The following is a 56799-nucleotide window of genomic DNA, read 5'->3' as shown; positions in this document are numbered from 1 at the left end:
GTTCCGCTTCAGCCCACCTCCACTCGCCAAGCAAAGCGGCTTAGAGCCCCTGTTTCAAACTGGCTTCGAGGTACTGGTCGATGTCGCCATCCAGAACCTTCTGGCAGTCGCTACGTTCCACACCGGTACGCAAATCCTTGATGCGCGAGTCGTCGAGCACATAGGAGCGAATCTGATGACCCCAGCCGATATCGGACTTGGTGTCTTCCAGCGCCTGGGAGGCCGCGTTGCGCTTCTGCATTTCCTGCTCGTACAACCGGGCCCGCAGCATTTTCATGGCGGTGTCCTTGTTGGCGTGCTGGGAACGCTCGTTCTGGCAGGCCACCACCGTGTTGGTTGGTACGTGGGTGATACGTACCGCCGAGTCGGTGGTGTTGACGTGCTGACCACCAGCACCGGATGACCGGTAGGTGTCGATGCGCAGATCCGCCGGATTGATGTCGATCTCGACCCTGTCGTCGATCTCGGGCGAGACGAACACTGCCGAGAATGAGGTGTGGCGGCGAGCGCCAGAGTCGAACGGGCTCTTGCGCACCAGGCGGTGCACGCCGATCTCGGTGCGCAACCAACCAAAGGCGTACTCGCCTTTGATGTGTACGGTCGCGCCCTTGATACCGGCGACTTCGCCCTCGGACAGCTCGACGATCTCGGCGCTGAAACCGCGCTTGTCAGCCCAGCGAAGGTACATGCGCAGCAGGATGTTGGCCCAGTCCTGGGCTTCGGTGCCGCCGGAGCCGGCCTGGATGTCGAGGTAGGCGTTGTTGGGGTCCATCTCGCCGCTGAACATGCGGCGGAATTCCAGCCCTTCGAGGATGGCGCGCAGGCGGTCGAGTTCGGTGGCGACATCGTCCACGGCGCTCTGGTCGTCTTCTTCGACAGCCATGTCGAGCAGGTCGCGGGAATCGGCCAGGCCGCCCTCGAGGTCGTCGATGGTCTCGACGATCTGCGCCAGGGTCGCGCGCTCACGGCCCAGGTTTTGGGCGTACTCAGGTTTGTTCCAGACGTTGGGGTCTTCGAGTTCGCGGTTTACTTCGACGAGACGATCATGCTTCTGATCGTAGTCAAAGATACCCCCGAATTGACTGGGTGCGCTCGGACAGGTCCTTGATGCTGTTGAGGATCGGGTTGATTTCCATAGGTAGGCAGCTCTCAATCGGACGGTGCGAAAAGCCGGCGATTATAGCGCAGCAGACCGCCGCTGACAGCCCACGCGAGACCGCCGGCATCGCCGCTGTCAAGCAGCTCGACCGGAAAGAACACAGCCAGGGCGATCAAGCACCGCCCCTACAAGGCATCAGGCGGAAACGCCGCGCACCTGGCTCTCCAGTTCGACCTTCAACTGCGCATCGAGCTTCAACTGCCGAGCTAGTTCGTCGAGGTAGGCTCGCTCCATGAATTGCTCCTCATCCACCATCAGCACGCTGGCCAAGTACATTTCCGAAGCCATTTCCGGTGTGGTGGCGGCCGCGGCGACATCAACCGGATCCAGCGGCTTGTTCAACTCCGCCTCGAGCCAACGCTGCAATTCGGGATCATCAGTGAGCTGGGCCAGCTCGGCTTCGATCATTTTCCGCTCCTGGTCATCGACGTGGCCATCGGCTTTTGCCGCCGCGACCAGCGCCTTGAGGATCCCGCGGCTGTGCTCCTCGACCTGATCCGGCGGCAGCCGATCGACCGTCTTCGGCTCCGCCCGTGTAGCGGTTGTTCGCGCTGTGCCACCCTGCTGTGCCTGTTGTGCCTGCCAGTTGCCGTAGGCCTTGTAGGCCAGCATGCCGAGGGCGGCCAGGCCGCCATAGGTGACCGCCTTGCCACCCAAGCGGCGGCCGCCCCGGCTTCCGAGGAGCATACCCAGTGCCCCGGTCGCCAGCGCGCCTTTTCCAGCTCCGCCGACGCCACCGAGTATGCTTCCAAGCGGGCCACCGGCACCGGCCAGCATGTCGCCGAGCGACCCCTTTCCATTGGTCGTCGGTGAACGGGAGACCGACCCTTGCTGCTTCTGCAGCAGGTCCTGGCCGGACTTGAGTAGCTGATCGAGCAAACCACTGGTTTTCATGGAGATTACCTGAAGCGAGTTTATGGGGGATTCAATCGAGCGAATCGGGAACTTGGCGAATGGGCGTGTTTCGGTGAGCTGCGCGGACGTACTGGGCGGGCCAAGGCACCGAGCTGTCACGTAGGTCCTCGGCCGCGTGCAACGGCCAGTAGGGATCACGTAGTAGCTCGCGCGCCAGCAGGATCAGATCGGCCTGGCCGGTACGCAGGATGTGCTCGGCCTGCACCGCCTCGGTAATCATGCCGACCGTACCGGTGGCGATGCCGGCCTCACGCCGCACCTGCTCGGCAAACTGGGTCTGATAGCCCGGGCCGACCGGGATCTCGGCATTGACGGCCGTGCCACCAGAGGACACGTCGATCAGATCGACGCCGAGAGTCTTCAGCCGCCGCGCGAGTTCAACGGTTTCTTCCGCATTCCAGCCGTCCTGTACCCAGTCGGTCGCCGACAGCCGCACGAATAGCGGCAACGCCTCCGGCCATACCGCCCGCACCGCCTGGGTAACCTCCAGCAGCAAGCGGATACGGTTGTCGAAGGAGCCGCCATAGCGGTCCTGACGCTGATTAGAAAGCGGTGAGAGGAACTGATGCAGTAGATAGCCGTGCGCCGCGTGCACCTCAGCCACCTTGAAGCCTGCCGCCAGCGAGCGCTCGGCGGCACGCACGAACGCCTGGATGATCTCGTTGATTCCCGCCTCGTCCAGCGCGGTGGGCACCGCATGCTCCGGATCGAAAGCGATGGTCGAGGGGCCGACCGGCGTCCAGCCCCCGGCCGCGATCGGTACGCTTCCGTGCCGTCCGAGCCAGGGCTGCCAGGTGCTCGCCTTGCGGCCGGCATGGGCCAGCTGAATGCCGGTTACCGAACCCTGAGACTCGATGAACCGCGTGACGCGGCGCAACGGTTCGACATGGTCGTCGGACCAGATACCCAGGTCTTCCGGCGAGATGCGCCCATCAGCCGTCACTGCGGTGGCTTCGATGATGACCAGCCCCGCCCCGCCGACGGCCCGGCTACCCAGATGAACCAAATGCCAATCGTTGGCCATGCCGGCTTTGGCCGAGTACTGACACATGGGCGAAACGGCGATGCGATTGGGCAGCGTCAGCTGACGCAGGGTGAGCGGCTGGAAAAGCTGTGTCATGGAAACCTCACTGCAATGGATGCGCGTTGGACATCCTCCAGTACAGACTGTTTCGACGACTTTGCTCGGCCAAGGCCGCGTGGGTGGCGAATCGGTGACAGAGTGTTGCAGTTGGCTAGCTCATCACTGTGGGTGGGCGGTTTCGTGGGAAACAAATCAGCCTTGGACGATCGATTCGTGCCTGCCCTTTCCCAGCGCAGCGCAAATGGGACGGCACTGCCCGTGCCGGTTGTTTTCTTTTCGACGGTGACTCGCAAACACTAAGCTGGAATCCATTTAACGAAGGCTCGAATCTGGACGGTGAGTGTGGACAGGTTTCAGGAGATGAAGGTACTGCTGGCGGTTGCTGATGCGCAGAGCTTTGCGGGCGGGGCGAAACGGATGGGCATGTCGCCGCCGAGCGTGACGCGAGTGATAGCGGGTCTGGAGCGCCGCCTAGGCACTCTGCTATTGGCGCGCAGCACCCGCAGTCTGCGTCTGACCGAAGCAGGCCGGCGCTATGTGGAAGACTGCAAGCGCATCCTGCTGGATCTGGAAGAAGCCGAAGAACTGGCCACCGGCAGCAGCATTCGTGCGCGCGGCAATCTGACCGTGACAGCACCGGTGATGTTTGGTGAGTTATTCCTGATTCCGCTGATCACCGAGTACCTTGGTGAGCACCCGGACGTAGTTATCCACGCGCTGTTGGTGGATCGTCTGGTGAACGTGGTTGAGGAAGGCGTAGATGTGGCCATACGCATCGGCCAGCTGCCTGAGACCGGTCTGCAGGCTATCCATGTCGGGCAGATCCGCCCTGTCATCTGTGCCGCACCCGCATTCCTCGATCGCGTCGGCAGACCGATATCCCCAAAAGAGGTACTGGCGTCACCGATAGTGATGTCCTCTACGAGCAGCCTGCTTACCGATTGGCAATTCCAGGTGGGGCCGAACTCCATCACCTTGCACCCCAAACCGCGGCTGGTGGTCAGCTCCAATCAGGCGGCAATCAATGCCGCGCGCATTGGCTGGGGGTTCACCCGGGTGCTGTCTTACCAAGTTGCCGACCTGGTATCGAAGGGGGAACTGGAAATCGTCCTCGATGAGTTCGGTACATCGGCATTGCCGGTGCATGTGCTCTATCAAGGCGGTAAACGGGTGCCTGCCAAGGTGCGCACTTTCGTCGACTATTGCGCCAGTCGGTTTCTGGAAAATCCAGGGCTGCACGTGGTTACACGGACCTAGCGCATGAGCCGATACCGCGAAATGCAGGTATTCGAAGCCGTTGTGAAATCGGGCAGCCTCGCCGCTGCCGCGCGGAATCTGAATCTATCGCCAGCGACAATCACGCGCACGGTAGCGTCATTGGAAGCACGCCTGAATAACACCCTATTGATTCGTGGTCCGCGCGGCGTCGAGCCGAGCCCTGCAGGCGAACGGTTTGCCTTGGACTGTCGAGAAATCCTGGAGCGAATCGACCACGCCGAACACTCCGCTGCCGGCTTGCATGCATGTCCCACCGGGGAACTGACCGTCTCGCTACCGCTGCTGATGGATCCCCAGGTATTCACGCCGATCGCCACTGCTTACTTGGCGGCCTTTCCTGACGTAAGTCTGGTTATCCGGACCAGCGAAGGCGTGCCCAAACTCCTTGAGGAGGGCATCGATGTCGCCCTTGTCGTTGGCCAGCTGCCAGACTCGTCCGGGTTCGCCATTCCAGTGGGCATGGTGAGCCCCATTGTCTGTGGTTCGCCAGGCTACCTGGCAACATGGGGGCGGCCCGAGACCCCCGACGATCTCCACGCTCACCGCACCGTCCTTACCGCGTCCGCAAGCCCTGAGGCCGAATGGCGTTTTCGCGGCGAGCGCGCCACACGGCTGATGCGGCCTGCCCCCGTGCTGACGTGCACCACCCAGCGTGCGGCTATTCGTGCCGCCACCCTGGGGTTGGGGCTGATTCGCTGCATGAGCTACGAAGCGCACCATGAGCTGCAGAGCGGCTTGCTCGAGCCCGTCTTGGACGGCTTCGCCAACCAGAGCATGCCGGCCCATTTGATCTACCGCGATGGCCGCCGGGCCGAGGCGCGCGTGCGCACCTTCGTCGACTTCGCGACGCCCCGATTACGCGCCCACCCGGCCTTTTCCAGATGAAGCCACCAGGCTTCGATCGATCCATTTCCCACCGTCGCCCTTTGTCAGCTGGCAATACGATTATTTCGTAGAACGAAATTATGGATTGCTCCGTGTGGCGATTCTATCGAGCCGCGAGCAGGCGCAGCATTCATCTGGCAGCGCAAGGTTCTCTACCCGACTCGAAGCTGCGCTGACTTCTCTCAACCAGCTACGGAGCCACGACCATGACCCAAGCCGCCATCAAACTGTATCGCCATCCTCTTTCGGGCCATGCCCATCGCGTCGAGCTGCTGCTCTCGTTGATGAAGCTGCCAACCGAGCTGGTTTTGGTAGACCTGGCGAATGGTGCGCACAAAAAGCCTGAATTCCTGGCCATCAATGCGTTTGGCCAGGTTCCGGTTATCGAAGACAACGGCACCACGCTCAGCGACTCCAACGCGATCCTGGTCTATCTGGCAAAAAAATACGGTGGCGGCAGTTGGCTGGCTGAAGATCCCCTCGGTGCCGCGCGCATTCAGCGCTGGCTATCGGTTGCCGCAGGCCAGATTGCCTATGGGCCGGCCGCCGCGCGCCTGATCACGGTATTCGGCGCCCCGTTGAATGCCGATGATGTCACCGCGCGCTCCCACGCCTTGCTCAAGGTGATGGATAGCGAGTTGACCAGCTCGCCGTTCCTGGCCGGCAACACCGCAACAATCGCCGATGTCGCCAACTACACCTATATCGCCCATGCCCCGGAAGGCAACGTGTCGCTGCAGGCCTACCCCAATGTGCGCGCCTGGCTGGAGCGTATAGAAGCGCTTCCCGGCTTCGTACCCATGCAGCGCACTGCCGTCGGTTTGCAGAGCAACTGAGTGGGCACCGGCTGCTGGGCTTTCCGGCAGTCTTCCCAAGGAGCGTCTTCCATGAATCATCTCCCCAAGCACCGTCAGTCACCCTGGCATGCCGGCGAAAAAATGCTTCAGGAAACAGTCGGCGCGACCGAGCGAATGGACGTTGTTGGCCAGAAGGCCATTCGTGACTACATGCCCGACCAGCACCGGGAGTTCTATCATCAATTGCCCTTCATGGTCGTCGGCGCGGTCGATGCGCGGAACCGTCCTTGGGCCACGCTGATGGAGGGGCCGGAGGGTTTCGTCGTTTCTCCGGATCCACAGCATTTGGTGCTTGCGGCACCTCTCGACAGCCAGGACCCGGCCGCGGCTGGCCTGCAGGCGGGTCATGCCGTCGGCATGCTCGGTATCGAGCTGCATACGCGCCGACGTAATCGCATCAACGGCATGATCGAACACGCCGCACCGGACCGCCTCGAGGTTGTGGTCGAGCATTCCTTTGGTAACTGCCCGAAGTACATCCAGGAAAGGTCCTATACGCGCTCGACGGAGCGGTGGAAAGACCGCGGAGCGCGCGAGGATTTCACTGCGTTGAACCCTCGAACCACCGAGATGATCCGCGCCGCCGACACATTTTTCATCGCCAGCTACTTCGATCATGACGACCACCACCGCTCCGTGGATGTCTCCCACCGGGGAGGTCGCGCCGGGTTTGTGAAGGTCGAAGGCAACCGGCTGTTCATTCCCGACTATGCGGGCAATCAGTTCTTCGCCACGTTGGGGAATCTGAAGGTCAACTCCCGCGCCGGGCTGTTGTTTGTCGACTTCACCAGCGGCGACATGCTGCAACTTAGCGGGCGCACGGAACTGATTCTGGACGGCCCGATCGTCCGCGCATTCGAAGGCGCCGAGCGGCTGTTTACCTTCGACGTGGAGCACGTGGTGCTGAGGCCGGCCGCCGTGTCTCTGCGCTGGACGTTCCATGGCTACGCACCGACCAGCTTGATGACCGGCACCTGGGCCGCAGCAGACGAAAAGCTGCGGCAGAACGAACAGCACCGGCGGTGGCAACCGTGGCGGGTGATGCGGCTGCAGGACGAAAGCAGAGACATTCGCTCATTCATCCTCCAACCGCTGGACGATACTCCGGTGGAATTCAACCCCGGACAGCACCTGCCGATGCGCCTATACGCCGACGGTGAAGCGGCACTGATCAGGACCTACAGCATCTCCAGCGCCCCTTCCGATGGTCACATTCGCATCAGCGTCAAGGCGCAGGGGCTCGCATCCCAACATCTCCACGACAAGGTGCAGGTGGGCGACATTCTGGAGGTTCGTCCGCCACTGGGCAGCTTCACCCTGACGGTTGACACCGCAAGACCGGCGGTATTGATTGGCGCGGGGGTCGGCATTACACCGCTTATTTCCATGTTCAGGGAGCTGGCCTGGCAAAACCAGACGCAGCAAAGGGAACGCCACATCCATCTGTTCCAGAGCGCCAGGGCGCTGGAGGACCTTCCGTTTCAGGAGGAGCTTGAGCAACTGCTACAGCGCGATGCTGGGCAGCTGCACGTCCACCGGGCGCTGAGCAGGCCGGGCACGGAAGCGGTTCTTGGGCGCGACTACGAAATAGCCGGTCGCCTCGGCTTAGCCGACGTCAAGGCCAGGCTTGCGTTCGATGACTACGACTTTTATCTCTGCGGGCCAGCCGGGTTCATCCAGGACCTGTACGACGGTTTGCGCGCACTGAACATTGCGGATGAGCGAATCCACGCCGAGGCATTCGGCCCTTCGATGCTTCAGCGGTCAGCGGCCGAACATTCCACCGCCTTGATTCAAGCGCCGGCTGCCAGCGCTCCGGTGCCGGTGCTTTTCTCGTTATCGGCACTGGAAGCACGCTGGACTCCAGGAAGCGGCAGCCTGCTGGAGCTGGCGGAAAGCCGCGGTCTGAACCCCGATTTCAGCTGCCGTGGAGGCTCCTGCGGGACCTGCAAGACACGTCGGATCAGCGGCGTTGTCCATTACCCCAATCCTCCGGTGGAAATGCCGGAGAGCGACATGGTGCTGATCTGCTGCGCCGTACCCGCGAAAGGTGAGAATGGGAGTCAGCCCTTGGTCCTTGAACTCTAGTGCCGCCAGCCGCAACAGCCCGAACCGACGACTATCCTCAATATCTCTTTCTCGAAACCGGAGCGATCGCCATGTCTACCACCGAAATCCGTCAACCTGTTCCTCCCTTCACTCGGGAGTCAGCGGTATTGAAAGTCCGACTGGCCGAAGATGGCTGGAACAGCCGCGATGCGGCAAAAGTGGCCATGGCCTATACCCCGGACACCAAGTGGCGAAACCGCTCGGAATTCGTCACCAGTCGAGCTGAGGCGCAGGCGTTTCTGACTCGCAAATGGAACAAGGAACTGGAATACAGGCTGATCAAAGAGCTTTGGGCGTTTACCGATAACCGAATCGCCGTGCGTTACGCCTATGAATGGCACGACGATTCGGGTAACTGGTTCCGCTCCTACGGCAACGAAAACTGGGAGTTCGCTGAAAACGGCCTGATGGCTCATCGATTTGCCTGCATCAATGATTTACCCATTCAGGAGTCCGACAGGAAATTCCGCTGGCCGCAAGGTCGCCGTCCCGATGACCATCCAGGACTGTCGGATCTAGGCCTATAACAGCCCACCTCGCGCCCGCCAAAAGCTCCGGTGATCGCCCGATGGCCCGATGGCCCGATGGCCCGGACGCTAGGCGGCTTCCACCCGCACCGGCACACCGTTGAGCGCAGCATTGCCGGACAGCGCGTCCAGCTGGCGCTCATCGGTCAGATCGTTGGCGCTGGCGCCCGGCTGGCTGCTGGCGATGCCCATCTGCACGCCGGGGCGAGCGTGGCCCCAGCCATGCGGCAGGCTGACTACACCGGGCATCATCTCGTCGCTGGCAGCAACCTCCACCTCGATCATGCCGACCCGCGAACGAACCCGCACACGCTGACCATCGGTCAATTCGAGGCGACTCAAGTCCGCCGGATTCATCAGCAACTGATGACGCGGCTTACCCTTCACCAGACGATGGTAGTTGTGCATCCAGGAATTGTTGCTGCGGACATGACGGCGTCCAATCAGCACCAGTTGATCCGACGCCGACTGCGGCGCGGAGGCGAAGCGCTTCAGGTCTCCGAGGAACAGTTCCGGTGCGACCTGCACCTGTCTGGTCGCGGTCTTCAGGCGGCCGGCGAGGTTCGGCTGCAGCGGCCCCAGATCCAGGCCGTGCGGGTAATCACGCAGTTTGGCGAGACTCAGGCCAGACGCGCTGCCGTCGCCATGCGGACCGGCACGCAAGCCCAGATCGATCATCTGCTCGGGCGCCATGGTCGATTTCAGCTCGATTCCGGTACGCGCCGCGAACGCCTTGGCCAGCCCGACGAAGATTTCCCAGTCATGCAGCGCACCCGCCGGCTTGGCGAGCACCGCTTCGTTGAAGCGAGTGACGTTGCGCACCGCGAAGACGTTGAAAGTGGTGTCGTAGTGATCATGCTCCAGCGGCGCCGTCGGCGGCAGGATCAGATCGGCGTAACGAGTGGTTTCGTTGATGTAGAAGTCGACGCTGAGCATGAACTCCAGCCCATCCAACGCCTGTTCCAGCTGACGGCCGTTGGGCGTGGACAGTACCGGATTACCGGCCACGGTGACTAACGCACGCACCTGCCCTTCCCCTTCGGTGAGCATCTCCTCAGCCAGCGCCGATACCGGTAGCTCGCCACCATATTCCGGCAGCCCCGAGACCCGGCTTTGCCAGCGATTGAAGTGGCCACCCGAAGTGCTGGCCACAAGGTCCACCGCCGGCTGGGTGCAGAGCGCGCCGCCCACCCGGTCGAGGTTGCCGGTGACCAGATTGATCGACTGCACCAGCCATTGGCACAGCGTGCCGAACGCTTGCGTGGAGACGCCCATGCGCCCATAGCAGACCGCTTTGTCGGCCGCAGCGAAATCCCGGGCCAGTTGACGAATCTGCACGGCCGGCACCCCACAGCGTGTACTCATAGCCTCCGCGGTGAAAGGCGCCACTGCCGTGCGCAGCTCATCCAGCCCCTCCACAGGTAAATGACTGGCACGGGTCAGGTCTTCTTCGAACAGGGTATTGAGCAAACCGAACAGCAGCGCTGCGTCTTCGCCAGGGCGAACGAACAGATGCTGGTCGGCAATGGCCGCCGTTTCACTGCGACGCGGATCCACCACCACCAGTTTGCCGCCACGCGCCTTCAAGGCTTTGAGACGCTTTTCCACATCCGGCACGGTCATGATGCTGCCGTTGGAGGCCAACGGATTGCCACCCAGTATCAGCATGAAATCGGTGTGATCGATGTCCGGGATAGGAATCAGCAGACCGTGGCCGTACATCATCAGGCTGGTCAAGTGATGCGGCAGCTGGTCGACCGAGGTGGCGGAGAAACGATTGCGAGTCTTCAGCTGACCGAGGAAGTAGTTGCTGTGGGTCATCAACCCATAGTTGTGCACGCTGGGGTTGCCCTGGTAAACGGCCACCGCGTTATTGCCATGGCGCTCGCGAATCTCGGCGAGGCGCTCGGCGACCAGCTCGAACGCAGCGTCCCACTCGATGGCCTGCCACTCGTTGCCGACGCGGCGCATGGGATGACGCAGACGGTCCGGATCGTTCTGGATGTCCTGCAGCGCGACGGCCTTGGGACAGATGTGGCCGCGACTGAAGCTGTCCTGCGGATCGCCCTTGATCGAAACGATTTGCTCGTCGCGAGTTTCGATTGTCAGGCCACAGATGGCCTCGCACAGATGGCATGCACGGTGGTGCTGGGTCGATTCGCTCATCGCGGGCTCCGGAGGATTGTTCTTTTAATCCAATCACTCTAGGCCCACGACGACCAGGCAACAATCAATTGCGCCCTGGTAAATGCTCCTCGATTCAGCAGGCCGATCTTGGATCCCGAACGAGGGCCTGGCGAATCAACGCGCGGCGATATGCGCCACCAGCAGCTGCACGCTTTCACGGCCGCGGAATTCATTGACGTCCAGCTTGTAGGCCAGGTCGGCCCAGCGCACGTTGGGGTTGGGCCAGAGATCCCGGTCGATATTGAATGCGATGCCATCGAGAGTCAGCGAGCCGCATTCGCTCTTGAGCACCATCTTCAGGTGCTTCTCGCCGACCAGGCGCTGCTGCACCAACTGGAACACACCGTGGAACACCGGCTCTGGGAAATGCTGTCCCCAGGGGCCGGCGTTGCGCAGTGCCTTGGCCAGTTCGAGATGAAACTCCTCGATGCTCAACTGCCCATCGGTGAGCAGCCGTCCGGTCAGATCGTCTTCGCACAACTGCCGGCGCACTTCGGCATCGAAGGCGGCCGCAAAGGCGCCAAAGTTCGCTTCTGGCAGCGATAGACCTGCCGCCATCGCATGGCCGCCGAACTTGCTGATCAGACCCGGATGACGTGCCGCCACCGCATCCAGCGCATCACGAATATGGAAGCCCGGCACCGAACGTGCCGACCCCTTGAGCACGCCTTCGCCAGCATCGGCAAAGGCGATGGTCGGCCGGTGATAGCGCTCCTTAAGCCGCGAAGCGAGAATACCGATGACGCCCTGGTGCCAGTCCGGCTCGAACAGGCAGAGGCCGAACGGCATGTCTTCGAGCGGCAAGTCCTTGAGCTGGGCCAGCGCCTCGCGCTGCATGCCCTGCTCGATACCCTTGCGGTCCTGGTTGAGTTGATCCAGCTGCACGGCCATGTCCCGCGCCAGTGCCTCGTCTTCGCAAAGCAGGCATTCGATGCCCAGCGCCATGTCATCCAGGCGCCCCGCCGCATTCAGCCGCGGGCCGAGAATGAAGCCGAGATCGGTCGAGGTGATCCGCCGATGATCGCGCCCGGCAACCTCGAGGATTGCCCGCAGCCCAGGCCGCGCGCGACCCGCGCGTATGCGCGCCAGGCCCTGGTGCACCAGGATGCGGTTGTTGGCATCCAGCGGGACCACGTCGGCGACGCTGCCCAGCGCCACCAGATCCAGCAATTCGCCCAGGTTCGGCTCCGCCCAACCATTGCGGGCGAACCAGCCCAACTCGCGCAACCGGGCACGCAGCGCCAGCAGTACGTAAAAGATGACGCCGACGCCCGCGATGCACTTGCTCGGGAAGGCGCATTCCGGCTGGTTGGGGTTAACGATGGCGTCCGCCGCCGGCAGTTCGGGCCCGGGCAGGTGGTGATCGGTTACCAGTACTTTGAGTCCGGCCACCTTGGCTGCCGCCACGCCGTCGACACTGGAGATGCCGTTGTCCACCGTCACCAGCAGATCGGGCTGGCGCTCCAGCGCCACAGCGACGATCTCAGGGGTCAGGCCATAGCCGTACTCGAAGCGATTGGGCACCAGGTAATCCACATGCGCGGCGCCCAACTGGCGTAGGCCCAGGACGCCAACCGTGCTGGCGGTGGCGCCGTCGGCATCGAAGTCACCGACGAAGAGAATGCGCTGACGCTTTTCCAGCGCCTCGACCAACAGCGTCACGGCCGCGTCGATACCTTTGAGCTGGTCGTACGGGATCAAGCGCGCCAGGCCCTTGTCCAGTTCAATCACCGACTGCACGCCACGTGCCGCATAGAGGCGTGTCAGCAGAGGCGGCAGGTCACCCAGATCGGGCAACAGGTCGGGCAACGGGCGGGGTTCAATGCGCATTCTGGGATTATCCGGTTCAGCGTGAGGCGTTCAGAGCGAAGTCGCGGCGCGCGCGGCCTGATCGTACAGGCCCGACATGGCGCGCAGCATCCCGGCGAGGCGGTGAATCTCCTCCGGGTCGATATTCAGGTTCTCGAAGGACGCGATCAGGCATTCGCGACGGATATCAGCGTATTCCTGACACAGCTCGCGGCCTTTGTCGGTGGTTCGGTAGAACATTTCCTTGCCTTGCTTCTCACCCGTCACCAGGCCCAGCTTGCCGAGCTTTTTCAGCGCGTAGGTCACGGTGTGCGTGTCTTCGATGTTCAGCAGCAGACAGATATCCGCCTGTCGCTTGGCACGGCCGCGGCTGGTCAGGTTGTGCAGCACCATGACGTCCAGCGCATTCATTTCCACCGCACCGGAGGCCTTCATGCAGCGTTCCATCCAGCGCATCAGCGCGGCGCTGGCGATGATGATGCCGTATTCGAGTTCTGAGAGTTCCTGCGACTGCTCGGCGAGATGCGCCGACGCCACGATGGACGATCGCAACGGACGAGGGGATTTGGCGTCAACCATCTTGCGGACCATGAAAAATGAGGATGGCCGCTGGCTGCCATCCAGGTGAATCGGGTCCGCAAGCATACAGCAATGCGCACCGAGAGACGGTTCGGCGGCGCTACGAAAAATATTTATTGATAAATTATCGATAATTTATCATCGTATTTCCACGCATCGACTTGTCACACGGGGCAGCCCGTCACAGAGGACCCATGAACGCCCTACTCCTGAATTGCGATATCGGCGAAAGCTTTGGCGCCTGGACCATGGGCATGGACGCCGAGGTCATGCCCTTCATCGACTGCGCCAATATCGCGTGCGGCTTCCACGCGTCGGATCCCCAGGTCATGCGGCGCACCGTGGCGCTGGCGACACAGCATGACGTGCAGATCGGCGCGCATCCGGCTTATCCCGATCTGGCCGGGTTCGGTCGCCGCTCCATGGACTGCAGCCCGAAGGAAGTGGAGAACATGCTGCTCTACCAGATCGGCGCGCTGGACGGCATCTGTCGCGCCGAGGGCACCCGGGTTCGCTACGTCAAACCCCACGGCGCGCTGTACAACGACATGATGCGCAAGCCAGAACTGCTGCGCGCCGTGATGACTGCAATCGTTTCCTACGCGCCGTCGCTGCCGCTGACGCTAATGTCGACACGCGACAACAGCGCCAGCCAGACAATGGCGGACGAGCTCGGCATCACGCTCTGGTTCGAAGTATTCGCTGATCGGGCCTATGACGCCTCCGGCATGCTGGTTTCCCGCGCCCTGCCCGGTGCGGTACATCACGATGCCAATACTGTCGCGGCCCAGGCGCTCAGCCTGGCCAAAGGCGAACCATTGATCGCCAGCGATGGCAGCGCGCTGGTTCTGCGCGCTGACACGCTCTGTGTGCATGGCGACAACGCCGGCTCGGTTGCTGCGGTGCAGCGCATCCGCCAGACGCTCGAGAGCCTTGCGGGATGAAGCCGCGTATCGAAGTGGTCGGCATCGACAGCCTGATGCTGCGCCTGTTCGATGAGATCGACGAAGCCCATATGCCCTGGCTTCTGGCTGCGGCCAGCCGTCTGCGTGAGGTCTTCGGTGCGGCGCTGATCGACCTGGTGCCCTCTTATACGACGCTGCTGGTGCATTACGACCTGACACGACTGGACGACCATCAGGCGCGCCAGTGCATCGCCGATGCCCTGCATGAATTGCAGCCGGACGCAGGTGGTCAGGCGCGCGAGCTGAACATTCCGGTGTGGTACGACCCCAGCGTCGGGCCGGAGCTCGAGGCCCTCGGCCAGCGCAGCGGGTTGGGAATATCCGGTGTGATCGAGCAGCACAGCGCCCGAACTTATCAGGTGTTCGCGCTGGGCTTTGCGCCGGGCTTCGCCTTCATGGGGTTGGTCGATGAAATCCTCGCCAGTCCTCGCTTGCAGACACCCCGTAAACAGGTCCCGGCTGGCAGCTTGGGTATCGCTGACCGCCAGACCGCGATCTATCCGCTCGTTTCGCCCGGGGGCTGGAACCTGATCGGCCGCAGCCCAACCCGGCTGTTCGATCGAGAAATGGAGGGTTACAGCATCTGGCAGCCTGGCGACCATGTGCGTTTTCAGCCTATCGAGCACGATGAATTCGTGCGCCTCGGCGGTGACGACAGCCCGTTCGAGGTGATGCCATGAGCCTGCTGATCGAACGCAGTGGCGCGTTGGCCAGCTTGCAGGACGGCGGCCGGTTCGGTGTCCGTCACCTGGGCGTGACCCAGGGCGGCGCTGCTGACTGGGTCTCCCAGGCTTGGGCCAACTGGCTGCTGGGTAATCCGCTGCAGGCCGCTACCCTGGAAATCACCCTTGGTAATGTCGTGCTGCTCGCCGAAGCCGATACCTGCGTGGCGCTGTGCGGCGCCGATCTGGGCGCCACACTGGACGGTCAGCCCATCGCGCCGGGACGCAGCTTCAGCATTCGCAGGGGGCAACGGCTCAGCTTCGCCCAGCCGCGCCAGGGCGTGCGCGCCTACCTTGCCGCGCCCGGTGGTTTCGTGGCCCCGCAGCTACTCGGCAGCTGCGCGACGGTACGCCGGGAAGAACTAGGTGGGCTACACGGAAACGGCCAACCATTGGCGTCAGGCGACCGGCTGCACTGGAATGGCGCAGCCCCCCTACCGCGAACTCTGGATGCCACCCAGACACTGCCGCTGATCACTTCTAATGCGCTGCCGGTGGTATTGGGTGCACAGATCGGTGACTTCAGCGGGCGAAGCCTGTTCGATGCATTCAACTGCGAATGGACCGTGGACCAGCGGGCCGATCGTATGGGCGTTCGCCTGCGCGGGCCGGTACTGCGCAGCTCGCACCAGTCGATGATTTCCGAAGGCGTTCCGCTCGGGGCCATTCAGGTCCCGCCGGATGGCCAGCCCATCGTGTTGCTCAACGACCGGCAGACCATCGGTGGCTATCCGCGGCTCGGCGCCCTAACGCCGCTGGCAGTCGCTCATCTGGCTCAGTGCATGCCGGGAACCACATTGCGGCTCAAACCAATATCCCTGGAGCGCGCGCAGAACCAGCAACGCGGGCTGCTAGGTAGCTGGCGTCGTCAGCCCTCTCGATAGCGAAGCGAATCAACGGACCGTACTCCCGAACGCGATAGAAAACCCAAAGGTGACCCGACCCAGACCAGACCACACAAAACCAAAACAACAATTACAAGAGAGTCCGGTTCACGCCCGGCTGCATTCCTACCTGCCCCAACGCCAATAAAGAAAAAAGGTACTCCAATGCACCCCACCTCCAGCGCCACCCCTGCGTCGCAACGCAACGTCCTGCGCGGCGCCATCTTCATAATGGCAACCTCGTCGATCGGCCCCGCCTTTCTGACCCAGACTTCGCTGTTCACCGAGAAATATCTGGCGAGCTTCGCCTTCGCCATTGTCATTTCGCTGCTGATCGACATCGGCGCCCAGCTCAACATCTGGCGGATCATCACCGTTGCCAACATGCGCGGTCAGGACGTGGCGAACCGGGTTCTGCCGGGGGTCGGCCACCTGATTTCCGCATTCATCGTGCTCGGCGGAGTCGCCTTCAATATCGGCAATATCGGTGGTGCCGGCCTGGCAATGAACGTGATTTTCGGCGTACCGCCGGTGATCGGCTCACTGATCGCAGCGGTACTGATCATCGGCATCTTTCTACTGCGCAACGCCAAAAGCGTCATGGACTCGGTGATGCAGCTGCTTGGACTGGTCATGCTGTGCATGATCGGCTACGCCATGCTGCAATCGAGCCCGCCGGTCATGGAAGCCTTGAACCGCAGCTTCAATCCCGACGACCCGCTGATCCTGCTGCTGCCGATCGTGACACTGGTGGGCGGTACCGTGGGCGGTTATATCTCGTTTTCAGGCGGCCATCGCCTGGTGGAAGCCGGCATCACCGGCGTACAGAACGTGGGCGTCGTGACGCGCGCCGCAGTGACCGGTATCGCGACGACGGGCGTAGTACGGATCTGCCTGTTCCTGGCCGCCCTGGGCGTCGTCAGCCAGGGGCTGAGCCTGGATCCCGGCAACCCGGCCGCGTCGGTGTTCTCCCATTCGATGGGTACGGTGGGTTACAAGATTTTCGGTGTGGTGCTGCTGGCCGCTTCAGTGTCTTCGGTGATCGGTGCCGCCTATACCAGCGTAACCTTCATGTATTCGCTGCATGAGAGCATCCAGCGCAACAATCAGCGCGTAGTGATCGCTTTCATCGCCTGTTCGACATTGATCTACAGCCTGGTCGGCCAACCGGTCAAGGTACTGGTCATCGCCGGCTCGTTGAATGCACTGGTGCTGCCGCTGGCACTGGGTTGTGTCCTGTGGGCAGCCAAGAAGCCGAGCATTGTCGGCACCGAGTACCGCCATCCCACCTGGATGCTGGTATTCGGCCTGCTGGCAATGATCGCCACCGCAGCGGGCGTGGTGCTCTCCTTCAACGCCCTGGTGCAGTTCTGGCAGTCCTGAATCGCTGCTTGCCGGGGCACAGACGCCCCGGCGAGTCCTTCCGGCGCTTTAGCCGCGCTCGCCGATCAACCATTCAAGCGGTACTTCATGCTGGCCGCGCTCATCGGTGATGAACAATCCGCCCTCGCTAATCATGACACTCCAGCTGATTGCCCGCGGCAGATCACGCGCCACGGTTTCCAGCGCCTCCTGATCGACCGCCACCACGTTGATCTTCTTCAGGCTGCGCACGCTGTCGAGAACCTTGGTCTGCCAGACACGCAAGTTGCCGTAGGCCACCAGGCTGAATCGTTCCGCACGCCGTGAACACCAAGTGATCCGCTCGGCGTCTGGCTGGCCGACTTCGATCCAGTGCAGCACGCGATCGTCCAGGCTTTTCTCCCATAGCGCCGGCTCGTCGACATCCGATAGCCCGCGGCCGAACGCCAACTGCTCGCCGTACCAGAGCACATAGGCGATCAACCGGGCGGCGAGACGCTCTTCGGTTTCCGACGGATGCCGGGCAACCGTAAAGCGCAGATCCTGATAAACGTGGCGATCGAGGTCAGTGAGATTGATCTCAACTTTATAGGGCGTGGCTTGCAGGGCCATGACGGCTCCAGACACAGAAAAGGGGACGCAGTTTAACCCATCGCGCGTTCGGACTTTTATCACTCGATTAGCGCAATTCAGCCAACCGTCTATACGCATGCAACCACAGCGACAATTCGGCTATCCAGGCGGCGCACGCTACCCGACGAACGATCTTTGACAATCATTCTCATTCTGTTTAGCATCTCAAACATCGCAGACCCAACGGGTAGTTCATATGTACGTGTGTCTTTGCCAGGGTGTTACCGACGGCCAGATCCGTGAAGCCATCTACGAAGGCTGCTGCAGCTATCGTGAGGTACGTGAGGCCACCGGCGTTGCCAGCCAGTGCGGCAAATGTGCATGCCTTGCCAAGCAAGTGGTCCGTGAAACGCTGAGCAATGTCCAAAGCGCTCAGGTTTCCCTGGCCTACCCCGCCGGTTTCGCTCCCGCCTGATAGAAACAGCATATTTCGAAGCCGGGCCTATGCCCGGCTTTTTTCTGACCGTAAATCAAAGTGTTGCTCCCCATTCGCGGAACAGACGTATTCTTATTCAGTTTTACCCTTTTGCATTCAACGACTTAGGTTTGACAGCCCACGAGTTGGTGGCCAGACTGCCTGCATCGAACATATTGATTCAACGCAGGACACCGACATGAAAGGCGACAAGCTAGTCATTCAGCACCTCAACAAAATCCTCGGCAATGAGCTGGTCGCCATCAACCAGTATTTTCTGCATGCCCGCATGTATGAAGATTGGGGACTCGGCAAGCTCGGCAAGCATGAATACGACGAATCCATCGACGAGATGAAGCATGCCGACAAGCTGATCAAGCGAATCCTGTTTCTCGAAGGTCTGCCCAATCTGCAGGATCTCGGCAAGCTGCTGATCGGCGAGAACACGCGTGAAATGCTCGACTGCGACCTAAAGCTCGAGCAGGGGGGCGTCCAGGATCTCAAGGTTGCCATTGCCTACTGCGAGAGCGTCGGCGACTACGGAAGCCGCGAGCTGCTGGAAGACATCCTCGAGTCCGAAGAAGAACACATCGATTGGCTGGAAACCCAGTTGAGCCTGATCGACAAGGTCGGCATGGAAAACTATCTCCAGTCCCAGATGGACGACTGATTCTTCTGCCTGTAATGCGAACGGGAGCCATCGGCTCCCGTTTTCATTCCAGCATCTGCCCAGCGCAACGCGGCTTTGCAGCGACCGCCACGCCTCGATCGAAAGGCGTCGAGACATAAAAAACCCGCCGTGCGGCGGGTTCAGTCGGGCATCGCGATCAGGCGCCGGCTTTCTGCACGGCTTCCTTGATCAGCGGTTGCAGTTCACCTTTCTCGAACATTTCCAGAATGATGTCGCTGCCACCGACCAGCTCGCCGTTGACCCACAGCTGTGGGAAGGTCGGCCAGTTGGCGTATTTCGGCAGGTTCGCCCGAATCTCGGGATTCTGCAGGATGTCCACGTAAGCGAATTTTTCGCCGCAGCCCATCACAGCCTGCGTCGCGCGGGCGGAGAAGCCGCACTGCGGGGCGTTGGGCGAGCCTTTCATGTACAGCAGCACCGGGTTCTTTTCGATCTGCTCTTTGATGGTTTCGATGATATCCATGGGGCACCTCGGCTAGTCACGGTTGGCGCGCATTGTACCGTAACAACAGGTTAAAAGCCGAGTCGCGGACTCGGCTTTTCTCTTCCACCACTTATAAATGCTCGCTTGTGGGGCACGTTTCCAGCGTGCTGAGGCCGATTTGCGCCCGTGAAGGCTTTCTGGATAAGATCGCGCCTTTCCCGTTTCGTCGCTTCTGGTGCGACCCCTGTCGTAGGCCTCCTTTTTTCTTGAAAAAACCCCAGGCCTCGATTGCGGCAATAAAGGTAGTTGATATGAGCGCAAGGCATTTTCTCTCACTGATGGATTGCACGCCCCAGGAGCTACTTGGCCTGGTTCGTCGCGGCATCGAGCTGAAGGATCTGCGCGAGCGCGGCATTCTGTTCGAGCCGCTGAAGAATCGGGTTCTGGGAATGATCTTCGAGAAAGCCTCGACGCGGACTCGATTGTCGTTCGAGGCCGGCATGATTCAACTGGGCGGCCAGGCGATCTTCCTCTCGCCTCGCGATACTCAACTGGGGCGCGGCGAGCCGATCAGCGACTCGGCCATCGTCATGTCGAGCATGCTTGATGCGGTCATGATTCGCACCTTTGCTCACGCCACCCTGACCGAGTTCGCGGCCCACTCATCGGTGCCCGTCATCAATGGCCTGTCCGACGATCTGCATCCCTGCCAACTGATGGCCGACATGCAGACGTTCCATGAGTACCGTGGCAGCATCGCCGGCAAGACGGTGGCCTGGATTGGCGATGGCAACAACATGTGCAACTCCTATATGGAAGCAGCGATCCAGTTCGATTTCCAACTGCGTATCGCCTGCCCTGAAGGCTACGAGCCCGAGGGCGAACTGCTGGCCAAAGCGGGTGATCGGGTAAAGATCGTCCGCGACCCGCGAGAAGCGGCTGCCGGCGCTCATCTTATCAGTACCGATGTATGGGCCTCGATGGGCCAGGAAGACGAAGTCGCCGCACGGATCGCCACCTTCCGCCCCTATCAGGTCGACCGCGCCCTGCTCGACGTGGCGGCCGAAGACGTGCTGTTCATGCATTGCCTGCCGGCTCATCGAGGCGAGGAGATCAGCCACGACCTGCTCGACGACCCTCGCTCAGTCGCCTGGTCCCAGGCCGAAAACCGTCTGCATGTACAGAAGGCCCTGCTTGAATTTCTGGTCGAGCCGGCCTACCACCACGCATGAGCCATCAGCCGCTGCTGCATCTGCGCAATCTGGACTGCGGTTATGGCGGACAGAGCGTCGTCCAGAACCTCAATCTGCACTTGAATCGCGGCGACATCGGCTGCCTGCTGGGGCCTTCCGGCTGCGGCAAGACCACCACGCTAAGGGCCATCGCCGGTTTCGAGCACATTAACGAAGGCGAGATCCAGCTGGGCGACGCCGTACTCTCGCGACGTGGCTTCACGCTCTCGCCGGAGAAGCGCCGGATCGGCATGGTTTTCCAGGACTATGCACTGTTCCCCCATCTGACCGTGGCGGAAAATATCGGCTTCGGCATTCGCAAGCACCCGCACAGCCAACGTATCGTTCGCGAAATGCTCGAGCTGGTGCATCTTTCGCCCCTCAGCAAGCGCTACCCGCACGAGCTATCCGGCGGTCAGCAGCAACGTGTCGCGCTTGCTCGAGCACTCGCTCCCGAACCGGAGCTGCTGCTGCTCGACGAGCCTTTCTCCAACCTTGATGGCGACCTGCGGCGCCGCCTGAGCCATGAAGTACGAGAGATTCTCAAGGCGCGAGGCACCAGTGCGATTCTCGTCACCCATGATCAGGAAGAAGCGTTCGCCGTCAGCGATCAGGTCGGGGTATTCAAGGATGGTCGCCTGGAACAGTGGGACACGCCGTTCAACCTTTACCATGAACCGCTTACGCCTTTTGTCGCAAGCTTCATCGGCCAGGGTTACTTCATTCGCGGACAGTTGATCGATCCGGAAACGGTACAGACCGAGCTTGGCGTCATTCGCGGCAACCGTGCCTATACCATGCCGGCCGGCAGCTCGGTGGACGTTCTGCTGCGCCCCGACGACATCGTCTATTCGCCGCAAAGCGCGCTCAAGGCGCTCATCGTCGGCAAGACGTTCCTCGGCGCCTCGACCTTGTATCGCCTGCAATTGCCGACCGGCAATCTGCTCGAAGGGATCTTCCCCAGCCATGCGGACTATCCGACCGGCCAGGATGTCGGCATTGGCATCGCCGCCGACCATTTGGTGGTATTTCCCGCCCAGGGCAGTATTGCCGCCCACGAAAAGCTGCCGGAAGCAGGCGTGCGTCGCTACAGCGGCAACGTCTGATCGTCAGACGTTCGCCCTCTCAGCCTTCCACCTGCCCCAGTGCCCCACCTTCACGAGCCTTGAGGCGCCGAGCCCGAAAGAACTCGCTCAGCATTGCGCTGCACGCATCTGGCATAACGCCACCTTCGACCACCACGCGGTGGTTGAGAAACGCCTGGGAAAAGAACTGCCCGCGGCTGATCGCTACACCAGCCTTGGGCTCCGTAGCGCCGTACACCACTCGTTGGATGCGTGAATGCACAATCAGTCCGGCGCACATACTGCAAGGCTCTAGCGTCACGTACAGCGTACTGCCCGACAGTCGGTAGTTTGCGATATTCGCTGCTGCGTCACGGATCGCCACCATTTCGGCATGCGCGCTGGGGTCGTGGCGAGATATCGGACAATTGAAGCCGCGGCCGATGACCTGGCCGTTCTGCACCACTACCGCCCCTACCGGAACTTCTCCCAACTGCGCACCTTCTGCGGCCAGCGCTAACGCTTCACGCATGAAGTCCTCGTCACGAGAACGATCGATGATCACGGGTCTTTTCATTTCAAATCCAGCTTACCCACTCCAGACACTCGCTGTTCACTTGCTGTTGTGACGCTTGGCAGCAGCTGCTTACACCACTTCGATGGCCGCCATCAGCCCGGTTTCCATATGGTCGATGACATGGCAGTGAAACATCCAAACGCCCGGATTATCCGCCACCAACGCGATTCTGGCGGTTTCATTCTTGCCCAGCAGATAGGTATCGGTGAGCCAGGGGTCGATCTTCTTGCGGTTGGACGAGATCACCTTGAAGGTCATGCCGTGCAAATGAATCGGGTGTTGATATTGGCTGAGGTTACGCAGTTCGAAGATGTAGTGGCCGTTCTTTCTCAGCGTCGCGATTGGTCGGTCCGCACAGGTCTTGTCGTTGATGTCCCAGGCCTGGCCGTTGATTTGCCAGAAGGTGAACGCCTTGTCCTGCCCCGCGTCGCTGGACAAGGTGCCGGCCCATTCGAAGTTGAAGCGCAGGGTTTCGGCCTGCTGCAGATTCGGTTCGGCGACAGGATTGGCGGGTAGCGCCGCAGGCCAGTCCCCCCCTACCTCGTTGGTGTTCACCGACTTCAGGGTGGCCAACCGTAGCGGACCATTACGCAGCGACAGCTCCTCGCCAGCCGGCGGAACCTTCAACGCCAAATCCGCGCGCATGCCCGGCCCCAACCAATAACCCTTGCCGAGCGGACGCGGATCGATCGGGTTGCCATCGAGCGCATAGAGACGCGCTTCTCCGTCCGGCAGATTCAACCGGTAGGTCAGCGTGTTGTCCAGGTTGAGAATGCGCAGGCGCACCACCTGTCCGGCGGGTAATTCCAATGTCGGCGCATGCTCGCCATTGACGCTCGAGAGCACGCCCGGAGTGCCGCCGCGTGCGGCTTCGCGCGGTACGCTGAAGGCTGTGAATGCGCCTTCCTTGTCGACGTGCCAGCTCTTCAGGCTCAGCGTGCGCTCGTGGCGGAAGCCGCTCGGCTCACGTTCCTCAATGATCAGCGGCCCGACCAGGCCGCGACCAAGCTGTTCGGCGCTGCGAGTGTGCGGGTGATACCAGAAACTGCCTGCATCAGGCACCTGAAAGCGGTAATCGAATGACTCGCCCGGCAACACCGGAAGCTGCGATACGTACGGCACGCCATCCATGTTCAACGGCAGACGGATGCCATGCCAGTGGATGGTGGTCGGTTCCGGCAGATGATTGGTGAAGCGCACCCGCAGCCAGTCACCCTGTCGCGCACGCAATTCTTGGCCTGGAGCTTGCCCGCCGTAACACCAGGCGGGCGTCGCCGCACCAGGAATCAGCTCGATATCAGCGGGTGCTGCGATCAGGTCGTAATCATGGGTGGCGACATCAGCGGGACGCCCGAGCCAGTAGCGTACGCCCCCGACGCCTGCGCCGACGGCGCCCAGCCCGACCAGCCCGGTGAGTATCTGTCTACGGCTAAACGACATGATGCTCGGAAGTTCCTTACGTGAAGACGACACAGTTTCTCATTAACTGTCGGGATTGTGCGACCGCCACGACGCCTTGATCTGTGTCCGATAGCCGCAACCTCGCGACGGCCAACCGTGCCGGCAGGATTTGCCGCGCTCAGAAGCCGCTGGCAATCGGCATCAATAGCCCTGCAGCACTAGCAGCCATGCCGACGGCTCAGTGGTGCCTGGCGCCGCTGCCTAGCGGGCTCGGCTCGGCGTCCCGTTTACGTTCGCTCTCATTGCTACCACCACCGGCCGGCAGCTGTGTCCCGAGTTTCGCGAACCGTTGCGCGACGTTACGCGTCTACTGAACACACTTACATACACAAGGATGCTCTATGCACACCAACCCAGCCAGTGCAAAAGATGACGACAGCATAAGCAAAGGCATCGTCTGGCTCGCACGGAGCGGGTACGCCGCTCGAGGCGTGGTCTACCTGATCATCGGCGCTTTCGCGTTCCTTGCCGGTATCGGCAGCGGTGAAACCATCGGCACAAAAGGCGCCATCCAACAATTGTTGGGCCAGCCGTTCGGTGAAACCTTGCTCTGGATCTTGGTGGTAGGGCTCGTGGCCTATGCGGCATGGCGCCTGACTCAGGCGATCGCCGATCCGGAAGGTCATGGCGCCGACGCCAAAGGCCTCGCGATCCGAGCTGGTCTGGTCGGCAGCGCGATCGCCTATGCCCTGCTCACGCTGTTCACGCTGGGCCTGCTCGGCAGTCCGATAGGCAATGCAGGTGGCAGTGGCGGCTCTGATGGCCAGGACTTCCTATCGGGTCTGCTCGGCTGGAAGTTTTCCAACTACCTGGTCTACGCCGTTGCACTGATTCCGCTTGGCGTGGGTATCGCTCATATCATCAAGGGCTGGAAAGCAAAGTTCGAAAAATATTTCTACGCCTCCGAAGATGTCATGCGCTGGGTCCGACCGATTTCACGCGCAGGTCTGATTGCGCGAGGTGTTGCCTTCCTGATCATTGCCGGCATGCTTTTCAGTGGCGGAGCGCGCTACGAACCAACCGATCCGCCTGGTCTGGAAGATGCGCTGAATGCGTTACAAAGCCTGCCCTTCGGTGCCTTCTGGCTCTCGCTGGTCGGTCTCGGGTTGGCGGCTTTCGCCCTGTACAGCGTCTTCGAAGCCATCTGGCGCCGTATCGACATGCCGGCGGTCATCCACTAGCAGCAAAGCCGGGAAGGCTTTCGTACAAGCCGACGCAATGACTAGGCGCGAACCAGCGTACTGCTATCCACAGCAGCTCGATCAGGAATTTTCCATTCACCGCTGACGAGCGCTGGCACAAAAAATGCTCCTTTCTAATTATGGTTGGCCTAAAGGAGCAAATTGCTCCGATAGGTAACATATTAACGAATTACGAATGAGCAGCTGTGCTTCGGAGGGCGCCATGTTGGGGCAACAGACCACACACCACGCATTGGAACGTTGGCAGCAATCAATCGAATCGGTTTGCGGCGCCTATGAAACACAGCTCGCCTATAACCGCTCCCTGTTCATTGGCGAAGTTGAAGCCCGAGCTCATGCAGGAATCACACTTGCCCACTTGAAGACCAATGCCGGCTTGATCAGACGCACTCGCCGCCCGGACCGCGAGGATGAGAGCAATTGCTTTCTGGTCAGTCAGCGCAGCGGTACGTCCCAGATTTCACAGAACGGCATAACCTTCACGCTCGTTCCGGGCGATATCGTTTTGATGGATTCGGTGGGCAGTTGCGAAATCACTCCCCAGGGACTGATCGAACATGCCTCCTTTGCGCTCCCCCGAGCTGAGGTGGTCAAAGTGCTGCGCAGCCCCGGTACACAGTTCGGCAAGGTCTCGACCAATCACACCAGCGGCCGCATGCTCAAGCTGCTCATCGACCAGCTCTGCCTGTATGAAGAAGGCTCTACCGCAGATACCAGCGAGGCGGGCTCCCTACTGTCTGCGTTCACGACGCTGCTAAGGCCGTCGCTTTGCCGCAACGCCAACCAGGACATGGTGTTCGAGTCGCTGGACAGCCAAAGCCTCCGTGCTTGCGTGTACAAGCTAATCGATGAGTCGCTCGGTCAGCCGAACCTCACGCCCCTCTCGCTTGCGACTCGGTTGGAAATATCCGTTCGACATCTGTACCGCCTGTTCGAAGAGCAGGGAGACAGTGTCTGCCGTTACATTCAGCGCATGCGACTCAAACGCAGCGCGGCCGACCTGGCCAACCCGAACCTGCGCCATCAGTCGATCACCTCGATCGCATACAAATGGGGTTTCACCGATTCGGCGCATTTCAGTCGCTCGTTCAAGAAACAGTACGAGGCCAGTCCCAAGGACTATCGTGCCGTCTCGCTCCAGGCGTTGATGCGCTTGAACTAAGCCGGGGCAAGCGATTTACGCCGGACGCTTACTGCAGAACCCTCAGTTCTGCAGAAAAAGCGTCGCGATCAGCTCGGTGCGGTTATGCACGCCCAACTTGCGATAGAGGTTGTTGAGATGCGTCTTGATCGTGGGCAAGCCAACCCCGAGTGTCTGGGCCAGCACCTTGTTGCTCGCTCCCTGACGGAGCAGTTCGGTCAATTCGCGCTCACGACTGGTCAAGCGCTTGAACGCGTCGGCCGACGGTGGACAGAGCGATGGTAGAGCCAGCTGGAGCAAGCCGCGCATGCCCGCCAGGCAGTCAAGGTCGCGATCATTGAACGTCCCCTGCCCTACGATACGCAGCAGCGAGATACCCAATACAGGTCGGCCTTGATCGCTGACCAGTAGCTCCACGACATCGCACACGCCAAAACGGGCAAGAAATCGGCCGTAGGTATCGCAGGCAGAACGTGACTGGACGGCCCGGGCTTCATCGAGGGTGACGAGATCCAGGCCTAGCGCCTGACATCGGACGGGTCTCAACGGATCGAAGCGCTGGTAGGTATCGAGGTAGCGCTGGTGCATGGTGGGCGTCAGCCCGAGCAGTTCGTAGTCGAAGGCGTCGAGCCCCTCATCGATGCGGTACAGCGCAGCGCTAGCCGCAGGAACCGCCAAAGTCACCGCCCTGAGGCATGCCTGGGTGGCGGACACCCCGGACCCTTCAATCGCAAGCATGTAACGCCCCCCTTGTATGGCTCTTCGAAGCCAACCGAGAGAATGAGCCCGCCAGACCTTCCGGCGGGCTCGGATGGGTCAGACGACCGCGAGGTAGTGCTTGGTGAAGCTGTCGCTGACGACGTCCCACAGAACGGGCGTGCCTTTTTCGACGAACCAGCTCTCGCCAGCTTTGTATCGGGTGCTTTGTCCGGTCTTTTCATCGGTCAGGACCACTTCGCCGTGCACGACGGTGGCCTGTTCGGTGAACGGATAGACCATGCGGAACTTGCTCCTGGTCGCGGCGAAGTAGCCAGCGCTGACCGGATCGGTCGGCGCACCGAAGGTCATGCGACCGGCTATCTTCGCTTCACCTTCGAGGATTTCCGAGCCAAGGTCAGCGACAGTGCCCCAGCTATCCAGTTCTTGATACGTAACACGCTGTTTGATCGGGGTCATGGCAGTTCCTCCAGTTGAGGTGAGTCGTTATTAGCGGCGCCCGGTCCAGAAGCCTTCGAGCTGATGCCAGGTTTTGCCGCCCGTGAGAATGAGGGCACGCAAGGTGTCCTTGGCCGGGATATCGGCATGCTGTACAGAACTGATCAGATCGTAGCGGGCCGAACCTTCGTTCATCCCCTCGGCGAGAACCTTGCAGATGATGTGGCTCGGAGTGACGCCGAATCCTGCGTAACCCTGTACGAAGAACACGTTTGGATGACCGGGCAAGGAGCCGATCTGCGGGAACAGGTTCGCACCGACGGCCATCGGCCCGCCCCAAGCCAGATCGATCTTCACGTCCTTGAGATAGGGGAAGATCTTAAGCATCAGGTTGCGATTCCAGGCCTTCAGGTCGCTGGGAATATGCTCCACGTACGGGGTAGCAGAACCGAACAGGAGCCGGTTCTCAGCCGTGACCCGGTAGTAGTCGATGACCGGACGGATATCGCTGAACGCACCGCGGATCGGACTGATGCGCTCGATGAGCGCGTCGGACAGCGGCTCGGTCATGATCTGGAAGGCGTAGGTGTTGAGCGTCTTCTTATGCAGCGTGGGCTCGAGCTTGTTGAGAAAGCTGTCGCAGGCCCAGAGCAGCTTGCTCGCCCTGACCGAGCCCTTGGCGGTGCGCACCGTGACTCGGTCGCCGTACTCGACGGCCAGCGCCGGGCTGTTTTCGTAGAGCCTGGCGCCATGGCTGGTCAGAGCCTGTGCTTCGCCGAGCAGCAGATTGAGCGAGTGAACATGGCCACCGCCCATGTGAAGAAGACCACAGCTGTAAGCATCCGACCCGACCATCCGCTTCAGATCAGACCCGGTCAGCAGCTCGATTTCCTGATCCGGCGCGATGGCGCGAAATTCTTTTTCCCAGCCCCGCAGCGTCTTCTCCTGGCGGCTGTTGAAGCCCATGTAGCCATAGCCATGGGTGAAATCCGCATCGATGTTGTAACGCTCGATACGGCTCTTGATGATCTTGGCGCCCTGATCACTGATTTCGAAGATCTTCGCCAGGCCATCCTCGCCCACTTGCTTGCGGATCGTTTCAAGATCATGGCCAATACCCGCCATGATCTGTCCGCCGTTGCGCCCGGTGCCGCCGAAGCCTAGATAGCGCGCTTCCAGCAACACGATATTGGTGATTCCTTTCTCGGCCAGTTCCAGCGCGGTGTTCACGCCGGAGAACCCGCCACCAATCACGACGACATCCGCCTCGATATCACCTTCGAGTGAAGGGAAGCTCAGGTCGTATTTCTTCGTGGCGGTGTAATACGTCGGGGTTTCGATATTGATCATGGGACAACCTGCACGAGGTGAACGCTCTGGCGGTAAACATCTGGTTTGCCGGCAAAGCTACAACGGAGTGGCCTATTAACGGTTTTCAGCGCGCAAAAGTCTTGACCATCACTGACGCCGCCTTGACCGATCATGCCAGGACTGAAAAAGCCGGGCATCTAGTCGGGCAGGCCCTGCAGCAAGGCCTTCACCCGTTCGCTGGCCGCGCGAGCGCACGCGACATCGACCGACTCGGACGCACCTGAAAGACCAACCGCACCGATGACGTCGCCCTGATGCACGAAGGGTTCGCCGCCACCGAAAAATGCAAGACCCGGCTGCAACGGTAAGCCTTGCCTGACCATTGCAGAGCAGCAGGCCAGCCGCTCCTCCCACTCGGCCGTCGAGTCACGGAACGCGGCAGCGGTCATCGCCTTGCTCAGCGCAATGGCGCGGCTTGGCGGCGGTGCGCCATCCATATGCGCGGTCAACACCACTTCGCCTCCGGCACCGACAATAGCGACGCTGACGGCCACCTCCTGGCGCTCGGCCTCCTCAATCACGCACGCCAGGATTTCGCGGGCCAGGCTCAAGGTAATGCTCGGGACGACACGCAGCAGCTTCGACATGGCGTGACTCTCCTGGCTCATTTACTTGTCAGCTCGCCTCGGATCCACTGCCCGTACCGCGCAGCGTCTGCGCCTCGAGCATCTCCTGGATCTGCTGGGTGGCCTGCCGAGTCCGGTCCGCCAGTTTCTTCACCTCGTCGGCGACCACCGAGAATCCCCGCCCCACTTCGCCGGCGCGGGCGGCCTCGATCGCCGCATTGAGCGCCAGCAAGTTTGTCTGATCAGCGATGCCCTTGATGACGCTGACGACCTGGGCGATCTGCGCGTAGGTCGCCTGGTTCTGCCGCACCATCTGCTCATGGACCGAGCGCGCGCTGTGTTCGTCCGAGATGTCCCTGACCGCCCCGATCACCCGATAGAGCACGCCAGCGGCGTCGCGCACCGCACGTCCGCGCTCGCGGCACCAGATATAGCCGCGGGTCTTGTGCCGCATACGGTATTCGATGACGTACTCACCGCTACCGGCGGGACTGACGATTTCTCGCTCGAACAACGCGAAGATGGCCGGCGCATCGTCCGGATGAGTAATGCTGACCTGGCTATCCCAGCCATCGGGCAGCTCCTCCGCACCATACCCCATCAATGCTCGGAACTGCCCAGACAGCCGCATCAGGCTGGCCGGGTCGTCGACTCGTCCGTTGACTACCGTGATGTCCCAGCAGCCCTCGGTGAGCGTCGACTGCATGATCTCCCAGACATGCGCTTCACGAGCATGCAGTTCGTTCTGTTCCGCGAGGACTTCACGCGCCCGAGCGGCCTCGCGGTGCGCATGCTCGAGGGCGATGCAATCGCGCTCCAGGCTCGCGATACGTTGCTCGGCCGTGCTCAGAGCGCTACGGGAGCCAGCCGCCTCGTGTTTGAAGCGCTCTAACCGTTCGGCTGTAGCTTGTTCCCGGCGTTGAAGCTGGTCGAGTGCCTCGATCAGCAGCGGGAACGGCCGCAGAGACGCGGATGCCGCGACGGGTTCGCCCCGCCCCAGGGCCTCCAGCTGCTGTACGAGATCTTCGGCGAGCCGTTGGCGTTTATCGATGAACATGAGCACTCCACACGGTTATGGCACCAGGTCAGGCGCCCGATCCTGTTTCAAGCGCGACCACTCTCGATCAATGACCGCTTTCTGATCAGGGGACAGCTGCTCCAGGAAATACAGGCGCTGCCGCGCAGCGGCGGTTGGCACAAGACGGGCGTCGGCGATCGCCAAAGCCTCCATCTCGGCCAGCGTGGTCTTCATCGGTGAGTAGAAGCCCGTCGCCTGGGTGTTGCGGACCGCAACCGGAGCCATCAGCATGAAGTTGATGAATCGATGGGCAAGTTCCGGGTTGCCGGCATTGGCAGGTATCGCCCAGCTGTCAATGGTCAGCAAACCGCCTTCACGCGGGATCCGGTATCGCAGCGACGGGCGCTGCTGCGCGGCGGTGATCGCGTGCCCTGCCCACGCCATGGCAACGCAGAGCTGCCCCTTGGCGAGGCCATCCACATAGGCGTCATTGTTCAGCGAGCCAACCCGTGAGGCCGACTCGCCAATGCGCCGCGCATAGCGCTCCAGGGCCCGTGGGCTGGCTCGCCCAAGCTGTTTGCCGCGATAGTTCAACCAGAGCGAGAAGATTTCCTCCGGCGCGTCTATCCAACCGATGCCGCAATCGCTCAGCCTGTTGGCAATAGTTGGATCGAACAGAACGGACCAGCTGTCGGCTGGCGTCTCACCAAGCCGCTCGGCCAGCTTGGCGTCATCCGTCACGAGGCCGACGGTGGTCCAGAGATAAGGCACGACGTAATCGTTTGCCCTGGAAAAGGCCGCCAGGGAGGCGAGTAGTTTCGGATCCAGATTGTCGTAGTGGCTCAGGCGGAATTTATCCAGGCGCAGAAGCCGGCCGCTGTCGATCAATCTGGTGAGCTGGAAATGCGAGGGCACGATCAGGTCGTAGGGCGTGCCGGCATCCAGCAGGCGGTCGAGTTCATCGGCCGAGGTGAAGGTCTGGTAGTCGATGCGCACCGCATGCTCGGCCTTGAAGCGTTCCAGCACCTCGGGTTCGATGTAGTCCTTCCAGTTGAGCACTCTGAGTGTGGTATCGGCCTGGGCCAGACCGGCCAACAGCGTCAGCAACAGCAGCAATCCTCTCATGAGCACTCTCCCCCCGATCCGTTCAGAGAATTAAGTCCTCAACCGCACCCCCCGTCTTGCCTCTCGCTGCTGTGGTGTTGTTTGCCGCTGCCATGCAGACGAAAAAAAGGCGCCTTGCGGCGCCTCGTCGAGCGGTTACGACAGATCCGGTTCGAACAGGTTGCGCTTCATGTAGAACTTCACCCAGAGCGCCGCAATGACACTGATCAGCAACAGGATGCCACCGGTAATCTTGTAGACCAGCGCCGTGATTTCCGGCGACGGCGAGTTGTTCAGAGCCACATAGGCCATGCCGAGAATACCCAGCAGCTGTGGCAGCGGATAGAACGGCGTCCTGTAGGGCCGCGCGTGCTCCGGCATGCGGCGGCGCAGAACCAGCACGTTGACGTGCGCGACGATGTAGGCGAGCAGCCAACTGGTGGATGCGGCGATCACCAGCGTGATGAGCGAATCGATATCGGCGAGCAGTACAGGAACGGCGATGATGATGGCCATGAACAAGATCGCAACCCAGGGCGTGCCGAAGCGCTCGCTGACGATCTTCATCTGCGGAAACGCCTGACCATTCTCGGCCATGCCCTGCAGCATCCGCGGTACGGCCGCGAGTACGGTATTGATCGTGCTGCAGGTCGCTGCGATAGCCATGACGGTAGCAACCAGCAGACCAGCCTTACCGAACACAGCGTTCGCATAATCCAGGTACGGCAACGGCGCCGTCGCCAGGGTTTCCGCGCTCAGGTAGCGAGAAGCGCCAACCACGAACGTCAGGAAAATCGCCAGCATCAGCACCAGCGAAAGCATCATCGCCCGCGGGATGTTGCGTTCGGGCTTGTCGACCTCGTTGATCATCGGGCAGATGAATTCGACCCCGACCATCAGCCACATCGCCAAGGCGACCAGCCCCAGGAAGCTGCCATCAGCGACCGAGGCGAAGCTCCAATCGACCCCTGCTCCCTCGATCGCCGGATACGGCTCGGCGATACCGGTCACAGCGCACAGGCCAATCAGCACCAGTGCGCAGACAAGGACGAACGCCAGCAGATTCTGCACCCTGGCGAAAACATCTGCCCCCACCAAGTTAGTGATCGTCAGCAGGACCAGGATGGCAATAGGCACGACCTTCGCTGGAAACATGCCGGGGAGCAACTCACCGATGATGGCATCGACCAGGAACATCTCGACCGGCAGCGCCAGCATTGCCACCACCACGTAACCTGCAAACACCGCGACGATGGCCGGGAAATGGCCGATCGCTTTCTGCGTGTAAGTGGCCAGCGTTCCGGCCTGCGGGAACATCAGCGATAGCTCGGAAAAGGTCATGGCGTTGAATTGCGCCAGCACGAAAGCGACGAACATCGCCGCGATGAAGCCCATGCCGCCGATACCGATTCCCTGCGTCGCCGAGATCATCGAGCCCTGCACGATGACCACGCCGATACAGATCGACATCATGGTCAGAAAGCCCAGCTTTTTCGTCATGGTTGAAGCGCTCCCTGGTGCAGCGTTCGCAAGACTGGATACCTGTGTCGGGTTCATAATTGTTCGTCCCGTATTCGTATTCGGCCCAAGCCGTCGGTTGCAGTAGTACGCGATCGTCTCGATCAGGCGTCGCGCAATCGCTTGCTACTGTGAAACGCGGCGGCCGGAGTTTCTTGCCCCTGGCTGCCGAGCTCTTGCATCGGGCTGTCATGGTGGCTTTTCAATATCACAGCGCGATGGAGCCGCCAAACGTAAAACGGCGCCCTGAGGCGCCGTCCGTACTCAACAACCGGCTATCAACCCTCTCAATACCTGCTTGAAGGCCGACATCTGCTCGTCGCTGAAACGTCCGAACACAGCGTCTTGCTGTTCCTTGGAAATGCTCCAGAGATCCTCGGTCTGCTCGTTCCCTGACGGGGTGAGCGCGTAGCCGGCAGCGCTGTCACTGACCAGCCCCTTGCGTTTGAGTATCTCGGCCGCCTGCTCGATCTCGCGCAGGGGCATGTCGACCTCACGCTGCAGGTCCGCCATGCTCAGGCCCGAATCGTTCTCGAGCACCATCAGCATGCGCGCCTCGCTGGTGCGCAAACCGGTGGACAGCTGACGAGGTTGATAACTGGCCTGGTAGCAGCGCACCGCTTGGGTCATCAAGTAGTACATGTTGTCGGCCAGACGTCCCTGAAAGGCGCTCGTCGGCCGCTGCACTTCGTCCTGACGGTGCATCCGCGTGTGCGGCAGCACCATGGAATAGGCGCCCTGGTGATAGAGCAGCGGCGACCGACCGAAGTCGTCGAACGCAACCACCTTACCGATCAGAATCCAGTGATCACCACCTTCGACGATCTGATGCCGTTCGCACTGGAAGCGTGCCGCGCAGTCGGCCAGTAGCGGCGCGCCACCGGCGCCGCGCTCGAAGTCGATCCCGGCGAACTTGTCGTCCTTGGGGCGGGCGAACTGGTTGGATATCTCGATCTGGTCTGCCGCCAGGATGTTGACCGCGAAGTGGCTCGCCTCCGCAAACACCTCATAGCTGGTGGAACGCTTGTCGATGCTCCAGAGGATCAGCGCGGGGTCGAGCGATACCGAGTTGAAGCTGTTGGCCGTGACGCCGGCCTGCTGACCGGCAGGCGTGGCGGCCGTCATGACGGTTACGCCTGTGGCGAAATTGCCGAGCGCACGGCGGAAGGCGCGCGGGTCGAAACCCGACTCGTGGGGGGTGTTCATGCAGGGCTCCTCGGCTGCCGGCGCCCGACAGCCAGTTGTTCTTGTAGTGAAAGGGCAGCGGCTCAGAGCAGGGTCGGATCGGGCTCCAGGCCCATAAGCTCTCGGCCGAGTATCTGTGCGCACACGTCGTAATCGGTGTAGGCATGAGCACCGGTCATGTGCACGTCGCGGAACAAGCGCTGCATTTCGTTGGCTTCCATCCAGGCGCCACCGCCCGCTGCCTCGAACAGGCGATCCACTGCTTGGATGCACATCTTCACCGCATAGGCCTGGTTGGTCCGCCAGAACGCCAGCGTCTCTCGATCGGGATAGCGATGTGCTTCGCTGTACTCGGCATGCTGCTGCCAGGTTTTTTCCAGAAAGGCGCGAGCTGCGGCGACCTGGTGGGTGGACTCGGCCAGGCGCATCAGCGCTGGTGTTGCCGCACCGACATTGGCGCCGGTGTATGCCCGCACGCGGTTTTTAGTCTTTTCCTTGAAGGCGACGAGCATGCGTTCGGCGATCCCGAGACTGACAATCGAGAAACCACTGGCGAAATATGGACGGTACGGCGAATAGAAGATTTTGCTGTCCGGGTACAGACCGAAACCGGCCGACTTGCCTTCCATCATGTCCTTGGCGGTCTGGATGCGATGGTTGGGCACGAAGGCATCCTTGACGCTTAGCGTCTTGGTGCCGCTGCCCCGCATGCCGACGGCATACCAGTCGTCACGGATTTCGTAATCCGAGCGTGGCAGCACCGCGAAACAGTAGTTCAGGTTGCCTTCAGCGTCTTTGCGCTTGCAACCCATGATTGCCCACTCGGCGTGGTCGGAGCCGCTGCTCCAGCCCATCTCGCCATTGAAGATGACCCCGCCTTCGACCTCCTCCACCTTGCCGAAGGGCGCGATGCTGCTGCTGGCCGTGGCATCCGGGTTCTCGCCCCAGACTTCGTCCTGTAGCTGCCTGGGAAACATCGCCAGTTGATGGCTATGCGTGCACAGCAAGCTCATCGCCCAGGCCGTGCTGGCGCAGGCGCCGGCCAGCGCGGCTATGCAATCGGCAAATTCGGGCAATGAAATCTCAAGGCCACCGTAGGGCTTGGGCTGGAAGGCCCGATGCATGCCAATGCCCTTGAGCATCTCGATATTTTCCGGTGGCACCATGCGCAGCCCTTCGGCTTTGGAAGCATTGGCGGCAATGGCAGGCAGGATGTCCTGAAGGCTTTCGAGTAGCGGGTTTGGCTTTTTCATACGGTGACCCTGATTATGGTTGTGCTTTCCGGCCGACCCATTCGTGACAGGACAACGACGGGCATTCACGCAAGGATGCCCCGCCCCATGCCACGACTGGATCGACTTGGGTATGGCTCGATTATGAATGTGTGAACGATCCATCGAAATGTATGTTCCGGGGAGTGAGTTGCACTTTTCATGAAAATACGGCAGCCACCGAAACACCCTAAACACACACCATTCGCCGCCCCTCGGATGTTCCCCCGTACAGGTGCCCATACGGGCTAAGCCGAGTCTTACGGACGAGTCCGGCAGGCCAGACCATAGGCCAGCGCACTGCCGATTCCGGTGGTCGCGATGATCAGGGTCATGGGGAGCGGCGTGCCGTCATGCCATGCGCTGACCCAGGCACTCGCCAGCATGCCCAAGCCGAACTGGGTAGCGACGGCCAATCCCGCAGCGGCCCCCGCCTGCTCGGGAAAGTCGCCAAGGAGCCGGGCCAGGCAGTTGGCGCCCAGCAGTCCGGTGACGCTGATATAACAAAGCAGCCCGACCACGATGGCAGCGAGCCCGCCGGCTTCGATCAACCCAACGATCAGCAGCCCAATACCCGACGCAGCAGCCATGAGCACGCCAAAGACCAGCATGCGGTGGGGCCCGACGCGGGTCACCAGCCGTGCATTGAACAAGGTGACGACAATGACGCCGGCGATATTCAGTGCGAACAGCAAACCATAGCGCTGCGCCGACACGCCGAAGTAATCGATGTAGATAAAGGGCGATGCGGTGATGTAGGCGAACATCCCGGCGAAGCACAGCGACATGCAGAGAATCAGCCCCACCGCGTGCGCGCTGCGCAGCAACCGTCCATAGGCACGGAACGCGCGGCTCACCGACGCGCCCCGCCGTTCCGAGGGATGGGTTTCAGGTATCGCCAGATAGACGCACACCAGGCAGATTGCCGCATAGCCTGCGAGCGAAATGAACAGTGATCGCCAACCGGTGATCAGCATCAGGTAGCTGCCGAGAATGGGCGCGATCAGCGTCGCGACCATGGTCACCAGATGCATCAGTGAAAGGGTTCGGGCTGCCTGCGACACCACGAAAATATCGCGCACGATGGTTCGCGCCAGCACCGTCGCCGAAGCGGCGCCGAGGGCTTGGACCAGCCTTAGCACGGTGAGCTGCTGCGCATCGGCGCTAACCGCACAGCCCAGGCTGGCGAGAATGTACAAGAGCATGCCGCCAAGCAGGAGCCGCCGCCGACCGAAGCGATCGGACAACGGCCCATAAAGCAACATCCCGGCGCTGACGCCGCCCAGGAACACCCCGATGGTCAGTTGAATAGCCGACTCGGTCGCGCCGAGGTCGGCAGCGATCACGGGTAGGCTCGGCAGGTACATATCGATGGAAAGCGGACCGAATGCAGTCAGTGCCGCGAGCAGCACGATCAGCCGCTGCGGTCGGGTTACGGTGGTCATTGTTTGCTCCAGCAGCTGCAGCCGTCAGGGCGACGGCTGCGATGTCGATCTACAGGCTAAGCAAGCCGAGGCTGATGATCGGAAACAGCGCCAGCAGCACGATGCGAACCAGGTCGGAGGCCAGGAACGGCAGCACGCCCCGCGCCGTCTCGGAAAACGGCACGTCGCCCGCCGCTTTCTGCACGATGAACAGGTTCATGCCCAGCGGCGGCGTGATCAGCCCGATCTCCACCACCATCAAGGCGAGGATGCCGAACCAGATGGACTTTTCGGAGGCATCGAGCCCGTAGAAATCCAGCCCGATGATCAGCGGATAGAAGATCGGGATGGTCAATAGGATCATCGCCAGCGAATCCATCACGCAGCCCAGCAGTAAGTACAGCACCAGGATCGCCGCTAGCACGATCATTGGAGCCAGGCCGGACTCGCTCACCCGTGTGGCCAGTTCGGTCGGCATCTGGGTCAGCGCCAGGCCTGAATTGAGCAGGTCAGCTCCGAGCAGCACCAAGAAGATCATCGCGGTGGTTTCGGCCGTGCCCAGCAGGCTGGTACGCATGCCGGCCCAGCGCATGCCGCCCTGCAGCACCGCGAGAATGCCGCAGGCCGCCGCGCCGATGGATGCCGCCTCGGTCGGGTTCGCCCAACCGCCGTAGATCCCGACGATCACCACCAGAAATACCCCGATCACCGGTAGAACACGCACGAACGCACGCAGACGCTCGCTTGCCGACGCTTTTTCGATCACATCGATGGTGTCCTCGTCGCGTGCCACCATGATGCGCAGGACGATCATGTAGCCGATCACCGCAAGGATGCCTGGGATTACCGCCGCGACGAACAGCTTGGCGATCGACTCCTGGGTCAGCACCGCAAAGATGATCAACGGCACCGAGGGCGGTATGAGAATGCCCAGGGTGCCGCCCGCCGCGACTGTGGCCGTCGCCAAACGTCCGGAATAGTGATGACGCCGCAACTCGGGTAACGCCACGTGACTCATGGTCGCCGACGTTGCCAGCGAGGAGCCGCAGATGGCACCGAAGCCGGCGCAAGCGCCGATGGCGGACATTCCCAGCCCGCCCCGCAGATGCCCCACGAAAGCCGCTGCGCAGCGGAAGATGCCCTTCGACAATCCTCCGTGCGTGGCGAACTGCCCCATCAGCACGAAAAGCGGGATCACCGCCAGGTCATAATTCGATAGGCGCGAATAGGCCAGGTTATTCAGGGTGAACCACAACGCGTTGAAATCGCCGTCATTCACCGCCAGGTAGCACAGCGCACCGCCAACCAGCATGGTGACGCCGATATGGATGCGCATCACCAGCAGGAACATGGTCACAGCCAGCGCGATGAGCCCCAACGTCAAGCCGCTCATGCCCGCACTCCCGCACCGCGAATAATGTCTGCCACCCTTGCCAGCGCACACAGCGCAAGCAATGCAAGGCTGGGCACAATCAGCGCCAGCGGAATCCACAGAGGAATGGAAAGCAGCGTGGTTACGTCCCCGTATTCCAGGCTTTCAAGTGCCTGCAGGCTGGTTCGCCAGACGAGAATCGCGGCCGCGAAGAAACACAGAAAATGGGCGAGCCCATCCAGCACTCTTCGCACCATCAAGGGCGCCTTGAGCGTGAAGGCATCAGCCTTGAGATGGTTGCCTCTGAACTCACACAGAGGCAGAAAAGCCGCAATGGCTACGGCAGCCCCCACTTCCATGATCTCCATGTCACCGCGTATCGGCGTGGAGAACAGCTTTCTACCGACGATCGATACCAGCGACATGTTGATCAATCCCAGCAGAATCAGCCCGCCCGCCAGGGCGAAGGATCGGGTGGTGATATCCAGCACACGCCGGAGGAAGCCGGCATGCTGAGGCGTAGTGGGAAAGGACAGGGACTCGTTCATCTAATCACCGGTCACCGGCAACCAGCTTGCGCACGCCGTCTACCAGCGCAGCACCGTCGAGCCCGTTATCGCTGGCCTCTTTCGCCCACTGATCCGGTACCGCAGCCACGGCGGCTTCCATGGCTTGGTACTCCGCGTCAGCAATCGGCACGATCGAGTCAGCCGGTACCTTCTGTTTGGCCTCGGCGATCGCCTTGTCCCAGGCGGCACCAAAGCGCTCGGCCAGCGCCTTGCCGCTGTTGCGGTCGAGAATGGCCTTTAGATCATCCGGCAGTTGCTCGTATTTGCGCTTGTTCATCAGCATCGTCAGCACCGTGTAGCCGAATGCCTGGCGGCCTTCGGCAGCGCTGTGATATTGGGTGACTTCATCGAGTTTGGTAGGCGGCACCACTTCCCAGGTCGCCATCGCACCGTCGACCACGCCCTTGGATATCGCCTCGGTCATCTGTGCGGGGGGCATGCTCACGGGCGTCGCGCCGAGGCTTTCCAGGGTCCTGGAAATGGTTCGGCTGGATGCGCGCAGTTTCAGGTCCTTGAAGTCCGCTGCCGTTCTTACCGGTGTGCTGCGCGTGTGTACATCCATGCCGCCGTCGCCAAACAGCGCGAGCATTTTGTAGTCTTTGAAATCATCCTTCGCGTACTGCTCGTAGAAGTCCCAGATGATGCGATTGCCAGCCTGACCGCCATACGGGAGCAGGAATGGCAGCTCCAGCGCCTCTACCCGCGGGAACTTGCCCGCGGAGTAGCCGGGAGCTGTCCAGACGATATCAGCCACACCGTTTCGGGCCATGTCCGCCAGCTTGGCCGGGGTGCCGCCCAGTTGCATCGACGGATAGATCTGGCATTTCAGGCGACCCTGCGACTCTTTTTCCAGATCTGCACACCAAGGCTCGATGACGTTGGCATGCGCATTTGACGCGGCGGGAAGGAAATGGCCGATCTTGAGGGTGACGGTCTCGGCACTGACCAGTGACGATATCCCGAGCAGGACGGCAGCGGCAGCAGCTTTGGCGGTATGCATCGTAGGGTCCCTTCGTTGTTGTTTTAGAGACAGGGGGCAAGGTCGCCCGGACTTTGGTTAATACATTAACCTTCTAACGACTAAAGTCAACATACAGACAAATGGGCCAAGCTCGTTATGCGTTGCTCCATCTAGACATGAGCAGATAAATACTTTAAATTCAATAACTTATTTGTTTTCACTCACGAATAAAACAACGACCGCTATCAAAAAAGCGCCGATCCAACATTGTTAATCTATTAATAGTAGACCGCTGACTAAGCAGCGCTTACCTCCGCGCGCAACGCGCCAGCGCCGTCGACGAAAGGTGCATCCTCAGAGGGCGATCGGGTGCAACCGGCAGGCGCCCTCCTAGCCTGCGTGCGGATCGTTGCGAGCCGCACGCAGGCGGTACTCACCCGGCGTGACATCCGCGTTACGGCTGAAGAAACGGCTGAAATACGCCGGGTCCTTGAAGCCCAGCTCGTAGCAGATCTCGTTGACCGAATGCCCCGTGAACAGCAGAAGCCGCTTGGCCTCTTGCATAAGCCGATCATGGACCAGTCGTTTGGACGGCAGGTCGGCGATACGCCTGCACACATCGTTGAGTCGCGCTTCCGTCGCGCCCAACGCCTCGGCATATTGCGACAGCGACCAATGCGCCTGGTAGTGCGCCTCGATGAGTTCGTTGAAGCGTTGATAGATGTGAAGGTCCTCGCCGCGTGCCGGCTGTGCAGTGAGCGAGCGCGAGGACAGGCGCAGCAGGCTGATGAAGATTAGCCGTGTCAGCGAGATAAGACTCAATGCACGGCCCGGACGCTGCTCGGCGAACTCGCTGCGCAACTCGTCGAACAACAGATTCAGGCGCATGATTTCACGTCCGAACTCAGGCCCCAGCTCGGCCAGCCCTACACAAACCGGCGAGATGTTCGGGCCCGACGCAAGCCCGAACTCCTCGGACAACAGCGGCCAGATCAGCTGCTGGCGAACCGTAATGACGTGCCCGTCGCTTTCGGCATCCGTGACGAAGGCATGGGTGAAGGTCGGCGGCGTGAGAAAGAACATCGGCCCTTGCTGCTGATAGCGCTGGTCATCGAGATAGACCCGCACCGTTCCGCTCTTGACGTAGTGAACCTGAAAGAAGCGGTCATGCCGATGCACGGGCATGTTGCGACCGAAGAAGTCAGCCAGATTGCCAAGCGCCTCGTAATGCACCTCGGCGTCGGCGTAGCGCTGGTCGTAGACCTGGCCGATATCGATATTGGGAATGGGTTGCTGATCTCGCATGTGCCCTCCCGATGCCTGCATTTAGCCCGTCAGGGCTTGATCTGCTTGAACTCGTTGAGCAAGCCGAACAGCTGCTGCAGTTTTTCCTCGCCGAATTGCTCCTGGATCCGCCGATAGTTGGCTTCCATGTCCTCGCTCATGGACAGGAAGCACTGATGCCCCTTCTCCGTGAGGTTGATGTGCACGCGCCGCTGGTCGTGGGCCGGCTTACGGCGGCTGACGATACCGTCGCGCTCCAGACGCGTCAGCACGCCAGTCATGCTCGGTTTGAGAATGCAGGCGAGCTCGGCCAGCCGATAGCTCTCCATCTCGCCATGCTGGCGGAGTATGCGTATGACCCGCCATTGCTGCTCGGTCAGGCCGTGCTGATTGAGCGACGGACGGAAAAAGCTCATGGCGGCCTCGCGGGCCTGCAAGAGTGTCAGCGTGAGGGATGGACGTGTTGGCATGGGATTCCGAGTTCGAGTTGGAATGATGAACATTTTAACGTTCGCATGATGATCCCTGGCAAGCGCTGCCGACAAAAGCAGGCTTCTGGCAAGCATGAACATATCGCGCTGCACGCAGAGTCAAGCCACCTGCAACGAGGGATCTTAACCTCCGACATCCAAGAGGCATCTGTTCAGCGATGCCAACATTGAAGCGGGAGCACTCAAATGTCTGCCTTGATCGACGTGATCCAACCAGTAACCCAATTCCTTCAGAAACGACACGCCTCGTTCATTGACGGTCAATCCTTATCCGACCAAGGCGGCGCCAGCCACACGCTGCATAACCCGGCCACCGGCGAGCCGTTGGCTACAACAGTCCAGGCCGACGCTGCCGAAGTCGATGCGATCGTGCTGTCGGCACACCAGGCGTTCACCTCCGGGCGTTGGAGCAAGCTAGCACCGGCCGAACGCGAACGTACACTGCTGCGCTTCGCCGATCTGGTCGAAGCGCACGGTGAAGAACTGGCGCAGATCGAAACGCTGAACCAGGGCAAGTCGATCCACCTGTCCCGCGCCATCGAGGTTGGCGCCTCGGTCAACTACATGCGCTACATGGCGGGCTGGGCCACCAAGATCGAAGGCCAAACCTTCGACGTCTCGATCCCGATCCCGGCTGGCGCGCGTTTCAATGCTTATACCCGTCGCGAGCCTGCAGGAGTGGTTGCGGGCATCGTGCCGTGGAATTTTCCGATGATGATCGCGCTGTGGAAGGTCATGCCTGCACTGGCCTGCGGCTGCACCATCGTCATCAAACCGGCCGACGAAACGCCACTGACGGCATTACGCCTGGCCGAACTGGCCATCGAAGCCGGCATCCCTGCAGGCGTGTTCAACGTACTGATCGGCAAAGGTTCGCAAGCCGGCGCAGCACTGGTCGCCCATCCGCTGGTCAACAAGGTCTCGTTTACCGGCTCGACCGCGGTCGGCAAGCAGGTCGGTATCGCCGCGTTGAACAACATGACCCGCTTCACCCTGGAGCTCGGCGGCAAGAACCCGATGCTGGTTCTGGAAGACGCGGACATCGAGAAAGCTGTCGCCGGCGCCATTGGTGGCGGTTTGCTCAATCAGGGACAGGTGTGCGCAGCCGCCTCTCGCCTCTATGTGCACCGCAGCCAGTACAACCGGTTCGTCGAGGCGCTCAGCGCAGCAGTGTCGGGAATGACCATCGGCGCGGGCCTGGACCCGAATGCGCAGATCAACCCGCTGGTCTCCCAAAAGCACCAAGCCAGCGTATTGAATTACCTCGAAATCACCCGAAGGGAAGGCGCACGTTTCGCAACCGGCGGCCAGACCATGGACCTTCCGGGCTATTTCGTTCAGCCCACGGTGCTGTGCGACATGGAACAGAAATCCACCCCCATCCAGGAAGAAATCTTCGGCCCGGTGCTTTCAGTCATGGCCTACGACGACCTGGAGCGCGCGGTGGAGATGGTCAATGACAGCCGCTACGGCCTGACCGCGAGCATCTGGAGCAACGATCTGGGCCGGGTCATGGACCTGATCCCCCGTATCGAAGCCGGAACCGTCTGGGTCAACAACCACGTGCCGGTCGATCCGAACATGCCGTTCGGCGGTTTCAAGCAGTCGGGCATGGGCCGTGAATTCGGCCGCGCAGCGATTGAAGGATTCACCGAAACCAAGTCGGTGTGCATCACCTACTGATCGAAGTGGATGCCGTGGGCGCACGGCTCGGTCAGCAAGTCGACCAAACGACCAGCAGACTCCCTTGACATTCATTAACATATTAACTACAAAGTTAACATCTTAACGAGCTGCAGACGGACAGGTTCGCAGCCAAGTATCGGAGAACAACGATGGCCCGCTCCCTAGACCAGGCAGCCTCCGGCACCCTGTTCGGCATTGCGCTGAACTACAAAGGGCTGCTCGATAGCCGGATGGATGAGTTCCAGCAAGCGCCTTACCAAAAGCCGCCGGTCAAGCCGGTGCTGTTCATCAAGACGCCTAATACGCGCAATGCCGATGGTCAGCCGGTGGTATTCCCCGCTGGGGTGGAACGCCTTCAGCCCGGCCCTGCACTGGGTGTGGTGATCGGCAAGCGCGCCAGCCGCGTGAGCGAAGCCGACGCCATGAGCCATGTGGCGGGCTACACCATCGTCAACGAATTCAGCCTGCCGGAAGACAGCTACTACCGCCCCGCGGTGAAAGCCAAATGTCGTGACGGCTTCTGCCCGATTGGCCCTGAGCTGGCGGAAGCCAGCCAGATCACCGACCCGAACGCCCTGACCCTGCGCCTGCTGGTCAACGGCGAAGTCCGCCAGGAAAACAGTACCGCCAACTGGGTGCGCACCATCCCCCAGCTGATCGCCGAACTGAGCGACTTCATGACCCTGAACGAAGGCGACGTGCTCATCACCGGCACCCCGGAGGGCCGTGTGGACGTCAAGCCCGGTGACACCGTAGTGGTGGAAATCACCGGGCTGGGCAAGCTGACCAACACCGTGGTTGCGGAATAAGGAGCCAATGATGAAACGCGCACGTATCCGCTATCAGGGCGAAACTCATGACGTCACCGTCGAAGCCGAAAACGCCGTCCGCCTGCCCAGCGGTGAGCTGCTGCTCGAAGACCAGGTCGAGTGGTTGCCCCCGGCCAATGGCAGCATGTTTGCCCTGGGTCTGAACTACGCCGACCACGCCGCCGAGCTTTCCTTCAAGGCGCCGACCGAGCCACTCGCCTTCATCAAGTCGCCGGGGACCTACACCGGCCACAAGCAGGTCACCTGGCGCCCGGACAACGTCAAGTACATGCATTACGAATGCGAGCTGGTGGCCGTGATCGGCAAGCCGGCGCGCAACGTCAAACGCGAAGACGCCCTCGACTATCTGGCCGGCTACACCGTCTGCAACGACTACGCGATCCGCGATTACCTCGAGAATTACTACCGTCCCAACCTGCGGGTGAAGAACCGCGACAGCACCACCCCGGTCGGCCCCTGGATCGTCGACGCCGCCGAAGTGCCGGACCCGTCCAATCTGAAGCTGCGCACCTGGATCAACGGTGAGCTGAAGCAGGAAGGCACTACCGCGGACATGATTTTCGATATCCCCTACCTGATCGAGTACTTCTCCAGCTTCATGACTCTGCAGCCGGGCGACATGATCGCCACCGGCACGCCCGAGGGCCTGGCCGACGTGGTGCCGGGTGATGAAGTCGTTGTGGAGGTGGAAGGCGTAGGCCGTCTCGTCAATACCATCGTCAGCGAAGAAGAGTTTTTCGCGGCGCGTGCAGAAGAGGTTTGAGTACATGATCAAGCATTGGATCAACGGCCGTGAGGTCGAGAGCAAAGAGACCTTCACCAACTACAACCCGGCCACCATGGAAGCCATCGGCGAAGTCGCCAGCGGCGGTGCCGACGAGGTGAACCAGGCCGTTGCGGCCGCCAAGGAAGCCTTCCCCAAGTGGGCTGGCCTGCCCGCCAAGGAACGCGCTCGCCTGATGCGCAAGCTGGGTGAGCTGATCGACCAGAACGTGCCCAAACTGGCCGAACTGGAGACGCTGGACACCGGCCTGCCGATCCACCAGACCAAGAACGTGCTGATCCCGCGGGCCTCGCACAACTTCGACTTTTTCGCTGAAGTCTGCACGCGCATGAATGGTCACACCTACCCGGTCGATGACCAGATGCTCAATTACACCCTGCATCAGCCGGTGGGTGTGTGTGGCCTGGTGTCGCCGTGGAATGTGCCGTTCATGACAGCCACCTGGAAAACCGCGCCCTGCCTCGCACTGGGCAACACCGCCGTTCTGAAGATGAGCGAGCTGTCACCGTTGACGGCGAACGAACTGGGCCGCCTGGCCCTTGAAGCCGGCATCCCCAACGGCGTATTGAACGTCATCCAGGGTTATGGGCACATCGCCGGCGACGCGCTGGTCAAGCACCCGGACGTGCGTGCCATCTCCTTCACCGGCGGCACCGCCACCGGCAAGAAGATCATGGCCAACGCCGGCCTGAAGAAGTACTCGATGGAGCTGGGCGGCAAGAGCCCGGTACTGATCTTCGACGATGCCGATCTCGACCGGGCGCTGGATGCCGCGCTATTCACCATCTTCTCGCTCAACGGCGAGCGCTGCACCGCTGGCAGCCGTGTCTTCATCCAGGAAAGCGTCTACGCGAAGTTCGTCGACGAGTTCGCCGCCCGCGCCAAGCGGCTGATTGTCGGTGACCCGCAGGATCCGAAGACCCAGGTCGGTTCGATGATCACCCAGGCTCACTACGACAAGGTCACTGGCTACATCAAGATCGGCATGGAAGAAGGCGCCACCCTGGTTGCCGGTGGCCTCGAGCGCCCTGCGGGCCTCCCGGCTCATCTGTCCAAAGGCCAGTTCATCCAGCCGACGGTGTTCGCCGACGTGAACAACAAGATGCGCATCGCCCAGGAGGAAATCTTCGGCCCGGTGGTCTGCCTGATCCCCTTCAAGGACGAAGCCGAAGCCCTGCGTTTGGCCAACGACACCGAGTACGGCCTGGCCTCCTACATCTGGACCCAGGACATCGGCAAGGCGCACCGTCTGGCTGCGGGTATCGAAGCGGGCATGGTGTTTATCAACAGCCAGAACGTGCGCGACCTGCGTCAGCCGTTCGGTGGCGTGAAGGGCTCGGGCACCGGCCGCGAAGGTGGCGAGTACAGCTTCGAGGTGTTCACCGAAGTGAAGAACGTCTGCATCTCCATGGGCAGCCACCACATCCCGCGCTGGGGCGTATAAGGCAGCCGGCGGGCGCCAGCGCGCCCGCCACCACTGAACAACAAGAGCCCTCCGGGGCCAGGGAGAACCGTCATGGGCGAAGTCGTCCTCGCAGCAAAGATCTGCCACGTTCCTTCGATGTATCTGTCCGAACTACCCGGCCCGAACCACGGCTGCCGGGAACAAGCGATCGCCGGCCACAAGGAAATTTCCCGCCGCGCCCGTGAGTTGGGTGCCGACACCGCCGTGGTGTTCGATGTGCACTGGCTGGTCAACAGCGGCTATCACATCAACTGTGGCGAGCACTTCAAGGGCATCTACACCAGCAATGAGCTGCCGCACTTCATCAAGGACATGGACTACGAGTATCAGGGCTGCCCGGAGCTGGGCGCGTTGATCGCTGAAGAGGCCAATGCCGCCGATGTGCGTACCCTGGCGCACAACATCCCGAGCCTGGAGCTGGAATACGGCACCCTCGTCCCGATGCGCTACATGCACATGGGCGCGCCCGACGATCAGCAGTTGAAGGTGGTTTCCATCGCCGCCTGGTGCGCCTGGCACCGCCTGGAAGACAGCTTCACCTTTGGCGCAGCCGTGCGCCGCGCCATCGAGAAGAGCGACCGCAAGGTGCTGGTGCTGGCCTCCGGTTCGCTGTCGCACCGCTTCTCCGATGACCGCATCGCTCAGCAGAACCTGAACAACTGGAGCCGCGAATTCGACAAGCAGGTCGACCATCACGTGGTGAAGCTTTGGCAGGAAGGCCGCTTCAAGGAGTTCTGCGCCATGCTGCCGGACTACGCCGAGCACTGCTATGGCGAAGGCAAGATGCACGACACAGCCATGCTGCTCGGCCTGCTCGGCGGCCCGGAATACAGCGGCAAGGTGGAAGTCATCACTCCGCTGTTCGGCAGCTCCGGCACCGGCCAGATCAACGCCATTTTCCCGCTCTGACCCGGCACGCGGAGGCCCCTATGCCACATCTGGTTCTGCTCTATACCGCCGACCTGGAAGCCGAGGTGCCGATGGGCACACTCTGCCGCGAGCTGGCCGACACCATGCTCGAGCAGCGCGACGAGGCCGGCAAAGCCGTGTTTCCCAAGGGCGGCACCCGTGTGCTGGCCTACCCTGCCGCGCATTCGGCGGTGGCTGACGGCCAGGGCGACTATGGCTTTCTCTACGCCAACCTGCGCATGGGCAGCGGTCGCAGCCAGGCCGTGCACCAGGCGGTCGGCGCGGCCCTGAGCGCCGTACTGGCGCGCCACACCGAGGCCGTGCGAGCGCGTCGCCCAGTAGGCGTGACGCTGCAGATCGATGAAAGCCCGGGTCAGGTATTCGATGCCAAGCACAGCAGCCTGCACCCCCTGTTCAACAAGAATTCCTGAGGACACCCCATGCTCGACGCCTCCGTCATCCAACAGTGCGCCGCACGGCTGGACGCAGCCGAACGCTCACGGCAGCAGATTCGCCAGTTCTCGCTGGAGCATCCCGAAATCTCCATCGAGGACGCCTACGCCATCCAGCGCGCCTGGGTGGACATGAAGATCAAGGATGGCCGCAAGCTGGTCGGCCACAAGATCGGCCTGACCTCGCGCGCCATGCAGGTCTCGTCCAACATCACCGAGCCGGACTACGGCGCGCTGCTCGACGACATGCTGTTCGACGAGGGCACCGACATTCCCTTCGAGCGCTTCATCGTGCCGCGCGTGGAAGTCGAACTGGCGTTCATCCTCGGCAAGCCGCTGAAGGGCCCGAACTGCACCATCTTCGACGTGCTGGACGCCACCGAATACGTGATTCCCGCGCTGGAAATCATTGATGCACGCATCCATCAGGTTGACCCCGACACCAAGGTCACCCGCAAGGTCTTCGATACCATCTCCGACAACGCGGCCAATGGTGGCGTGGTCATGGGCGGCCGGCCGATACGACCCCACGACATGGACCTGCGCCGCGTCCCGGCGATCCTCTACCGCAACGGCGTCATCGAGGAGTCGGGCGTTTCCGCCGCGGTGCTCAATCACCCGGCCAAAGGCGTGGCCTGGCTGGCGAACAAGCTGGCGCCGTATGACGTCACCCTGCAGCCGGGCCAGATCATCCTCGGCGGCTCCTTCACCCGTCCGGTCGCCGCCAACCCAGGCGACAGCTTCCACGTCGATTACGACCAGCTGGGCTCCATCGCCTGCCGGTTCGTTTAACGAGCACTGGGGCTGGGGACCGGGGGTAGGCATGGGACAGACAGAATTCCGTCAGCCGTGCACCCAGCCCCAGCGCCTCAATTGAGGAGTCCACCATGGACCTTCCAGTCAACACCTTCAAACAACGCCTGAAATCGGGCGAAGCGCAGATCGGCCTCTGGGTCGGACTGGCCGAACCCTATTGCGCCGAGCTGGCAGCCAATGCCGGCTTCGACTGGCTGCTGCTCGATGGCGAACACGCGCCGAACGATGTCCGCAGCCTGCTCGGCCAGCTCCAGGCCGTGGCAGCGTATCCGTCCCATCCGGTGATCCGCCCGCCCATCGGTGATGCCGTAGTGATCAAGCAGCTACTGGATCTCGGCGCGCAGACGCTTCTGGTACCGATGGTGGATTCGGCCGAACAGGCCGAGCAGCTGGTACGTGCCATTCACTACCCACCCAAGGGCATTCGCGGCGTCGGCAGTGCGCTGGCTCGCGCCTCGCGCTGGAACACCATTCCTGGTTACCTCACTCACGCCGACGAGCAGATCTGCCTGCTGGTGCAGATCGAGAATCTGGAAGGTCTCGCGCATCTCGATGAAATCGTCACAGTCGATGGCGTGGACGGCGTCTTCATCGGCCCGGCTGATCTATCCGCTTCGATGGGCCATCGCGGCAATCCGGGCCACCCGGACGTACAGGCGGCCATCGAGGATGCCATCGCGCGTATCCGTCGCGCCGGCAAGGCCGCGGGCATCCTGTCGGCCGACCAAACGCTGGCACGCCGCTACATCGAACTGGGCGCAGCCTTCGTCGCAGTCGGCGTCGATACCACCATTCTGATGCGCGGGCTGCAGAGCCTGGCCGCCACATTCAAGGACACGTCCGCCCCGACTACCGGTGGCGGCGGCGTTTACTAACGAGGTCGATATGAATCTGACTGACTCCACCCTGCTGCGCCAGAACGCTTATGTCGACGGCCTGTGGATCGAAGCCGAAGATGGCGGCCGCTTCGCCGTGCGCAATCCAGCCGATAACAGCGTCATCACTGAAGTCGCCTCGGTTGGCGTGAGCGAAACCCGCCGCGCCATCGAGGCCGCCGAACGGGCCTGGCCGGCCTGGCGCGACAAGACCGCCAAGGAACGCGCCGCCATCCTGCGCCGCTGGTTCGAACTGATCATGGCCAATCAGGAAGACCTGGCGCGCCTGCTGAGTTGGGAACAGGGCAAGCCGCTGGCCGAAAGCCGTGGCGAAATCGCCTACGGCGCGAGCTTTATCGAGTGGTTCGCCGAAGAGGCCAAGCGGGTTTACGGCGATGTGATCCCGCACGACAAACAGGGCCGTCGCCTCGTGGTGATCAAGCAGCCGATCGGTGTGGTTGCAGCCATCACACCGTGGAACTTCCCCAATGCCATGATTACCCGCAAGGCCGGTCCGGCCCTGGCCGCCGGTTGCACCGTGGTGCTCAAGCCCGCCTCGGAGACGCCGCTGTCAGCCCTCGCACTGGCCGAACTCGGCGAGCGTGCGGGCATTCCGGCCGGTGTGTTCAACGTGGTGCCTGGTACCAATTCCCGCGCCATCGGTGGTGAACTGACCGGTAACCCGAAGGTGCGCAAGCTCTCCTTCACCGGCTCCACCGGCATCGGCAAATTGCTCATGGCCCAATGCGCCGAAAGCATCAAGAAGGTCAGCCTGGAGCTGGGCGGCAACGCGCCCTTCATCGTCTTCGACGACGCCGATCTGGATGCGGCCGTACAGGGCGCGCTGGGATCGAAGTTCCGCAACACCGGGCAGACCTGCGTCTGTACCAACCGCGTATTGGTCCAGGCCGGCGTGTATGAAGAATTTTCCAAGCGTCTGAGCGAGGCCGTTGCCGCCATGAAAGTCGCCCCGGCCACAGACGACGGCGCTCAACAGGGCCCGCTGATCAACGAGAAAGCAGTCGCCAAGGTCGTCGAGCACATCGAAGATGCCGTGTCCAAGGGTGCCCGCGTGCTCACTGGCGGCAAATCCCATGCGCTGGGCGGAAGCTTCTTCGAGCCGACCGTGTTGGCCGATGTCACGCCTGACATGCTGGTCGCACGCGACGAAACCTTTGGCCCGCTGGCGCCGATCTTCCGCTTCGAGACCGAAGAGCAGGCCATCGCCATGGCCAACGATACCGAGTTCGGTCTGGCGTCCTACCTCTATACACAGAACCTGGGCCGTGCCTGGCGGGTGAGCGAGGCGTTGGAGTACGGCATGGTCGGCGTCAACGAGGGGCTGATCTCCACCGAAGTCGCTCCCTTCGGCGGCATCAAGCAATCGGGCCTCGGCCGCGAAGGCTCGCATTACGGCATCGATGATTACATCGAGCAGAAATACATGTGTCTCGGCATCAGCTAAGGCTTCCGAACTCCTCGTGTCACCTTCTTAGCCGGCTCACCACCGGCTCTTTTTTGGGAGCTGAGTATGAATAGACGCCTCCTACAGGCGGTTCTCCCACTGGCCGTAACGCTTGGCTTATCCGGCTGCAGCACCTCCAGCGATACCGATCCGCACGCGCGCTTCACCGCCGCGCTGCAGAAGGAAATCGATAACCGCGCGCTCGCTAGACACGTAGTGCCGGTTCTGGCTGAACGGCATGCGGGTAGCGACCAAGGCCAGTTCTGGTCCAGCTACACCGCGCTGGAGATTCTTCAGGCGCCCCGTTACACCGCCATTGCCGAACGCCACGGCTTCGCACCCGCCAGGCTGAAGACGCGGATCAAGGGGGATGCTTCGCTGTTGATCAGTTGGGCTTTCCCGCAGCGCTTCACTCGCTCTCTGGCCGGCGCAACGGAGAAATACGTCGAGGAGCTGCGCGCCATCCCGGTGCCACCTGATCCGGAAGATGCCGAATTCCGTCAGTACATGATCGAGCAGGAAGAGGCTCAGGTTAAAGCGCTCGCCCAAGCGGCCGCTGGGCGATATCAGGCAGCGGCTGACGAACTTGAGGCGTTCATTGCCATGACCCGATGCGCCTCGGGTGAAGCCAACGGCTCGGCAGCTCTGCCGGGCTGCGATGGCTGAGCCGTAAGGCGCATAGAACCGTGTTCCCTGCGCTCGGCTTCTAGCCGATATCGGCAAATATTGAGCGCATCGGCCCGCATGGGAATGGAAATTGCCTTAACCAGATATCGCAGGATTCAACCCCCAGAGGGTTACCGAAATGCACAGTGCCATCATCGATCAAGCCGTGCCGCTACCGATCATTCGCTATCGGCAGACATTCGACATCGAGGATCACGCCGGCGGCTTGGACGGCTGGCAGTTGCGCTACGACCAGCTCACCCCCGGTGTATTCAAGGGCAGCATCAGCCAGATGCACCTCGAAGGCCTGCAACTGGTTCATGATCGAGCCAACCAGGCAATGACCAAGCAGGGCGAAACCTGGAAAGGTGCCATCAGCTTCAGTTTGCCGCTGCACGTACCAAACAGCAGTTTCCATTGCCTTGGCCATTCGGTCATTGGCCGAAATCTGCTGGTCACACGAGGCGAAGACTTGCCCGAACTGCGAACGCCAGCCGATCTAGATCTGCTTTGCATCGCCGTTGACGAGTCGCTGCTTCGCGACAGGCTGGAAAGGAACCTCCAGTTGACCAGCCTGCCATCGATGCCTCACTGGTATCGCATGGTGGACGCAGAGAGTCATACCGCGCTGGTCGAGCTGTGTAGCAGTCTGCTCGATGCGCATGCCAACAAAACCAACGACCTACTCGGATACGCCGCTATACGCGCCGGTATTCGTGATGCCGTGGTCATGCACCTGCTGGATCTGATCGACGATCAGGAGGTGAATCTGCTGGAACCCAACGCACGTAAGCGCCTGGTCGACCGTGCGCGCGAATACGCGTTGGCGAACCGCGACGCCCCACCCACGATCTTGGAACTCTGCGACAAGGTCGGCGCCTCGCGTCGCAAGCTTCAGTACTGTTTCCAGGAGACGCTGGGGATCAATCCGGTGGCGTACCTGCGGGCGTTGCGACTGAATGCTGCGCATCGCGCGCTGATCACAAGTGACGGCACGCTATCGGTGCAGACAGTGGCGGCCAGCTGGGGATTCTGGCACCTCAGCCGCTTCGCCAGCGACTATCGCCAACTGTTTGGTGAATTGCCTTCGGACACGCTTCGCCGTGCTCGATGAAACTGTGCTGATTTCGGATAACCCCCTTCGCTGACCTGTCCATAGGCTTCCCCTACCCATAACAACAAAACAGGGGAACACCATGAAAGGACATCGCACGATGGCCGCCAAGGGATTGCTTTGCGTATCGATCCTGGCCGCATCCGGCATTGCGCTGGCTACTGAAGGCGGCGCGCCCACGACTCCCAATGGCGTGTACGACTTCGGTGCCGGTTTCACACCGCCAGCGACGCCTACCGGCACCGTCGGTCTGCGCACGGCGTTCTACTCGGCCAACCGGCTGATGGACGCCAGCGGAGACAAAACCCCGGTGGACTTCTCGATCGATGTCCTGTCCATCGGACTGGCGTATATCCGCATGACCGACCAGCAGTTCCTCGGCGCGCGATACGGCTTCGGAGCGGTGCTGCCCTTCTTCAAGATGAATGCATCGCTCGATGTCGACACCCCGTTCGGTCCGATATCCCGAGACGCGGAAATGTTTCGCCAGGCAGACGCACAGATCCTCCCGCTCATCCTGCAGTGGTCGCCTTCACGCAATCTGGGGATCAATACCCAGTTTCAGATCCAGCTACCGACCGGTGACTACGACGAAGATCGCTTGGTTTCTCCGGGGCTCAACCACTGGACCTTCTCGCCAATTCTCAACGCCACCTACATCACCGATAGCGGTTTCGAGATGTCGTCGAGCTTCCAGGTGGACGTCAACACCCGCAACCACGCAACCGACTACAAGAACGGCGTCGAGTACCGCCACGAGTTCGCCGTCGGACAGCACGTCGGCCCCTGGACGCTAGGCCTGGGTGGCTATTACTACCGGCAACTGAGCGATGACGACAGCCCCGACCTCACCAGCGGCAACCGTGGCCGAGTCGCCGCCATCGGGCCCGCCATCAGCTATTTCAAGCCGGGTCTGCCGCCCGTCTGGCTCCACGCCTACAAGGAATTCGGCGCACGCAACAAAGCCGAGGGCTACACCGTGGCCCTACGCTTCTCGCACAGTTTCTGAGGAGACCGAACATGAGCCGGAATCTGTCACCGATACGCCAAGCCAGGACCGGACGCGAAGGCGCCGTACTGATGCTCGGCAGCAGCCTCACCATCATGGGCTCGGTCATGGTCGCGCCGATCCTTCCGAAGCTCTTCGCCGAGTTCGGCCCGATCGAGCCGAAAGCCGACCTGCTCGTTCCGCTGGCCATCACCGGCCCGGCATTGACCATTGCACTCTTCGCTCCGCTGGCTGGATGGCTGGCCGACCGCGTGGGCCGCAAGGCATTGCTGGTGGCTGCCGCCATCCTGTACGCCCTCTTGGGCACGTTACCGGCGCTACTGGACAGCTTGCCTGCCATTGTCGGTTCGCGGCTGCTGTTCGGCTGTACCGAAGCGGCAATCATGACCTGCTGCGCCGCTTTGATTGCAGACTACTGGCAGGGAGAGCAACGGTTGCGGCTGGTCAACCTGCAAGTCGTGACGATCGGGTTGATCGGCGCGCTGTTCTTCGTGATTGGAGGCGCGTTGGGGGAGCAGGCATGGCGAGCGCCGTTCTATCTGTATTTGTTGCCCTTGCTGCTGGTGCCCTTCATGGCTCGCGTGCTGTGGGAACCGGCAACCATCCGCCAGCAACAGTTGGAGGATGGCGAGGACCAAATTTCCGTCCTGACGCTGGTGATCGGCTATCTGCTGATCTTCGCCGGCATGCTGCTCAACTTCATCGTCCCGGTACAGGCGCCCGCGCTGCTGGTCGGCATCGGCATCACCTCCAGCACGCTGATCGGCGCCTCTGCCGGCCTTGGCCTGCTGGCCTCGCTGGCAGGCGCGCTGCTTTGGCCGGTGTTGCGCCGGACGCTGGGCATCTCCGGATGCAACGCTCTGCTGCTTGGGTTGCTGGCGCTGGGTCTGTGGCTACTGAGCCAAGCCCAGACCTATAACGAGGTGTTGGTGGCGGTATCGCTCCATGGCATCGGTGCCGGTTTGCTGGTCCCCAACGCCATGGCACCGGTGATGAACGCGCTGAGCGCCAACACCCGAGGGCGTGGTCTGGGCGCGTTCACCGCATTCCTCTACCTCGGCCAATTCGCGAGCCCCCTGCTGATCGCGATGCTCGGCGGCTTCAATTACGACCTTCGTGGCGCCATCCAACTGCTGGCCATGCTCAGCCTGACGGGCGGCATCGTCTGGGTCGTCGCGGCCATCCTCAAGCCACATCGTGCTGCAGAAGCCATCGGCCCGCACGCCTGATTCAACTGCCGACGCGCGAGCGTCGGCCTTCACACCTCCGAGGCTTATATGCAAGACATCCAATCACTCATGGACCGCGAGGACGCGACAGGACTCGCCAATTTGGTCAAAGCACGCGAGGTCAGCCACAGCGAGTTGCTGGAAGCTGCGATTGCTCGACTGGAACTCGTAGAGCCGCAGCTCAACGCGGTCGCCGAAAAGCTCTATGACACCGCACGCAAGGCGCCGACGTTCGATGGCCCGTTCGCCGGCGTACCAACGCTGATCAAAGACCTGTTTTCACCGTTGACCGAAGCACGCATGACCAGCGGCTCGATTGCGCTGGGTGAGGCCAGGCCCGGGCTCGACGATGCAGTGGTGAGCCGCCTTCGCACCGCGGGTTGTCAGTTCATCGGCACCAGCACGTCGCCTGAATTCGGCACCTCCTATACCACCGAGTCGACCCGCTTCGGTGCGACCCGCAACCCCTGGGATACAACGCGCAGCGCCGGTGGCTCCAGCGGCGGCGCCGCAGCCTTGGTAGCGGCTCGTGTCGTCCCCTTTGCGCATGGCAATGATGGCGGCGGCTCGCTACGCGTGCCGGCGTCCTGTTGTGGCGTCTTCGGGCTCAAACCCAGCCGCGGTCGCATGCCCAGTGGCCCACTCATCGGTGAAGGCTGGGCCGGTATGGGTACGCCCCACGCCATCACCCTGTCAGTGCGCGACAGCGCCGCCCTGCTCGATGTGACCGCTGGTGCGGATCTTGGCGCGCCCTACGCCGCCCCTCACCAGAGCATCCCATTCGTTGACTGCCTGACTCGCCGGCCCACCCGGCTGCGCATTGCGGTGATCGAGCATCTGGCTCCCTGGACCAGCAGTGCGGAAGCGCTGGCCGCCGTGCGCCACACCGCGCAGCTGTGCCAGGAGCTGGGTCACCAGGTAAAGCAGACCACACTCCCGGTCAATCCGCTGCCGGTGCTCGACGCGATGTTCGACATCATCGGCGCCAGCACCCGCAGCTACGTCGATATGCTCGGCAAGCTACGGAATCAGCCGGTCGCCGATGAGGAACTGGAGCCCCGAACCCGGATCATTCTGCGCGAGCGAGGCGCCGTCAGCGGGGCACGCTACGCCGATGGCGTCGCCAGCCTCCACGCACTGGGACGCGACCTGGCACGCTTCCTCTGCGACTACGACCTGATACTGACCCCGACGCTGACCCGCGAGCCTCCACGCATCGGGACTCTGGATGCGTTCGATGACCGCCTCGACCTGGCCACGCTGATCGAACACTTCCACAGCTACTCGCCGTTCACCTCGCTGTTCAATGCCAGCGGCCAGCCCGCCATGTCGGTTCCGCTTTACTGGAGCCCGAATGGTTTGCCGATCGGCTCCCATTTTGCCGCTCGTTTCGGTGAGGAAGGCACCCTGCTCGCCCTCGCCGCGCAGCTTGAAGAAGCCCAGCCATGGAGGGGCCGGGTGCCGGTGGTAAACGCGCTGCAACGCTGAAATGCATAGGCGGGAACGTCTGGACTCCCAACCGGCCAGTCCCGCCGTCCCGTTTCGAGGCTTATCGCAGCAATGTGCGCGCCTAGCCCCGCCTCGAGTTTTCCCGGTGCGGACCTAAACCTTCTGGTTGATATTCGCGCCCGGGCATCGCGGCCAGGATAGACGCACCCATACCGAGGAGTACTACTCATGTCCGCTACATCAGAATGGATCACTGTCGGCGCCCTGGCCGACGGCTTCATGCCCGAAGCCTTCCTGCTACCGCACGTCAACGACTTTGCTGGCAAGACCCATACGCTGCATTTCGCCAAGGGCGGCGCCATCGAGCATCGCTTCGAGGCTGATCGCCTGCATTGGCACGCGGACGATGGCCACTCGACCGGAAGTGCCCCGTACCGGGCTACAGCGCTGCGTCCCGGCATTTACCTGGTGGATTTCGTCAAACAGGAACAGGGCCGCCATTGGTCCATCAGCCTGGTGCTCGACGTCAGCGCTGGCGTTTTTACCGCAATCATCGGTGCGCTGCCCAGCGAAGCCGACACGCAACGTGGGCTCTATGG

56 protein-coding genes (1 of these 56 cut by a window edge) are annotated in these 56799 nt (G+C 61.6%); 30 read left to right on the top strand and 26 right to left on the bottom strand.

Annotation, left to right across the window (positions count from 1 at the left end):
• Nucleotides 1-40 precede the first annotated feature (40 nt).
• From prfB to MCB86_RS18210, 4 genes are all read right to left on the bottom strand, one after another.
• A protein-coding gene (prfB, locus tag MCB86_RS18220) for a peptide chain release factor 2 (RefSeq protein WP_155397658.1) occupies nt 41-1136 on the bottom strand; the annotation gives its coding sequence in 2 pieces (ribosomal slippage) (nt 41-1063 and nt 1065-1136; 1095 coding nt in all).
• A gap of 13 nt (nt 1137-1149) precedes the next feature.
• Nucleotides 1150-1275: a hypothetical protein gene (locus MCB86_RS22980; protein WP_275589558.1), complete on the bottom strand. Its 126-nt coding sequence runs from the start codon at nt 1273-1275 to the stop codon at nt 1150-1152.
• A gap of 19 nt (nt 1276-1294) precedes the next feature.
• Nucleotides 1295-2053 carry a tellurite resistance TerB family protein gene (locus tag MCB86_RS18215; protein ID WP_239611775.1) on the bottom strand — a complete coding sequence of 253 codons (759 nt, stop codon included), beginning with the start codon at nt 2051-2053 and terminating at the stop codon, nt 1295-1297.
• Nucleotides 2054-2084: 31 nt separating this feature from the next.
• The gene (locus MCB86_RS18210; RefSeq protein WP_045163073.1) at nt 2085-3194 is read right to left on the bottom strand and encodes an NADH:flavin oxidoreductase/NADH oxidase; all 1110 of its coding nucleotides are present in this window, start codon (nt 3192-3194) and stop codon (nt 2085-2087) included.
• A gap of 324 nt (nt 3195-3518) precedes the next feature.
• Between MCB86_RS18210 and MCB86_RS18205 the strand changes: the two genes are divergently transcribed.
• From MCB86_RS18205 to MCB86_RS18185, 5 genes are all read left to right on the top strand, one after another.
• On the top strand, nt 3519-4415 hold the full coding sequence (locus MCB86_RS18205) for a LysR family transcriptional regulator (RefSeq protein WP_239611774.1): 897 nt from the start codon (nt 3519-3521) through the stop codon (nt 4413-4415).
• Nucleotides 4416-4418: 3 nt separating this feature from the next.
• A complete protein-coding gene (locus tag MCB86_RS18200; protein ID WP_239611773.1) occupies nt 4419-5321 on the top strand; it encodes a LysR family transcriptional regulator in 903 nt (300 codons plus the stop codon).
• A 206-nt stretch (nt 5322-5527) separates the two neighbouring features.
• The gene (locus MCB86_RS18195; protein ID WP_239611772.1) at nt 5528-6157 is read left to right on the top strand and encodes a glutathione S-transferase; all 630 of its coding nucleotides are present in this window, start codon (nt 5528-5530) and stop codon (nt 6155-6157) included.
• A gap of 51 nt (nt 6158-6208) precedes the next feature.
• Entirely contained in the window at nt 6209-8266 is a 2058-nt protein-coding gene (locus MCB86_RS18190; protein ID WP_239611771.1) for a pyridoxamine 5'-phosphate oxidase family protein, read from the top strand.
• Nucleotides 8267-8337: 71 nt separating this feature from the next.
• Entirely contained in the window at nt 8338-8814 is a 477-nt protein-coding gene (locus MCB86_RS18185; RefSeq protein ID WP_045163077.1) for a nuclear transport factor 2 family protein, read from the top strand.
• 69 nt (nt 8815-8883) lie between these two features.
• Here the strand turns inward: MCB86_RS18185 and MCB86_RS18180 are convergent, their stop codons facing one another.
• The 3 genes from MCB86_RS18180 to MCB86_RS18170 all read right to left on the bottom strand — a co-directional run bounded on the left by MCB86_RS18180 (nt 8884) and on the right by MCB86_RS18170 (nt 13389).
• On the bottom strand, nt 8884-10980 hold the full coding sequence (locus MCB86_RS18180) for a molybdopterin oxidoreductase family protein (protein ID WP_239611770.1): 2097 nt from the start codon (nt 10978-10980) through the stop codon (nt 8884-8886).
• A gap of 135 nt (nt 10981-11115) precedes the next feature.
• Nucleotides 11116-12831: a single-stranded-DNA-specific exonuclease RecJ gene (gene recJ / locus MCB86_RS18175; protein ID WP_045163079.1), complete on the bottom strand. Its 1716-nt coding sequence runs from the start codon at nt 12829-12831 to the stop codon at nt 11116-11118.
• 30 nt (nt 12832-12861) lie between these two features.
• Complete coding sequence (locus tag MCB86_RS18170; RefSeq protein WP_025242572.1) at nt 12862-13389, bottom strand: winged helix DNA-binding protein; 528 nt, start codon at nt 13387-13389, stop codon at nt 12862-12864.
• 194 nt (nt 13390-13583) lie between these two features.
• On the opposite strand from MCB86_RS18170, the gene MCB86_RS18165 reads away from it, so the two are divergent.
• The 4 genes from MCB86_RS18165 to MCB86_RS18150 all read left to right on the top strand — a co-directional run bounded on the left by MCB86_RS18165 (nt 13584) and on the right by MCB86_RS18150 (nt 17343).
• Nucleotides 13584-14333, top strand: coding sequence for a 5-oxoprolinase subunit PxpA (locus MCB86_RS18165; protein WP_239611769.1), 750 nt, complete (start codon nt 13584-13586; stop codon nt 14331-14333).
• Entirely contained in the window at nt 14330-15034 is a 705-nt protein-coding gene (gene pxpB, locus MCB86_RS18160) for a 5-oxoprolinase subunit PxpB (protein ID WP_239611768.1), read from the top strand. The genes MCB86_RS18165 and pxpB overlap by 4 nt, the downstream gene beginning before the upstream one ends.
• A complete protein-coding gene (locus MCB86_RS18155) occupies nt 15031-15960 on the top strand; it encodes a biotin-dependent carboxyltransferase family protein (protein ID WP_239611767.1) in 930 nt (309 codons plus the stop codon). Before pxpB ends, MCB86_RS18155 begins: the two co-directional genes overlap by 4 nt.
• A 165-nt stretch (nt 15961-16125) precedes the next feature.
• Entirely contained in the window at nt 16126-17343 is a 1218-nt protein-coding gene (locus MCB86_RS18150; protein WP_239611766.1) for an NRAMP family divalent metal transporter, read from the top strand.
• Between the two features lie 48 nt (nt 17344-17391).
• Here MCB86_RS18150 and MCB86_RS18145 read toward each other — a convergent pair whose 3' ends face one another.
• Nucleotides 17392-17934, bottom strand: coding sequence for a YaeQ family protein (locus MCB86_RS18145; RefSeq protein ID WP_045163084.1), 543 nt, complete (start codon nt 17932-17934; stop codon nt 17392-17394).
• Between the two features lie 217 nt (nt 17935-18151).
• On the opposite strand from MCB86_RS18145, the gene MCB86_RS18140 reads away from it, so the two are divergent.
• Entirely contained in the window at nt 18152-18370 is a 219-nt protein-coding gene (locus MCB86_RS18140) for a bacterioferritin-associated ferredoxin (protein ID WP_045163085.1), read from the top strand.
• 199 nt (nt 18371-18569) lie between these two features.
• A complete protein-coding gene (bfr, locus tag MCB86_RS18135) occupies nt 18570-19040 on the top strand; it encodes a bacterioferritin (RefSeq protein ID WP_021209934.1) in 471 nt (156 codons plus the stop codon).
• Between the two features lie 157 nt (nt 19041-19197).
• On the opposite strand, the gene grxD is transcribed toward bfr, so the two are convergent.
• Nucleotides 19198-19524, bottom strand: a complete 327-nt coding sequence (gene grxD / locus MCB86_RS18130; RefSeq protein ID WP_045163086.1) for a Grx4 family monothiol glutaredoxin — start codon at nt 19522-19524, stop codon at nt 19198-19200.
• Nucleotides 19525-19796: 272 nt separating this feature from the next.
• On the opposite strand from grxD, the gene argF reads away from it, so the two are divergent.
• Together argF and MCB86_RS18120 are read left to right on the top strand one after the other, a co-directional pair.
• Complete coding sequence (gene argF / locus MCB86_RS18125; RefSeq protein ID WP_239611765.1) at nt 19797-20717, top strand: ornithine carbamoyltransferase; 921 nt, start codon at nt 19797-19799, stop codon at nt 20715-20717.
• Nucleotides 20714-21823, top strand: a complete 1110-nt coding sequence (locus tag MCB86_RS18120; protein ID WP_045163088.1) for an ABC transporter ATP-binding protein — start codon at nt 20714-20716, stop codon at nt 21821-21823. Before argF ends, MCB86_RS18120 begins: the two co-directional genes overlap by 4 nt.
• A gap of 19 nt (nt 21824-21842) precedes the next feature.
• On the opposite strand, the gene tadA is transcribed toward MCB86_RS18120, so the two are convergent.
• Together tadA and MCB86_RS18110 are read right to left on the bottom strand one after the other, a co-directional pair.
• Nucleotides 21843-22358, bottom strand: coding sequence for a tRNA adenosine(34) deaminase TadA (tadA, locus tag MCB86_RS18115; RefSeq protein ID WP_045163089.1), 516 nt, complete (start codon nt 22356-22358; stop codon nt 21843-21845).
• A 69-nt stretch (nt 22359-22427) separates the two neighbouring features.
• Nucleotides 22428-23798: a multicopper oxidase family protein gene (locus MCB86_RS18110; RefSeq protein WP_045163090.1), complete on the bottom strand. Its 1371-nt coding sequence runs from the start codon at nt 23796-23798 to the stop codon at nt 22428-22430.
• Nucleotides 23799-24160: 362 nt separating this feature from the next.
• Between MCB86_RS18110 and MCB86_RS18105 the strand changes: the two genes are divergently transcribed.
• A complete protein-coding gene (locus tag MCB86_RS18105) occupies nt 24161-25000 on the top strand; it encodes a DUF1206 domain-containing protein (protein WP_239611764.1) in 840 nt (279 codons plus the stop codon).
• 196 nt (nt 25001-25196) lie between these two features.
• A complete protein-coding gene (gene feaR / locus MCB86_RS18100; RefSeq protein WP_239611763.1) occupies nt 25197-26183 on the top strand; it encodes a transcriptional regulator FeaR in 987 nt (328 codons plus the stop codon).
• A 42-nt stretch (nt 26184-26225) separates the two neighbouring features.
• Here the strand turns inward: feaR and MCB86_RS18095 are convergent, their stop codons facing one another.
• From MCB86_RS18095 to hpaR, 15 genes are all read right to left on the bottom strand, one after another.
• A complete protein-coding gene (locus MCB86_RS18095) occupies nt 26226-26900 on the bottom strand; it encodes a helix-turn-helix transcriptional regulator (RefSeq protein WP_239611762.1) in 675 nt (224 codons plus the stop codon).
• A gap of 78 nt (nt 26901-26978) precedes the next feature.
• Nucleotides 26979-27338: a cupin domain-containing protein gene (locus MCB86_RS18090; protein WP_239611761.1), complete on the bottom strand. Its 360-nt coding sequence runs from the start codon at nt 27336-27338 to the stop codon at nt 26979-26981.
• A 30-nt stretch (nt 27339-27368) separates the two neighbouring features.
• Nucleotides 27369-28667 (bottom strand): FAD-binding oxidoreductase, encoded by a 1299-nt coding sequence (locus MCB86_RS18085; protein WP_045163094.1) that lies wholly within the window; start codon nt 28665-28667, stop codon nt 27369-27371.
• 158 nt (nt 28668-28825) lie between these two features.
• Nucleotides 28826-29275, bottom strand: coding sequence for a heme-binding protein (locus MCB86_RS18080; protein WP_045163095.1), 450 nt, complete (start codon nt 29273-29275; stop codon nt 28826-28828).
• 28 nt (nt 29276-29303) lie between these two features.
• Complete coding sequence (locus MCB86_RS22975) at nt 29304-30311, bottom strand: methyl-accepting chemotaxis protein (RefSeq protein WP_045163096.1); 1008 nt, start codon at nt 30309-30311, stop codon at nt 29304-29306.
• Nucleotides 30312-30326: 15 nt separating this feature from the next.
• Entirely contained in the window at nt 30327-31397 is a 1071-nt protein-coding gene (locus MCB86_RS18065; RefSeq protein WP_239611760.1) for an extracellular solute-binding protein, read from the bottom strand.
• A gap of 135 nt (nt 31398-31532) precedes the next feature.
• On the bottom strand, nt 31533-32876 hold the full coding sequence (locus tag MCB86_RS18060; protein ID WP_230623667.1) for an APC family permease: 1344 nt from the start codon (nt 32874-32876) through the stop codon (nt 31533-31535).
• Between the two features lie 282 nt (nt 32877-33158).
• Complete coding sequence (locus tag MCB86_RS18055) at nt 33159-34100, bottom strand: p-hydroxyphenylacetate 3-hydroxylase reductase component (protein ID WP_239611759.1); 942 nt, start codon at nt 34098-34100, stop codon at nt 33159-33161.
• A gap of 62 nt (nt 34101-34162) precedes the next feature.
• Nucleotides 34163-35332, bottom strand: coding sequence for a p-hydroxyphenylacetate 3-hydroxylase oxygenase component (locus MCB86_RS18050; protein WP_045163100.1), 1170 nt, complete (start codon nt 35330-35332; stop codon nt 34163-34165).
• Nucleotides 35333-35610: 278 nt separating this feature from the next.
• Nucleotides 35611-36795 (bottom strand): Bcr/CflA family multidrug efflux MFS transporter, encoded by a 1185-nt coding sequence (locus MCB86_RS18045; protein ID WP_239611758.1) that lies wholly within the window; start codon nt 36793-36795, stop codon nt 35611-35613.
• A gap of 49 nt (nt 36796-36844) precedes the next feature.
• Nucleotides 36845-38167: a TRAP transporter large permease gene (locus tag MCB86_RS18040; RefSeq protein WP_239611757.1), complete on the bottom strand. Its 1323-nt coding sequence runs from the start codon at nt 38165-38167 to the stop codon at nt 36845-36847.
• The gene (locus tag MCB86_RS18035; protein WP_052679337.1) at nt 38164-38694 is read right to left on the bottom strand and encodes a TRAP transporter small permease; all 531 of its coding nucleotides are present in this window, start codon (nt 38692-38694) and stop codon (nt 38164-38166) included. Before MCB86_RS18035 ends, MCB86_RS18040 begins: the two co-directional genes overlap by 4 nt.
• A gap of 4 nt (nt 38695-38698) precedes the next feature.
• Nucleotides 38699-39715 carry a TRAP transporter substrate-binding protein gene (locus MCB86_RS18030; RefSeq protein ID WP_239611755.1) on the bottom strand — a complete coding sequence of 339 codons (1017 nt, stop codon included), beginning with the start codon at nt 39713-39715 and terminating at the stop codon, nt 38699-38701.
• Nucleotides 39716-40066: 351 nt separating this feature from the next.
• Nucleotides 40067-40981 (bottom strand): 4-hydroxyphenylacetate catabolism regulatory protein HpaA, encoded by a 915-nt coding sequence (gene hpaA / locus MCB86_RS18025; RefSeq protein WP_045163104.1) that lies wholly within the window; start codon nt 40979-40981, stop codon nt 40067-40069.
• 29 nt (nt 40982-41010) lie between these two features.
• Nucleotides 41011-41430, bottom strand: coding sequence for a homoprotocatechuate degradation operon regulator HpaR (gene hpaR, locus MCB86_RS18020; RefSeq protein ID WP_045163105.1), 420 nt, complete (start codon nt 41428-41430; stop codon nt 41011-41013).
• Between the two features lie 207 nt (nt 41431-41637).
• Between hpaR and MCB86_RS18015 the strand changes: the two genes are divergently transcribed.
• The 15 genes from MCB86_RS18015 to MCB86_RS17945 all read left to right on the top strand — a co-directional run.
• Nucleotides 41638-43134 (top strand): aldehyde dehydrogenase family protein, encoded by a 1497-nt coding sequence (locus MCB86_RS18015; protein ID WP_239611753.1) that lies wholly within the window; start codon nt 41638-41640, stop codon nt 43132-43134.
• Between the two features lie 152 nt (nt 43135-43286).
• Nucleotides 43287-43946, top strand: coding sequence for a fumarylacetoacetate hydrolase family protein (locus MCB86_RS18010; protein WP_239611751.1), 660 nt, complete (start codon nt 43287-43289; stop codon nt 43944-43946).
• Nucleotides 43947-43956: 10 nt separating this feature from the next.
• Nucleotides 43957-44730 carry a fumarylacetoacetate hydrolase family protein gene (locus MCB86_RS18005; protein ID WP_239611749.1) on the top strand — a complete coding sequence of 258 codons (774 nt, stop codon included), beginning with the start codon at nt 43957-43959 and terminating at the stop codon, nt 44728-44730.
• Nucleotides 44731-44734: 4 nt separating this feature from the next.
• A complete protein-coding gene (gene hpaE / locus MCB86_RS18000) occupies nt 44735-46195 on the top strand; it encodes a 5-carboxymethyl-2-hydroxymuconate semialdehyde dehydrogenase (protein ID WP_045163109.1) in 1461 nt (486 codons plus the stop codon).
• Nucleotides 46196-46267: 72 nt separating this feature from the next.
• Entirely contained in the window at nt 46268-47125 is an 858-nt protein-coding gene (gene hpaD, locus MCB86_RS17995) for a 3,4-dihydroxyphenylacetate 2,3-dioxygenase (RefSeq protein WP_045163110.1), read from the top strand.
• 20 nt (nt 47126-47145) lie between these two features.
• Nucleotides 47146-47556: a 5-carboxymethyl-2-hydroxymuconate Delta-isomerase gene (locus tag MCB86_RS17990; RefSeq protein WP_239611748.1), complete on the top strand. Its 411-nt coding sequence runs from the start codon at nt 47146-47148 to the stop codon at nt 47554-47556.
• Nucleotides 47557-47565: 9 nt separating this feature from the next.
• Entirely contained in the window at nt 47566-48369 is an 804-nt protein-coding gene (hpaH, locus tag MCB86_RS17985; RefSeq protein ID WP_239611745.1) for a 2-oxo-hept-4-ene-1,7-dioate hydratase, read from the top strand.
• Nucleotides 48370-48464: 95 nt separating this feature from the next.
• Nucleotides 48465-49268 (top strand): 4-hydroxy-2-oxoheptanedioate aldolase, encoded by an 804-nt coding sequence (gene hpaI, locus MCB86_RS17980; RefSeq protein ID WP_239611743.1) that lies wholly within the window; start codon nt 48465-48467, stop codon nt 49266-49268.
• 10 nt (nt 49269-49278) lie between these two features.
• A complete protein-coding gene (locus MCB86_RS17975; protein WP_239611741.1) occupies nt 49279-50733 on the top strand; it encodes an NAD-dependent succinate-semialdehyde dehydrogenase in 1455 nt (484 codons plus the stop codon).
• A 66-nt stretch (nt 50734-50799) separates the two neighbouring features.
• Nucleotides 50800-51399, top strand: a complete 600-nt coding sequence (locus MCB86_RS17970) for a hypothetical protein (protein ID WP_239611739.1) — start codon at nt 50800-50802, stop codon at nt 51397-51399.
• 139 nt (nt 51400-51538) lie between these two features.
• Nucleotides 51539-52513 (top strand): helix-turn-helix domain-containing protein, encoded by a 975-nt coding sequence (locus MCB86_RS17965; RefSeq protein ID WP_045163116.1) that lies wholly within the window; start codon nt 51539-51541, stop codon nt 52511-52513.
• A 100-nt stretch (nt 52514-52613) separates the two neighbouring features.
• On the top strand, nt 52614-53522 hold the full coding sequence (locus tag MCB86_RS17960; RefSeq protein ID WP_239611929.1) for a transporter: 909 nt from the start codon (nt 52614-52616) through the stop codon (nt 53520-53522).
• 11 nt (nt 53523-53533) lie between these two features.
• Nucleotides 53534-54751, top strand: coding sequence for an MFS transporter (locus MCB86_RS17955; RefSeq protein ID WP_239611737.1), 1218 nt, complete (start codon nt 53534-53536; stop codon nt 54749-54751).
• Between the two features lie 48 nt (nt 54752-54799).
• On the top strand, nt 54800-56239 hold the full coding sequence (locus tag MCB86_RS17950; protein ID WP_239611735.1) for an amidase family protein: 1440 nt from the start codon (nt 54800-54802) through the stop codon (nt 56237-56239).
• A gap of 189 nt (nt 56240-56428) precedes the next feature.
• Nucleotides 56429-56799 carry the 5' end (the start) of a molybdenum cofactor biosynthesis F family protein gene (locus tag MCB86_RS17945; protein WP_239611733.1) on the top strand. Its footprint extends 448 nt past the window's final position, so 371 of the gene's 819 nt are visible here — the first part of the coding sequence; its start codon is at nt 56429-56431; the stop codon falls past the right edge of the window.

The sequence above is a fragment of the Pseudomonas sp. KSR10 genome (assembly GCF_022355455.1).
GTDB classification, from domain to species: Bacteria; Pseudomonadota; Gammaproteobacteria; order Pseudomonadales; family Pseudomonadaceae; genus Stutzerimonas; species Stutzerimonas stutzeri_E.
Note: the sequence above shows the minus strand (reverse complement) of the source record. Positions and strands in the feature narration are given on the sequence as shown.

Coding starts and splice junctions, on each gene's coding strand:
- MCB86_RS18215 (WP_239611775.1), bottom strand. CDS start 2,053: ATGAAAACCAGTGGTTTGCTCGATCAGCTACTCAAGTCCGGCCAGGAC.
- MCB86_RS18210 (WP_045163073.1), bottom strand. CDS start 3,194: ATGACACAGCTTTTCCAGCCGCTCACCCTGCGTCAGCTGACGCTGCCC.
- MCB86_RS18205 (WP_239611774.1), top strand. CDS start 3,519: ATGAAGGTACTGCTGGCGGTTGCTGATGCGCAGAGCTTTGCGGGCGGG.
- MCB86_RS18200 (WP_239611773.1), top strand. CDS start 4,419: ATGAGCCGATACCGCGAAATGCAGGTATTCGAAGCCGTTGTGAAATCG.
- MCB86_RS18195 (WP_239611772.1), top strand. CDS start 5,528: ATGACCCAAGCCGCCATCAAACTGTATCGCCATCCTCTTTCGGGCCAT.
- MCB86_RS18190 (WP_239611771.1), top strand. CDS start 6,209: ATGAATCATCTCCCCAAGCACCGTCAGTCACCCTGGCATGCCGGCGAA.
- MCB86_RS18185 (WP_045163077.1), top strand. CDS start 8,338: ATGTCTACCACCGAAATCCGTCAACCTGTTCCTCCCTTCACTCGGGAG.
- MCB86_RS18180 (WP_239611770.1), bottom strand. CDS start 10,980: ATGAGCGAATCGACCCAGCACCACCGTGCATGCCATCTGTGCGAGGCC.
- recJ (WP_045163079.1), bottom strand. CDS start 12,831: ATGCGCATTGAACCCCGCCCGTTGCCCGACCTGTTGCCCGATCTGGGT.
- MCB86_RS18170 (WP_025242572.1), bottom strand. CDS start 13,389: ATGGTTGACGCCAAATCCCCTCGTCCGTTGCGATCGTCCATCGTGGCG.
- MCB86_RS18165 (WP_239611769.1), top strand. CDS start 13,584: ATGAACGCCCTACTCCTGAATTGCGATATCGGCGAAAGCTTTGGCGCC.
- pxpB (WP_239611768.1), top strand. CDS start 14,330: ATGAAGCCGCGTATCGAAGTGGTCGGCATCGACAGCCTGATGCTGCGC.
- MCB86_RS18155 (WP_239611767.1), top strand. CDS start 15,031: ATGAGCCTGCTGATCGAACGCAGTGGCGCGTTGGCCAGCTTGCAGGAC.
- MCB86_RS18150 (WP_239611766.1), top strand. CDS start 16,126: ATGCACCCCACCTCCAGCGCCACCCCTGCGTCGCAACGCAACGTCCTG.
- MCB86_RS18145 (WP_045163084.1), bottom strand. CDS start 17,934: ATGGCCCTGCAAGCCACGCCCTATAAAGTTGAGATCAATCTCACTGAC.
- MCB86_RS18140 (WP_045163085.1), top strand. CDS start 18,152: ATGTACGTGTGTCTTTGCCAGGGTGTTACCGACGGCCAGATCCGTGAA.
- bfr (WP_021209934.1), top strand. CDS start 18,570: ATGAAAGGCGACAAGCTAGTCATTCAGCACCTCAACAAAATCCTCGGC.
- grxD (WP_045163086.1), bottom strand. CDS start 19,524: ATGGATATCATCGAAACCATCAAAGAGCAGATCGAAAAGAACCCGGTG.
- argF (WP_239611765.1), top strand. CDS start 19,797: ATGAGCGCAAGGCATTTTCTCTCACTGATGGATTGCACGCCCCAGGAG.
- MCB86_RS18120 (WP_045163088.1), top strand. CDS start 20,714: ATGAGCCATCAGCCGCTGCTGCATCTGCGCAATCTGGACTGCGGTTAT.
- tadA (WP_045163089.1), bottom strand. CDS start 22,358: ATGAAAAGACCCGTGATCATCGATCGTTCTCGTGACGAGGACTTCATG.
- MCB86_RS18110 (WP_045163090.1), bottom strand. CDS start 23,798: ATGTCGTTTAGCCGTAGACAGATACTCACCGGGCTGGTCGGGCTGGGC.
- MCB86_RS18105 (WP_239611764.1), top strand. CDS start 24,161: ATGCACACCAACCCAGCCAGTGCAAAAGATGACGACAGCATAAGCAAA.
- feaR (WP_239611763.1), top strand. CDS start 25,197: ATGAGCAGCTGTGCTTCGGAGGGCGCCATGTTGGGGCAACAGACCACA.
- MCB86_RS18095 (WP_239611762.1), bottom strand. CDS start 26,900: ATGCTTGCGATTGAAGGGTCCGGGGTGTCCGCCACCCAGGCATGCCTC.
- MCB86_RS18090 (WP_239611761.1), bottom strand. CDS start 27,338: ATGACCCCGATCAAACAGCGTGTTACGTATCAAGAACTGGATAGCTGG.
- MCB86_RS18085 (WP_045163094.1), bottom strand. CDS start 28,667: ATGATCAATATCGAAACCCCGACGTATTACACCGCCACGAAGAAATAC.
- MCB86_RS18080 (WP_045163095.1), bottom strand. CDS start 29,275: ATGTCGAAGCTGCTGCGTGTCGTCCCGAGCATTACCTTGAGCCTGGCC.
- MCB86_RS22975 (WP_045163096.1), bottom strand. CDS start 30,311: ATGTTCATCGATAAACGCCAACGGCTCGCCGAAGATCTCGTACAGCAG.
- MCB86_RS18065 (WP_239611760.1), bottom strand. CDS start 31,397: ATGAGAGGATTGCTGCTGTTGCTGACGCTGTTGGCCGGTCTGGCCCAG.
- MCB86_RS18060 (WP_230623667.1), bottom strand. CDS start 32,876: ATGACGAAAAAGCTGGGCTTTCTGACCATGATGTCGATCTGTATCGGC.
- MCB86_RS18055 (WP_239611759.1), bottom strand. CDS start 34,100: ATGAACACCCCCCACGAGTCGGGTTTCGACCCGCGCGCCTTCCGCCGT.
- MCB86_RS18050 (WP_045163100.1), bottom strand. CDS start 35,332: ATGAAAAAGCCAAACCCGCTACTCGAAAGCCTTCAGGACATCCTGCCT.
- MCB86_RS18045 (WP_239611758.1), bottom strand. CDS start 36,795: ATGACCACCGTAACCCGACCGCAGCGGCTGATCGTGCTGCTCGCGGCA.
- MCB86_RS18040 (WP_239611757.1), bottom strand. CDS start 38,167: ATGAGCGGCTTGACGTTGGGGCTCATCGCGCTGGCTGTGACCATGTTC.
- MCB86_RS18035 (WP_052679337.1), bottom strand. CDS start 38,694: ATGAACGAGTCCCTGTCCTTTCCCACTACGCCTCAGCATGCCGGCTTC.
- MCB86_RS18030 (WP_239611755.1), bottom strand. CDS start 39,715: ATGCATACCGCCAAAGCTGCTGCCGCTGCCGTCCTGCTCGGGATATCG.
- hpaA (WP_045163104.1), bottom strand. CDS start 40,981: ATGCGAGATCAGCAACCCATTCCCAATATCGATATCGGCCAGGTCTAC.
- hpaR (WP_045163105.1), bottom strand. CDS start 41,430: ATGCCAACACGTCCATCCCTCACGCTGACACTCTTGCAGGCCCGCGAG.
- MCB86_RS18015 (WP_239611753.1), top strand. CDS start 41,638: ATGTCTGCCTTGATCGACGTGATCCAACCAGTAACCCAATTCCTTCAG.
- MCB86_RS18010 (WP_239611751.1), top strand. CDS start 43,287: ATGGCCCGCTCCCTAGACCAGGCAGCCTCCGGCACCCTGTTCGGCATT.
- MCB86_RS18005 (WP_239611749.1), top strand. CDS start 43,957: ATGAAACGCGCACGTATCCGCTATCAGGGCGAAACTCATGACGTCACC.
- hpaE (WP_045163109.1), top strand. CDS start 44,735: ATGATCAAGCATTGGATCAACGGCCGTGAGGTCGAGAGCAAAGAGACC.
- hpaD (WP_045163110.1), top strand. CDS start 46,268: ATGGGCGAAGTCGTCCTCGCAGCAAAGATCTGCCACGTTCCTTCGATG.
- MCB86_RS17990 (WP_239611748.1), top strand. CDS start 47,146: ATGCCACATCTGGTTCTGCTCTATACCGCCGACCTGGAAGCCGAGGTG.
- hpaH (WP_239611745.1), top strand. CDS start 47,566: ATGCTCGACGCCTCCGTCATCCAACAGTGCGCCGCACGGCTGGACGCA.
- hpaI (WP_239611743.1), top strand. CDS start 48,465: ATGGACCTTCCAGTCAACACCTTCAAACAACGCCTGAAATCGGGCGAA.
- MCB86_RS17975 (WP_239611741.1), top strand. CDS start 49,279: ATGAATCTGACTGACTCCACCCTGCTGCGCCAGAACGCTTATGTCGAC.
- MCB86_RS17970 (WP_239611739.1), top strand. CDS start 50,800: ATGAATAGACGCCTCCTACAGGCGGTTCTCCCACTGGCCGTAACGCTT.
- MCB86_RS17965 (WP_045163116.1), top strand. CDS start 51,539: ATGCACAGTGCCATCATCGATCAAGCCGTGCCGCTACCGATCATTCGC.
- MCB86_RS17960 (WP_239611929.1), top strand. CDS start 52,614: ATGGCCGCCAAGGGATTGCTTTGCGTATCGATCCTGGCCGCATCCGGC.
- MCB86_RS17955 (WP_239611737.1), top strand. CDS start 53,534: ATGAGCCGGAATCTGTCACCGATACGCCAAGCCAGGACCGGACGCGAA.
- MCB86_RS17950 (WP_239611735.1), top strand. CDS start 54,800: ATGCAAGACATCCAATCACTCATGGACCGCGAGGACGCGACAGGACTC.